At 44.1% G+C, this 57671-nt stretch carries 56 protein-coding genes (2 of these 56 cut by a window edge); 40 read left to right on the top strand and 16 right to left on the bottom strand.

Going from position 1 to position 57671, the window contains the following annotated elements; genetic code table 11:
- Together CYL18_RS12750 and dnaN are read left to right on the top strand one after the other, a co-directional pair.
- A protein-coding gene (locus CYL18_RS12750) for a metallophosphoesterase (RefSeq protein WP_104849900.1) crosses the window boundary here: on the top strand, nucleotides 1-820 show its 3' portion. Its footprint begins 263 nt before the window's first position; only the last 820 of its 1083 coding nucleotides appear in the window; the start codon falls outside the window, past its left edge; it ends in the stop codon at nucleotides 818-820.
- Between the two features lie 32 nt (nucleotides 821-852).
- Nucleotides 853-2034, top strand: a complete 1182-nt coding sequence (dnaN, locus tag CYL18_RS12745) for a DNA polymerase III subunit beta (protein ID WP_104849899.1) — start codon at nucleotides 853-855, stop codon at nucleotides 2032-2034.
- A 189-nt stretch (nucleotides 2035-2223) separates the two neighbouring features.
- On the opposite strand, the gene CYL18_RS12740 is transcribed toward dnaN, so the two are convergent.
- Nucleotides 2224-3702, bottom strand: a complete 1479-nt coding sequence (locus CYL18_RS12740) for a carbon starvation CstA family protein (RefSeq protein ID WP_104849898.1) — start codon at nucleotides 3700-3702, stop codon at nucleotides 2224-2226.
- Between the two features lie 487 nt (nucleotides 3703-4189).
- Between CYL18_RS12740 and CYL18_RS12735 the strand changes: the two genes are divergently transcribed.
- The 4 genes from CYL18_RS12735 to CYL18_RS12720 are packed head-to-tail and all read left to right on the top strand — an operon-like array spanning nucleotide 4190 to nucleotide 8871.
- Entirely contained in the window at nucleotides 4190-5239 is a 1050-nt protein-coding gene (locus tag CYL18_RS12735; protein WP_236636447.1) for an ABC transporter substrate-binding protein, read from the top strand.
- Nucleotides 5240-5257: 18 nt separating this feature from the next.
- Nucleotides 5258-6385 (top strand): ABC transporter ATP-binding protein, encoded by a 1128-nt coding sequence (locus tag CYL18_RS12730; RefSeq protein ID WP_104849897.1) that lies wholly within the window; start codon nucleotides 5258-5260, stop codon nucleotides 6383-6385.
- Nucleotides 6382-8079, top strand: coding sequence for an ABC transporter permease (locus CYL18_RS12725; protein WP_104849896.1), 1698 nt, complete (start codon nucleotides 6382-6384; stop codon nucleotides 8077-8079). Before CYL18_RS12730 ends, CYL18_RS12725 begins: the two co-directional genes overlap by 4 nt.
- 18 nt (nucleotides 8080-8097) lie before the next feature.
- On the top strand, nucleotides 8098-8871 hold the full coding sequence (locus CYL18_RS12720) for an HAD-IIA family hydrolase (RefSeq protein WP_104849895.1): 774 nt from the start codon (nucleotides 8098-8100) through the stop codon (nucleotides 8869-8871).
- Here CYL18_RS12720 and CYL18_RS12715 read toward each other — a convergent pair.
- The gene (locus CYL18_RS12715; RefSeq protein WP_104849894.1) at nucleotides 8866-9429 is read right to left on the bottom strand and encodes a glycerol-3-phosphate responsive antiterminator; all 564 of its coding nucleotides are present in this window, start codon (nucleotides 9427-9429) and stop codon (nucleotides 8866-8868) included. The two genes, CYL18_RS12720 and CYL18_RS12715, sit on opposite strands and share 6 nt — an antisense overlap.
- A 184-nt stretch (nucleotides 9430-9613) precedes the next feature.
- Here CYL18_RS12715 and CYL18_RS12710 point away from each other — a divergent pair, with 184 nt between their 5' ends.
- Together CYL18_RS12710 and CYL18_RS12705 are read left to right on the top strand one after the other, a co-directional pair.
- A complete protein-coding gene (locus tag CYL18_RS12710) occupies nucleotides 9614-10570 on the top strand; it encodes a TRM11 family SAM-dependent methyltransferase (protein ID WP_104849893.1) in 957 nt (318 codons plus the stop codon).
- Nucleotides 10571-10597: 27 nt separating this feature from the next.
- Nucleotides 10598-11413 carry a uroporphyrinogen-III synthase gene (locus CYL18_RS12705; protein ID WP_104849892.1) on the top strand — a complete coding sequence of 272 codons (816 nt, stop codon included), beginning with the start codon at nucleotides 10598-10600 and terminating at the stop codon, nucleotides 11411-11413.
- A gap of 29 nt (nucleotides 11414-11442) precedes the next feature.
- Here the strand turns inward: CYL18_RS12705 and qoxD are convergent, their stop codons facing one another.
- The 4 genes from qoxD to qoxA are packed head-to-tail and all read right to left on the bottom strand — an operon-like array spanning nucleotide 11443 to nucleotide 15221.
- Complete coding sequence (gene qoxD, locus CYL18_RS12700) at nucleotides 11443-11727, bottom strand: cytochrome aa3 quinol oxidase subunit IV (RefSeq protein ID WP_104849891.1); 285 nt, start codon at nucleotides 11725-11727, stop codon at nucleotides 11443-11445.
- A gap of 1 nt (nucleotide 11728) precedes the next feature.
- Entirely contained in the window at nucleotides 11729-12325 is a 597-nt protein-coding gene (gene qoxC / locus CYL18_RS12695; protein ID WP_104849890.1) for a cytochrome aa3 quinol oxidase subunit III, read from the bottom strand.
- Nucleotides 12322-14268, bottom strand: a complete 1947-nt coding sequence (qoxB, locus tag CYL18_RS12690) for a cytochrome aa3 quinol oxidase subunit I (protein ID WP_104849889.1) — start codon at nucleotides 14266-14268, stop codon at nucleotides 12322-12324. Before qoxB ends, qoxC begins: the two co-directional genes overlap by 4 nt.
- A gap of 41 nt (nucleotides 14269-14309) precedes the next feature.
- Nucleotides 14310-15221, bottom strand: a complete 912-nt coding sequence (qoxA, locus tag CYL18_RS12685; RefSeq protein WP_104849888.1) for a cytochrome aa3 quinol oxidase subunit II — start codon at nucleotides 15219-15221, stop codon at nucleotides 14310-14312.
- A 575-nt stretch (nucleotides 15222-15796) separates the two neighbouring features.
- Here qoxA and CYL18_RS12680 point away from each other — a divergent pair.
- Nucleotides 15797-16663: a glycerophosphodiester phosphodiesterase gene (locus CYL18_RS12680; protein WP_201741279.1), complete on the top strand. Its 867-nt coding sequence runs from the start codon at nucleotides 15797-15799 to the stop codon at nucleotides 16661-16663.
- An 85-nt stretch (nucleotides 16664-16748) separates the two neighbouring features.
- Nucleotides 16749-17351, top strand: a complete 603-nt coding sequence (locus tag CYL18_RS12675) for a class I SAM-dependent methyltransferase (RefSeq protein ID WP_104849887.1) — start codon at nucleotides 16749-16751, stop codon at nucleotides 17349-17351.
- Nucleotides 17352-17440: 89 nt separating this feature from the next.
- On the opposite strand, the gene CYL18_RS12670 is transcribed toward CYL18_RS12675, so the two are convergent.
- Entirely contained in the window at nucleotides 17441-18319 is an 879-nt protein-coding gene (locus tag CYL18_RS12670) for a cation diffusion facilitator family transporter (protein ID WP_104849886.1), read from the bottom strand.
- A gap of 252 nt (nucleotides 18320-18571) precedes the next feature.
- Here CYL18_RS12670 and CYL18_RS12665 point away from each other — a divergent pair, with 252 nt between their 5' ends.
- The 11 genes from CYL18_RS12665 (at nucleotide 18572) to CYL18_RS12615 (ending at nucleotide 28054) form a co-directional block, all read left to right on the top strand.
- A complete protein-coding gene (locus tag CYL18_RS12665; protein WP_104849885.1) occupies nucleotides 18572-18709 on the top strand; it encodes a YezD family protein in 138 nt (45 codons plus the stop codon).
- A 112-nt stretch (nucleotides 18710-18821) separates the two neighbouring features.
- Nucleotides 18822-19529, top strand: coding sequence for a phosphoadenylyl-sulfate reductase (locus CYL18_RS12660; RefSeq protein ID WP_104849884.1), 708 nt, complete (start codon nucleotides 18822-18824; stop codon nucleotides 19527-19529).
- A gap of 14 nt (nucleotides 19530-19543) precedes the next feature.
- Nucleotides 19544-20614 (top strand): inorganic phosphate transporter, encoded by a 1071-nt coding sequence (locus CYL18_RS12655; protein ID WP_104849883.1) that lies wholly within the window; start codon nucleotides 19544-19546, stop codon nucleotides 20612-20614.
- Nucleotides 20615-20634: 20 nt separating this feature from the next.
- Nucleotides 20635-21780: a sulfate adenylyltransferase gene (gene sat, locus CYL18_RS12650; RefSeq protein ID WP_104849882.1), complete on the top strand. Its 1146-nt coding sequence runs from the start codon at nucleotides 20635-20637 to the stop codon at nucleotides 21778-21780.
- 12 nt (nucleotides 21781-21792) lie between these two features.
- Entirely contained in the window at nucleotides 21793-22392 is a 600-nt protein-coding gene (gene cysC, locus CYL18_RS12645; protein WP_104849881.1) for an adenylyl-sulfate kinase, read from the top strand.
- 12 nt (nucleotides 22393-22404) lie between these two features.
- Nucleotides 22405-24036 (top strand): nitrite/sulfite reductase, encoded by a 1632-nt coding sequence (locus CYL18_RS12640; protein WP_104849880.1) that lies wholly within the window; start codon nucleotides 22405-22407, stop codon nucleotides 24034-24036.
- Nucleotides 24020-24238, top strand: coding sequence for a DUF3906 family protein (locus CYL18_RS12635; RefSeq protein WP_104849879.1), 219 nt, complete (start codon nucleotides 24020-24022; stop codon nucleotides 24236-24238). Before CYL18_RS12640 ends, CYL18_RS12635 begins: the two co-directional genes overlap by 17 nt.
- Before the next feature lie 2 nt (nucleotides 24239-24240).
- On the top strand, nucleotides 24241-25017 hold the full coding sequence (cobA, locus tag CYL18_RS12630; protein ID WP_104849878.1) for a uroporphyrinogen-III C-methyltransferase: 777 nt from the start codon (nucleotides 24241-24243) through the stop codon (nucleotides 25015-25017).
- 19 nt (nucleotides 25018-25036) lie between these two features.
- Nucleotides 25037-25789, top strand: a complete 753-nt coding sequence (locus CYL18_RS12625; RefSeq protein ID WP_104849877.1) for a sirohydrochlorin chelatase — start codon at nucleotides 25037-25039, stop codon at nucleotides 25787-25789.
- Nucleotides 25770-26369, top strand: a complete 600-nt coding sequence (locus CYL18_RS12620; protein WP_104849876.1) for a precorrin-2 dehydrogenase/sirohydrochlorin ferrochelatase family protein — start codon at nucleotides 25770-25772, stop codon at nucleotides 26367-26369. The genes CYL18_RS12625 and CYL18_RS12620 overlap by 20 nt, the downstream gene beginning before the upstream one ends.
- A 146-nt stretch (nucleotides 26370-26515) precedes the next feature.
- On the top strand, nucleotides 26516-28054 hold the full coding sequence (locus tag CYL18_RS12615; RefSeq protein WP_161497138.1) for an ABC transporter substrate-binding protein: 1539 nt from the start codon (nucleotides 26516-26518) through the stop codon (nucleotides 28052-28054).
- A gap of 57 nt (nucleotides 28055-28111) precedes the next feature.
- Here CYL18_RS12615 and CYL18_RS12610 read toward each other — a convergent pair whose 3' ends face one another.
- Complete coding sequence (locus CYL18_RS12610) at nucleotides 28112-29644, bottom strand: DHA2 family efflux MFS transporter permease subunit (protein ID WP_104849874.1); 1533 nt, start codon at nucleotides 29642-29644, stop codon at nucleotides 28112-28114.
- Between the two features lie 191 nt (nucleotides 29645-29835).
- On the opposite strand from CYL18_RS12610, the gene CYL18_RS12605 reads away from it, so the two are divergent.
- Nucleotides 29836-30732, top strand: a complete 897-nt coding sequence (locus tag CYL18_RS12605) for a TetR/AcrR family transcriptional regulator (RefSeq protein ID WP_161497137.1) — start codon at nucleotides 29836-29838, stop codon at nucleotides 30730-30732.
- 48 nt (nucleotides 30733-30780) lie between these two features.
- Here CYL18_RS12605 and CYL18_RS12600 read toward each other — a convergent pair whose 3' ends face one another.
- Nucleotides 30781-33393, bottom strand: a complete 2613-nt coding sequence (locus tag CYL18_RS12600) for a calcium-translocating P-type ATPase, PMCA-type (protein ID WP_104849872.1) — start codon at nucleotides 33391-33393, stop codon at nucleotides 30781-30783.
- 150 nt (nucleotides 33394-33543) lie between these two features.
- On the opposite strand from CYL18_RS12600, the gene CYL18_RS12595 reads away from it, so the two are divergent.
- Entirely contained in the window at nucleotides 33544-34311 is a 768-nt protein-coding gene (locus tag CYL18_RS12595) for a DUF1186 domain-containing protein (protein ID WP_104849871.1), read from the top strand.
- Nucleotides 34312-34366: 55 nt separating this feature from the next.
- Here CYL18_RS12595 and CYL18_RS12590 read toward each other — a convergent pair whose 3' ends face one another.
- The gene (locus CYL18_RS12590) at nucleotides 34367-35209 is read right to left on the bottom strand and encodes a DUF6612 family protein (protein WP_104849870.1); all 843 of its coding nucleotides are present in this window, start codon (nucleotides 35207-35209) and stop codon (nucleotides 34367-34369) included.
- A 192-nt stretch (nucleotides 35210-35401) separates the two neighbouring features.
- Here CYL18_RS12590 and CYL18_RS12585 point away from each other — a divergent pair, with 192 nt between their 5' ends.
- The 9 genes from CYL18_RS12585 (at nucleotide 35402) to CYL18_RS12545 (ending at nucleotide 44972) form a co-directional block, all read left to right on the top strand.
- Nucleotides 35402-36436, top strand: a complete 1035-nt coding sequence (locus CYL18_RS12585) for a S66 family peptidase (RefSeq protein WP_104849869.1) — start codon at nucleotides 35402-35404, stop codon at nucleotides 36434-36436.
- Between the two features lie 35 nt (nucleotides 36437-36471).
- Nucleotides 36472-37047, top strand: coding sequence for an anthranilate synthase component II (locus tag CYL18_RS12580; protein ID WP_104849868.1), 576 nt, complete (start codon nucleotides 36472-36474; stop codon nucleotides 37045-37047).
- Complete coding sequence (gene pabB / locus CYL18_RS12575) at nucleotides 37041-38762, top strand: aminodeoxychorismate synthase component I (protein WP_104849867.1); 1722 nt, start codon at nucleotides 37041-37043, stop codon at nucleotides 38760-38762. Before CYL18_RS12580 ends, pabB begins: the two co-directional genes overlap by 7 nt.
- A 156-nt stretch (nucleotides 38763-38918) precedes the next feature.
- The gene (locus tag CYL18_RS12570) at nucleotides 38919-39353 is read left to right on the top strand and encodes a helix-hairpin-helix domain-containing protein (protein ID WP_104849866.1); all 435 of its coding nucleotides are present in this window, start codon (nucleotides 38919-38921) and stop codon (nucleotides 39351-39353) included.
- Between the two features lie 25 nt (nucleotides 39354-39378).
- A complete protein-coding gene (locus tag CYL18_RS12565) occupies nucleotides 39379-40491 on the top strand; it encodes a PQQ-dependent sugar dehydrogenase (protein ID WP_104849865.1) in 1113 nt (370 codons plus the stop codon).
- Nucleotides 40492-40723: 232 nt separating this feature from the next.
- Nucleotides 40724-41614 (top strand): ABC transporter ATP-binding protein, encoded by an 891-nt coding sequence (locus tag CYL18_RS12560; protein WP_104849864.1) that lies wholly within the window; start codon nucleotides 40724-40726, stop codon nucleotides 41612-41614.
- On the top strand, nucleotides 41614-42408 hold the full coding sequence (locus CYL18_RS12555; RefSeq protein ID WP_104849863.1) for an ABC transporter permease subunit: 795 nt from the start codon (nucleotides 41614-41616) through the stop codon (nucleotides 42406-42408). The genes CYL18_RS12560 and CYL18_RS12555 overlap by 1 nt, the downstream gene beginning before the upstream one ends.
- A 13-nt stretch (nucleotides 42409-42421) precedes the next feature.
- Entirely contained in the window at nucleotides 42422-43213 is a 792-nt protein-coding gene (locus tag CYL18_RS12550; protein ID WP_104849862.1) for an ABC transporter permease subunit, read from the top strand.
- A 115-nt stretch (nucleotides 43214-43328) separates the two neighbouring features.
- Complete coding sequence (locus tag CYL18_RS12545; protein ID WP_104849861.1) at nucleotides 43329-44972, top strand: SulP family inorganic anion transporter; 1644 nt, start codon at nucleotides 43329-43331, stop codon at nucleotides 44970-44972.
- Between the two features lie 42 nt (nucleotides 44973-45014).
- Here CYL18_RS12545 and CYL18_RS12540 read toward each other — a convergent pair whose 3' ends face one another.
- From CYL18_RS12540 to CYL18_RS12515, 6 genes are all read right to left on the bottom strand, one after another.
- On the bottom strand, nucleotides 45015-45554 hold the full coding sequence (locus CYL18_RS12540) for a GNAT family N-acetyltransferase (protein ID WP_201741278.1): 540 nt from the start codon (nucleotides 45552-45554) through the stop codon (nucleotides 45015-45017).
- A gap of 23 nt (nucleotides 45555-45577) precedes the next feature.
- Nucleotides 45578-46132: a GNAT family N-acetyltransferase gene (locus tag CYL18_RS12535; RefSeq protein ID WP_104849860.1), complete on the bottom strand. Its 555-nt coding sequence runs from the start codon at nucleotides 46130-46132 to the stop codon at nucleotides 45578-45580.
- A gap of 13 nt (nucleotides 46133-46145) precedes the next feature.
- Complete coding sequence (locus CYL18_RS12530; protein WP_104849859.1) at nucleotides 46146-47081, bottom strand: aldo/keto reductase; 936 nt, start codon at nucleotides 47079-47081, stop codon at nucleotides 46146-46148.
- Nucleotides 47082-47359: 278 nt separating this feature from the next.
- Nucleotides 47360-48346, bottom strand: a complete 987-nt coding sequence (locus CYL18_RS12525) for a bile acid:sodium symporter family protein (protein WP_104849858.1) — start codon at nucleotides 48344-48346, stop codon at nucleotides 47360-47362.
- 14 nt (nucleotides 48347-48360) lie between these two features.
- Nucleotides 48361-49725 carry an FAD-binding oxidoreductase gene (locus tag CYL18_RS12520; protein ID WP_104849857.1) on the bottom strand — a complete coding sequence of 455 codons (1365 nt, stop codon included), beginning with the start codon at nucleotides 49723-49725 and terminating at the stop codon, nucleotides 48361-48363.
- Between the two features lie 149 nt (nucleotides 49726-49874).
- The gene (locus tag CYL18_RS12515) at nucleotides 49875-50612 is read right to left on the bottom strand and encodes a DUF975 family protein (protein WP_161497136.1); all 738 of its coding nucleotides are present in this window, start codon (nucleotides 50610-50612) and stop codon (nucleotides 49875-49877) included.
- Nucleotides 50613-50785: 173 nt separating this feature from the next.
- On the opposite strand from CYL18_RS12515, the gene CYL18_RS12510 reads away from it, so the two are divergent.
- The 8 genes from CYL18_RS12510 to CYL18_RS12475 all read left to right on the top strand — a co-directional run.
- Nucleotides 50786-52015, top strand: a complete 1230-nt coding sequence (locus tag CYL18_RS12510) for an acyl-CoA dehydrogenase family protein (protein ID WP_104849855.1) — start codon at nucleotides 50786-50788, stop codon at nucleotides 52013-52015.
- A complete protein-coding gene (locus tag CYL18_RS12505; RefSeq protein ID WP_104849854.1) occupies nucleotides 52012-52788 on the top strand; it encodes an SDR family oxidoreductase in 777 nt (258 codons plus the stop codon). The genes CYL18_RS12510 and CYL18_RS12505 overlap by 4 nt, the downstream gene beginning before the upstream one ends.
- A gap of 26 nt (nucleotides 52789-52814) precedes the next feature.
- Entirely contained in the window at nucleotides 52815-54425 is a 1611-nt protein-coding gene (locus CYL18_RS12500) for a long-chain-fatty-acid--CoA ligase (RefSeq protein WP_104849947.1), read from the top strand.
- Nucleotides 54426-54491: 66 nt separating this feature from the next.
- Nucleotides 54492-55055: a TetR/AcrR family transcriptional regulator gene (locus CYL18_RS12495; protein ID WP_104849853.1), complete on the top strand. Its 564-nt coding sequence runs from the start codon at nucleotides 54492-54494 to the stop codon at nucleotides 55053-55055.
- A 20-nt stretch (nucleotides 55056-55075) separates the two neighbouring features.
- Entirely contained in the window at nucleotides 55076-55975 is a 900-nt protein-coding gene (locus CYL18_RS12490; protein WP_104849852.1) for a 3-hydroxyacyl-CoA dehydrogenase family protein, read from the top strand.
- Nucleotides 55975-56373, top strand: a complete 399-nt coding sequence (locus tag CYL18_RS12485; protein ID WP_104849851.1) for an acyl-CoA thioesterase — start codon at nucleotides 55975-55977, stop codon at nucleotides 56371-56373. Before CYL18_RS12490 ends, CYL18_RS12485 begins: the two co-directional genes overlap by 1 nt.
- A gap of 19 nt (nucleotides 56374-56392) precedes the next feature.
- Nucleotides 56393-57460 (top strand): phosphotransferase family protein, encoded by a 1068-nt coding sequence (locus CYL18_RS12480; RefSeq protein WP_104849850.1) that lies wholly within the window; start codon nucleotides 56393-56395, stop codon nucleotides 57458-57460.
- 1 nt (nucleotide 57461) lies between these two features.
- On the top strand, nucleotides 57462-57671 hold the 5' portion of the coding sequence (locus tag CYL18_RS12475) for a 2-phosphosulfolactate phosphatase (RefSeq protein WP_104849849.1). The gene runs 540 nt beyond the window's last position; the window shows 210 of its 750 coding nt (coding positions 1-210); the start codon lies at nucleotides 57462-57464; its stop codon lies beyond the right edge, outside the window.

The following is a 57671-nucleotide window of genomic DNA, read 5'->3' as shown; positions in this document are numbered from 1 at the left end:
TGCTTTTTATCTATTAAAGAAAAAGGGTCTCATGGTCATGGGAATCATTTATTTCCTCTTCTTTGCGGGAGTCATTGCTTATGGATCCTATCAGGCGTTCAGCCCGGTCGTGCGCTATGATCATGTTGAGGTTAATAAGGAGGCGGGCCGTGATTCCTTGAAGATATTAATGGCCTCTGATACCCATTTGGGGCCCATTGTAGGAAGCGGCCATCTGGAAAAGCTCGCGCGGATTGTCGAGGAGGAGAAACCAGATATTGTTCTAATACCTGGTGATATCATTGATGATCAGATAGACACATTTAAGGAAGAGAATATGATTGATATCTTCAGCAGCATGGAGCCGCCGCTCGGGGTGTATATGTCCCCGGGCAATCATGATTATTATGGGGACGATCTTGAAGAGCTTGAGGAAGAACTGGAGGATGGCGGTATCCATATGCTTATGGATGAGACTAAGGAAATAGACGGGCTTTATCTTGTTGGACGCAAGGATTTGACGGATGATAAACGCTCCTCTATTAAAGACCTTGTTGAAGGGTTTGATCAATCTAAGCCTGTCATCATGCTTGACCATACACCGATGGAGCTGTCACAAGCAGAGGCAAGCGGAGTAGACATCATTCTTTCTGGTCATACACATCGCGGACAGATTTTCCCAGGGAACCTGATGACTGATTGGATTTATGAAAATGATTGGGGACATTTGAAGAAAGGAAATCTCCATTCATTCGTCTCATCTGGCTTTGGTACTTGGGGACCTCCCCTTCGAATCGGAACTAGATCTGAAGTATGGGTCATTAATGTGAATTTCAACTAAGACAAGCACGCATCTCGAAGGATGCGTGCTTTTTGTCAATATATGTTAAAATGAAGCTATTCAATTCGGATAACGGAGAGGTACTCGCTATGCAATTTTCTATTCAGAAGGACTATCTCAAGCAGGCTGTGCAGGAAGTCATGTATGCGGTCTCAAACAAGCCGGCACATCCCATATTGAGCGGAATTAAATTGACGGCAGATGCAAATGGAGTGACCTTAACTGGCAGCGATTCCAATATCGTCATCCAAAGAATCATACCTGCTATCGCGGACGAAAAAGTCGTCGTTCAAATCTATAAAGAAGGAAGTGCCGTCATCCCCGGTAAGTACTTCAGCGAAATAGTGAAGAAGCTGCCAAGTGACATGTTTATCGAGGCAAATGGAGATTTCCATATTACAGTGCAGGCAGAGGATATTATCACGACGATGAATGGATATAATCCAGACGAATACCCCGTACTCCCGCAAATGGACAAATCGAGTACAGTCTCTTTGCCTGGAGAAGAGTTGGCAGAGATGGTCAAACAGACAGCTTTTGCTGTGGCAAAGACAGATTCAAGGCCAATATTGTCAGGCGTTCATATTTCTGTACAGGGCGGAGAGCTCTCTTTAGCAGCTACCAATGGGCAACGCCTGGCGCTGCGAAAGGCGATGGTAGAGGCAGGATGGAAGAACGGATGTATCGTGCCGGGTAAAACCTTATTGGACTTAGCAAAGCTATTGCAGCACTCTAACCCTGTGAAAATGGCTGTTTCTGAAAATTATATTCTCTTTCAATCAGATTCCCTCCTGTTGTTATCAAGGCTGATTGAAGGCAATTATCCGAACATAGGGAATCTGTTTCCGAAAGAATCAAAGAGTGTCATTGTGTCCAACCGGAAGGATCTTTTGCTTGGCGTGGACAGGGCTTCTTTATTTGCAAGTGAATGGCGGCATAATACCATCTCGCTTGCTGTCAAAAATGGCAGCCAGCTCAAAATCTACTCTAAATCGACCGCGGTCGGCAAAATCGAAGAAATACAGACAATTGAGTTGTTAGACGGAGAAGAAGAGCTGGAAATCATGCTTGATGGCCGCTACCTGCTTGAAGCACTCAAAGCAATTAGAGAAGAAAAGGTCGTCTTAAGCTTCCATGGATCTATCAGACCCGTAATGGTTCAGCCATTTGGTGATGATAAACATCTGCATTTGATTTCTCCAGTACGAATGTAGAGATGCAAGAATAACAGTCTTTAAGAACACAAGGAAAAGCCGGTGGAGTTTTACGATAAGTAAAAGCTTCACCGGCTTTATCCATGAAAGAGGAAGGTTTTGTGTCAGCCTCTTTTTACGTATTTAAGGTCAATGCCATTAATTTCAACAGTCGGTCAAATGCACTCTTGGCTATTATAAGGTATCGATTTAGACACCAGCCCGTTTTAATCCATCGCGATTGTTTTTTGGTGCATCTTCTTCCTCGAGGTCTACCTGCAGTCCATCCGCTTTGTTCTTCTTTGCTTTTACAAAGAAGGCAACAGCGATAAGGGCTGTGATGATCATTCCGCCGATATGAGATGCGCTGTAGGATAATCCGAAACCAAGCTTCGCGTCAAATAGGATGTAGGTTGCGACCATATCGGTAATGAAGAGCGCTGGAATTAAACTTATAAAATAATTTTTCCCTTTGACTAATAAATACATCGTAGCAATCCATAATGCCAGGGCTGAAGTCCCTTGGTTTGCGAATGAGAAATAACGCCATAGGATATTGAAATCGATTTTTGTTAATAAGAAAGAAAGAGCGAATAGCGGCAGTGCGATGGCTAGACGTTTTGCTAGCTTAGACTGATTGATGTTTAGATAATCAGCGATAATAGAGCGAGCCGCACGGAAAGCTGTATCCCCAGAAGTGATCGGAAGAACGACCGCCCCTAAAACTGCTATTGTTCCGCCTACTGCTCCTAATAATGTCATCGACACTTCGTTTACAACTAATGAGGCAGTACCCTCATTGATTAGTGTCTGCAGATTTTGTCCATCGAATAAGCTCATGGCTGCTGCCGCCCAAATCATGGCGATAATAGCTTCAGCAATCATCATACCGTAAAAGATGTAACGGCCCTGTTTTTCTTTTTGTGTTGTTCTAGAGATGATAGGTGACTGTGTGGCATGGAAGCCAGATAAGGCACCGCATGTGATAGTTAAGAAAAGAATCGGGAAAATCGGTAAATCTGCTGGATGCAGATTAGTTAATGTCAATTCAGGAATAGAATAGTCTGATAACAGCAAGGACCCTCCAACCCCGAGTGTTCCAATTAATAAGGTAGCCCCGAAATAAGGATAGAGACGGCCGATAATTTTATCAATTGGCAACACCGTTGATAAGAAGTAATAAAGGAAGATAGCTCCGATGAGAATGCCTAAAGCCACTTTTCCATCCATCAATGCATGTAATAAAGAAGCTGGAGTAGTGACAAACACGGTACCTACTAACAGCAACAGCAATAAGGCGAAAGCGTTTACAAGATGCTTCGATAGCTTTCCTAAAAATTTGCCGGCTAGCTCAGGGATATGTGCACCGCGGTTGCGGATTGAAATCATCCCTGTTAAATAATCATGTACCGCACCAGCAAAAATGGCACCTAATACAATCCACAAAAATGCGACCGGTCCATATAAAGCCCCCATGATTGGCCCGAATATTGGACCCGTCCCAGCTATATTTAATAATTGAATCATTGCGTTCTTTTGTTTGCCCATCGGTACATAATCCACGCCGTCCTGATTGGAGTAAGCTGGTGTCAGCCTATCATTTTTCGGACCAAATACTTTTTCTACATATTTCCCGTACGTGAAATAGGCAAGGACAAGCAAAGCAACCGCTAGCAAAAATGTAATCATTTCTCTTCCCCCTTTTGATTATCGGTAAAAATACCGTGTTATATAATATAGTAATATACTAAAATGAGAACTCCTTCCTATAGTGGTTTATACTGTTATATAATAGATGATTTTTCTGAAAATCTCAAATAATAATATGTTTTTTGAAATTATTTTTAACTGTAAATATTAGTAAAAAAGAGGACAAGTAGAGATCAATTAATTTTACTGGAAGAATATACCTTTAACATATTGTCATTATAAATATTCAGGAAAAGTGGTGATGCAAGCAAAAATTTGCGCTGAGGCCAACCTATTATTTGGTAAATATTCAAATAATTGTTGATATTTGGTTAATAGTGTTTATAATTATAGGTAATCGAATAATCAGGTAGGAGAATATGAGAAGATGCCTAAAATGAAAGCCTTTACAATTGAAGGCTATCATTGGGCGTGTTCTCTTTTTTCTTGCTTATTCGGCGAACATTAAAAAGGGGGATGACATGCAGTGGCAAAGTATCATTGGAAAAAGCCATTATTAGCTCTAGGTTTGATTGGGGGACTGCTGGCAGGCTGTGCAGGGGAAGAAAGCTCGGGTGGTAATGGCGGAGGATCATCGGATGGTCCAGGGAATATTACCTTGTATTCGCCAGAGACGCCTGACTTTACAAAAGAGCTTGCTTCTAAGTTTGAAGAGGTCAATGGCGGTAAGGTGGACGTCCAGTACGCTGGGACGAACATCTTGGTTAATCGGATGATGGCTGAAAAGGATAATCCGCAAGGTGACGTATGGTACGGAGGCGGAGGGATTCTGACGTTTGAAGCTAATGCTGATAAAGGTATTATTGGTGCTTATATGCCTGATGAAGCTAAGGATTGGGAAGTGGTTGAAGATGGCATAAAGCTCAAGCATGAGGATGATAAGTATGTTGGAGTCGAGGTTTTCGTCCTGGGCTTTGCTTATAATACGGAATTGGTGAAGAAAGAGGAAGCGCCAAAGACTTGGGATGATTTGCTCGATCCTAAATGGAAAGGGAAAATCCAATTCGCCAATCCTGCTGCATCGGGAACCTCTACCTTAATGGTATTGAACCAAATGATGCAGCGCGGCGAGTCAGAGGGCTGGGAGTATATGGAGAAGTTAGTTGATCAAGCGAACTCCATGCCGGATTCGGGTTCTGCCCCTACAAAGGCAGTGGCGATGGGAGAAGCCCATATCGCAGTCGGCTTTGACTTTATGGCATATGAAGCACAGGCAAAAGGGGAAACAGTTGATTTCGTCGTTCCGGATAAAACGCCTATTCTAGTCAATCCAATCTCAATGGTGGAAGGTGCTCCAAATGAAAAGGGAGCAAAGGAATTTATGGATTTCATGTTATCTAAGGATGCCCAGCAAATTCTTGCTGATTGGTATCACATTCCGATTAACCCGGATGTAGAATCCAAAACACCGCTGACACTTGAGAACGTAAAATCTCATGCCGTTGATTTAGATATCGATTGGGTGAATAAGAATTATGACAAAGTCAGAAATGAATGGAAAGAGAAATTCCAGTAATGAAGAAGGTGGGATATCATGGGAGCCGTTACAGTCCATCAGTTGAATAAAGAGTTTTCTGGGGTTAAGGCACTGAACAATGTCAATCTTGAGATCGAAGAGGGCGAATTTTTTGCCCTCCTCGGCCCATCGGGATGCGGAAAGACAACCACGATGAGATGCATTGCAGGCTTTGAGGATCCTACATCAGGGACTATTACAATCGGGAATGAGCAGGTCAATCATATTCCGCCGAATAGACGGAATTGCGGAATGGTCTTTCAGAGCTATGCACTTTTTCCTCATATGAATGTTTTTGAAAATGTAGCATATAGCCTTAATATTAAGCAATTGAATGAAAAAAATGTGCTGGCCAAGATGGGTGTCTATGCGCGTCTTCTCAATAGAAGGCTTGGCCGCATGCCGAAGGATATGGAACGGAAGGTCATGGAGATATTGGAATATATGGAGCTTGACCAATATGCTGAAAGGCTGACGAGTGAGCTTTCAGGAGGACAGCAGCAGCGTGTGGCATTGGGCCGCGCCCTTGTCATGGAACCGGCTGTTCTGTTGATGGATGAACCGCTTTCGAATCTAGACCAGAAGCTCCGGCATTCGATGAGAAATACCATTAGGAGGATTCAGCAGGACTTAGGAATCACTACTATTTTTGTCACGCATGATCAGGAGGAAGCGATGAGCATGGCCGATCGTGTGGCTGTTATGAATAATGGGGAAGTTATGCAAATAGGGAAGCCAACTGATTTATATAGTCATCCTTCCACTTCTTTTATTGCTAATTTCGTAGGCACGTCCAATAGTCTGCATGTGAACTCAGCTATCCAAGACGGAGAGTACACGATCTTAAAAGGAGATGGATTCACATTAAAAACACTCCATCAGAGCAAGGATAACGGGACGGCTATCATTCGTCCTGAAAGCATTCAAATTCACCATAGGGATACAGAAATGAATTCTGATTCCATGAATATATTAGAAGGTGAGATCTTAATCTCTACATATCTAGGGTCCATCGTACGTTACGAGGTGAAGTTCGCGAACCATCAATTGATTGTGGATGCCACCTATGCCTCAGGTGAGAGTATCCTGAAGCCCGGAACAAAGGTTAAGCTGGCCATAGATCCTGAAAGGGTGCTGGTCATATGAAAAAGGGGAAACGAGCATTTAATGGCCTTACACTTGTAAGAGTACTCATCTATTTGTTTTTTGGCTTATTTTTAATCCTGCCTTTACTGTCAGTCTTTTTGGTCAGCTTTACGGGGCAGCCTGTCAATCTATTGGGCTCGTTATCGGACCCGGCCATTTTTGACTCTACGATTGAGAAGTTTAAAGGAGTTTCATTAGATGCGTATCAGAGCATTATTACAAGTAAAGGATATTTTAATAGTCTCGTTAACAGTTTACAGCTTGCTATCACAGTTGCTGTACTGGTCATTCTGATTTGCGTTCCGATTGCTTATGGTATCGCAAGAACGACTATGCCATTTAAGAGGACGATTTCTGCGTTATGTACGATACCTCTTATCGTACCGACATTTATCTCGGCTTATGCTTTTATTCTGATGTTCGGAAGGTCCGGATGGATAACGGCCATTTATCAGAAGCTTGGCGGCGAGGGAATGCTCATTGATCCATACTCCATGGCAGGCATCGTCATTGTGCAGGTGTTCTTCTTCTTCCCATATGCTTTATGGCCAATGGTGGCGGCTTTTAAGGTGAGTGATATCACTCTTGAGGAGGCTTCTCTTAACTTAGGGGCTAAAAATTGGTTTACGTTTGCATTTGTGACATTCCCGCTTGCATTGCCAGGCATCATTTCAAGTGCCTTATTGATTTTTACTGTCAGTTTCTCTGACTTTGGAACACCAATCATTCTGGCACCAAAAGAACTTAATCTTTTGGTTGTGGAGGCTTATCGTGAGATAGCAGGGTTCTATAATTGGGGCGGAGCAGCGATATTGACGGTTGTTATGGTTTTGGTAGCGGCCTTCTTCTTCTGGCTGCAGACATTACTGACCAAAGGACGGAATTATGGGTCCGTTTCTGGGAAGCCGAAAATGCAGCGCTTGAATAGTCATAGCGGATTAACAAAAGCCCTTTCTGGCTATAGCATCCTTATCGTGCTGGTGCCATTTTTAGCAATGATATCAATTGTTATTCAGTCATTCGCGACAACTTGGGGAAAGGATTTCCTGCCCAACGGATATACGTTAAAGCACTATCAAACCATTTTTACTAGTTCACTTGGGAATATCCAGAATAGCTTAATTCTTGCATTTGGGGCTTTAGTGTTAAGTGTGGTTATAGCGACCTTTGTCTCGTATTTCGTCGTTCGCCAAAATGCAGCTAAGCTGGATTTTGTTACAAATATCCCTTTGATTGTTCCAGGCATTGCCTTTGGGATTGCCTTGATTCAAACATTCAATACGGCTCCTTTGCAATTGACAGGTACAGCTCTTCTTTTAATCATTGCCTATACGATTAGAAGATTGCCTTATATGATCAGGTCCACGATGGGATCTATGAGAGCGATCAAGCAGGACATTGAAGAGGCGGCCATTAATCTTGGAGCAACTCCACTGACAGCTGCCATTACGATTATTGGGCCCTTGATGCTTCCGGGGATTGCAGCTGGCTCCCTGCTCGTTTTCATCACAGTTATTAAAGAGACTTCCATCTCTATTCTTATCGCTCCGGCAGAATGGGCGCCTATGAGCTTGGCAATATTTCAAAATATTCTCCGAGGAGAGTATTATACAGCAGCAGCTATGTCTGTCATCCTGGTCATTTTAGTCTTATTTTTACAAGCAGTGGCAAACCGCTTATCAAAAAATGATTGAGTAATCTGGAGGAGAAGGATGAGAGGGTATATTTTTGATTTGGATGGTACAGTTTATCTGGATGATAAATTGATTGAGGGAGCGAAAGAGGCCATAACTGAGCTGCAAAATCGCGGGGATCAAGTTGTTTTTTTGACGAATAAATCGATTGCTACAAGAATGCAATACGTAGAGAAATTACGGGAGCTGGGAATCCCTGTCGAGCTCAATCAAGTGATTAATTCTAACTATATTACAGCCAAGTATTTGCAGGAAAGGTTAAATGAAAAAGAGGCCGTGCTCGTTATTGGTGAACAGCCTTTAATTGATGAACTCACCGAAATGGGGATTCGAATAACAGAGGATGAAAAAGAGGCCTGTTATGTTGTCGTTGGCTGGGACCGGAATTTCACCTATGAGAAAATTAACAAAGCCTATCAAGCTTGGTTGAATAAAGCGAAAATCATTGCAACGAATCCGGACCGAACCTGTCCAGTGGATGGCGGAGAAATCCCGGATTGCGGTGCCATGATTGGCGCCCTTGAAGGAGCCACAGGACAGCCTATTGATTCTATCACTGGAAAGCCGTCCCGGCTCATGGCGGAATTCGTCGTAACAGACGTCTTGATGATGAATCCTGCTGATTGCTATATGATTGGTGACCGGCTTGAAACAGATATTAAGATGGGGAATGAATTCGGATTGAAATCAGTGCTCGTTTTGACCGGTATCACAACGAGAGAAATGCTGGCTAGCACATCCTATACGCCGTCCTATATCGTTGATAGCATTAAACATGTTCCAGCTTTATAAATCAAAATGCCACATGGCGGGATTTCCAGAAGAGACAGCCAGCGCACCCGCCTTGAGAGCGGATAATATTTCAGCCTCCTCGCTGATTAATCCTCCGACAATGAGCGGCAGCTTGATTTTACGAGAGAGGTCATCAATGATTTTGGGCATTAATCCAGGTAAAACTTCAACTGCATCCGGCTTGCAGGAGCGAATGTTCTCGATCCCTTTTTGCACGGCAGCACGGTCTATTAAGAAAATGCGCTGGATGGTCATCAGGCCTTCTTCCCTCGCTAATTTAACAACATTGCTTTTGGTTGTGATGATGCCTGTTGGCTTCCAGGCCTTCGCAATAAATTGAAGAGCGCTTTTCGTATTGGATAGTCCCTCAATGAAATCGAGATGGATGAATACATACATGCCATTTGACTTCAGCTCTAAAATCATATCTGGTATATTCATGAGATTGCCAGTTAATAAAAAGGCAATATTCGCTCGGCTGTCTATGGCCTTTTGGATATCTTTTTCCTCTTTAATACTGGCAATTAATTGTGACTCAACCATATCTACTATTTTCATTGTTTTGCCCCCAATGTTGTTTTTGTAAATTTTAACACATATCTGCTCTTAGTATAGATTGCATAGATATTCCAGCAAATAGAATTAGATAGAGAAGAAATTTGGTACAATAGAATAAAAATAGCCTCTATAAGTGATTTAGCTATAGAGGCTTTTTTATGACAATGAAAAGGCGGATAGACATTTGATAACTTATCTATATACGTATGCATGCAGTCAGGAGGAAGAGCCGCTCTGCCAAATGGAGATGAGAGCCTTGTTTGGACGTAATGCTGGTCCTTATCTCATGATGAGCACGGAGAGAATTGAACCGGATAGAAGCCCGTTTATCCGAGAGCGAATTGAGGTTATGTTTGAGGGAGAGACCTATCAATCAATAGTTGAGCAAGTGGCGAATGTGGACCTTGGAGAGGAAACATTCAAAGTCCATCTCATTAAAGATAATGACCTCGATGTAAAGCTCTCCTTCAAAGAAAGGCGGAAGATTGAAAGGGAGATTGGTCTTTCCGTTAACGGTATAGCTGAATTGGACCATCCAAAGTATGTATTTGCGGTCATTCCATATAGAGGGCGCTGGTATTTTGGGCGCTATAAGAAGGGGGAGGCGGTTTGGCTAAAGCATCAGCAAAAACCTAGGGAATATTCAACAGCTCTCAGCACAAGGATGGCAAGGGCAGTTGTGAATATTGCCATCCCGGAAATAGAAGGTATTAGAGCGATTGACCCATGCTGCGGAATAGGGAATGTCCTAGTTGAGGCGCTATCGATGGGGATTAATATAACGGGCAGGGATATCAAACCATTGCCAGCGATTGGGGCAAGAGAGAATATCGCTCATTTTGGGTATGAATGTGAAGTGGTTAGAGGAGCTATTGAGGAAGTGACTGAGCATTATGATTCAGCCATTATTGATTTGCCTTATAATCTATGCCATACGGCTTCACCTGTGGAACAACTCTCGATATTAAGCCATGCCAACCGAATTGCAGATCGAATAGTAGTCGTGAGCGGTGAGCCGATTGATGCGATGATTGAGCAGTCCGGACTGATTATTAAGGATCGTTGTGAGGCGAAAAAGCCAGGGTTTACACGAGAGATTCTCTTATGTGAGAGTTCATTTATTCAGTCAAAGAATGAATGAAAGGTTAAAGTGAATGGGGGATGGGATTTGAAGAAGCTAGAGGGAAAAACAATAGCAATATTGGGGTCTAGAAAACTGGAGGAAATGAGTACAGTCATCCGCAATCTTGGGGGTGAGCCGCATATTCGTCCAGCTCAAGGGACGGTCTATCTCGACCAATCCCAGCTAAAGGATGATATCTATCGAATACTCGAACATCAGTATGATTGGGGCATCTTCACAACGGGGATTGGACTAGATACTTTATATAAAGCTGCTTGTGACCTTGGAGAAGGAGAAGCTTTCATTGCAGCTTTAAAAAACATGAAAATCGCAGCCAGAGGCTATAAGACAGTCAATATGCTAAAAAAGCTCGGTCTCACTGTGGTTGTCCGCGATGATGATGGCAGTACAAAAGGCCTGGTGCGAATGATGAAGGAGTATCCCTTGAAAGGCTGTAAGGTAGCCTTGCAGCTACATGGAGATCCGGCGCCGCTTTTAATTGAGTGGCTTGATGAGGAGCAGGCTCATTATAAAGAAATTTTGCCTTATATTCACACACCGCCAGAAAAGGAAGTGATGGAGCAATTGCTTAGTGAACTGCTTGGCGATAAGGTTGATGCCGCTTTTTTCACGAGCACACCGCAAGTACGCCATCTCATTGCGTATGCAGAAGTGAAGGGTTGTTTGGATGATCTGATGCAAGCTTTTGAAGGTCGGGTGATTGCGCTTGCAGTAGGAAAGGTAACTGCCCAAGCCTTACGGGAAGCAGGCATTGAGAGAGTTATTTTCCCTGAAAATGAACGAATGGGCAGTGCCATCGTCGAGTTGGGAAACTATTATCATAGCAAAAAGGACATCTGAGCAAAGTCTCAGATGTCCTTTTATATTGATTAATACCAGTCCCATACTAATACGAATAGGGATCCGAAAATCGTTACAACAGCAACGAATAAGGCATAAATGATATTCGTATACAATGTGCCTTTTTCCTTAGACTCGCCAATATGCATGAACAGGATAAGCTGCAGGCTGGCTTGAAGTCCGGCTGTAACGAGCAAGATTGTCATTTTGACTGCGAAGGATACATCAAGGTATAGAACCATTAATGCAGCTATCGTCAGAGCGATTGATGATAAGAAGCCGATAATATGCTCTTTAGGAAATAACTTTGCCATATTACATCAGTCCTTTCAAGTAGACGAAGCTGAAGATGAAGATCCAAACGACGTCTAAGAAATGCCAATAAAGTGAGAAGATAAAGGATTTATTGGCTGTATGAGTATTAAGGCCATGCTTTTTCACCTGAAGCAAGATTGCAAGTCCCCAGAACAGACCAAATGTTACGTGAGCTCCGTGGGTTCCAAGCAAGGTCAATAATGCAGAAGTGAACCCGCTTGTCGTGATGGCTGCACCTGCATGCACATAATGGAAGAACTCATAGATCTCAATGCCAAGGAAGGCTAGACCAAGCAATAGGGTGATGGTCATCATCGTCATCATGGCCTTCTTCATGCCCATGCGCATCGCATGAATCGCGATGCCAATCGTGAAGCTTGAAGATAATAAGATAAAGGTTTCCCAAAGTACGCCGGAGATTTGGAAGATATCCTTTCCAGTCGGACCATTACCAGTTCCATTTTCCAAAACGAAATAGACGGTAAATAGGGTGGCGAAGAGAACAATTTCGGCTCCTAGGAAAATCCAGAATCCTAAGATTTTCAGCTGATTCTCCTCTGTTCTATATTCTAATGGTTGTGAGGCATCTAGCTTCATTTTGTTTCACCTCGCAATTTCTTTTCTTCTTCCTCTAATTCTTTAGCAGAGATATGGAACCCATGGTCATTGCTGAATGAACGCGCAAACAGCAAGTAGAAGATTGGAATCGCAGCAATAATGGCTGGAATCCACCAGCTGAATACCATAAAGAATCCCCAGAAGAAGAAGGCAACTGCCATCCAGAATGGCATAAAGCTTGAGTTAGGCATATGAATTTCTTCAAGTTTGCCTTTAAAAATCTTATGTTTGCCCAGTTTTTCATCCCATAAAGTATCAACAGAGCTTACTTCAGGTGTGATAGCAAAGTTATAGGCAGGAACAGGTGTATGAGTAGCCCATTCCAATGTCCGCGCATCCCATGGATCATTATTGCCATTTAAGCGCGGTGCATAGCGGAAGCTCCAGTAAATGTTGTAAACCAGCAAAATGAACCCGATTGCTAAACCGACAGAACCGATGGAGGCAAGCAAGTTCAATGGGCCGAAGCCGCTTTCCTCAGAGTACGTGTACGTACGGCGTGTCATTCCTTTAAGACCAAGCGCGAATAGCGGTAAGAAAGTCACGTTAAAGGAGATGGCAATCCACCAAAATGCACGCTTTCCTTGTTTATCGTCAAGCATGAAACCGAAAATCTTTGGCCACCAGTAATAGAAACCGGCAAGAACACCGAAGACGGTACCAGGAATCAATACATAGTGGAAGTGGGCAACAAGGAACATCGTGTTATGGTATTGATAATCCGCACTTGCCATCGCAAGCATGACGCCTGTAATGCCGCCGAATGTGAAGATTGGAATGAATCCAAGCGCATACATCATTGGCGTCGTAAATTGAATTTTTCCTTTGTACATTGTCAGGAGCCAGTTAAAGATTTTAACCCCAGTTGGAACGGCAATCAGCATAGTTGTTATGGAGAAAAAGCTGTTAGAGAGTGCTCCTTGGCCCATTGTGTAGAAGTGATGGACCCAAACTAGGAAAGATAGTGCTGAGATTGCCACCATACTTGCAACCATCGATTTATAGCCAAACAAATTCTTCTTAGAGAAGGTTGAAATAACTTCACTGAATATACCAAATGCAGGCAGGATAACGATATAAACCTCAGGATGTCCCCAAACCCAGAACAGGTTGGCCCAAAGCATATCCATACCGCCGTCAGTCATTGAGAAGAAATGTGTTCCAAATAGACGGTCAAATGTCATTAACGCAAGTGCCACTGTTAAGACAGGGAAGGCAAAAACGATGATAACGTTGGTGATTAGGATTGACCAAGTGAACATAGGCATTTTTAAAAGAGTCATGCCAGGTGCACGCATTTTAAGGATGGTGACGATGAAGTTAATTCCGGTCATCAATGTACCAATCCCGGCAATCTGAATAGCGATTGCGTAATAGTTGTTACCGACTGATGGACTGAATTCCGTACTTGCCAGCGGGAAGTAGGCTGACCATCCGGCATCAGGAGAACCTCCAATAACGAATGAAATATTGAATAGCATGGCTCCGGCAAAGAATAACCAGAAGCTGACCGCGTTCAAATATGGGAATGCCACATCACGGGCTCCGATTTGAAGCGGGATAACAATATTCATTAAACCAATGATAAATGGCATCGCCATGAATAGAATCATGATTACGCCGTGTGTCGTGAAAATTTCATTATAATGCTGGGCATCAAGGAAGCCGTTTTCCGGCATCGCAAGCTGTCCGCGCATCAGCAAGCCGTCTACCCCTCCGCGGAATAACATCAAGAGGGCACAAATGATATACATAATCCCGATACGTTTATGGTCAACGGTCGTCAGCCATTCATCTCTAAGCCAACGCCATTTCTTAAAATAGGTCAGACCCACAACGATGGCCATCGATGCAGCAACAATGCTGACCATGGCTCCGTAAATCATCGGGTCACCAAGAACGAAAAATTCATCCCATTTCACGTTTGTCTAGCTCCTTTCATATCAAGCTCAAAGTGTTAATTCTAGTGGTTTCCGTGATTCTCAGATTCCTTATCAAATTGGTTTTCCTGATCAGGATCTTCGTTTGATGGAGCTTCTTTAGCGCCATGGTTATGTCCTTCTGGCGGCGGGCTGAATTCCAGGTGAGTGGAAGAATAGCTTTGACGGCCAACGTAAGCTGTATCTAGGAGCTCGTCAAATTTCTTTTCTGTCAGCTCAGGCTCATTTGCTTGAACTTGCTCAACCCATTCATCAAACTCTTCATTAGACATGGAGAGCGCTTCGAATTCCATATGTGCAGTCCCTTGGCCGCTGAAGTTGGAATTTCGGCCCATCATGGACATTTCGTTATCTGCTACGAAATTAAGCTTTGTGACCATGTCAGACATGGCATATTTTTGGCCGCCCAATTGCGGAATCCAGAAGCTGGTGATTGGTCCGTAAGAATATAAGCGGAACTCTACGACTCTATCAGTTGGGATATTGACATAGTTTACGGTTTCAATATCCTGCTCAGGATAGCTGAAATGCCATTTCCAGTTCGAAGAAGAAGCATAAATGACGAGAGGTTCTTGATCTTCATAGCCTTTTGGTTTGCTCTCAACCTCAAAAGTGGATACGACCGTCACGTAGCCAAGAATAGAGACAATAATAATCGGAATGGCTGTCCATATAATTTCAAGTGTATGACTGCCTTGGATATGCGGAGGCACGTAATCTTTAGGAGCTTTGGAAGCTCTATATTTCACTAATATGAAGATATACAGCACATAAACAACAACCATAACGCCAGCCAGCATCAGCATGGAGAAGATAATCGTATCTGATTGAGTTTTGGCTACTGGTCCGTTTGGATCGAACACAACCCAGTCACATCCGGCTAACAGAAGAATTGATGTCAGCATGGACCCTAAAAGTCCTAACTTTTTGTTCATAATGTTCCCCTTCCGTAAGTAGTTTAAGTTAGCTAGAAATATAAGTTGGAGCAGAAAAAGAATAACAGCTGTTTTGAATAAACCAACCATATTATGTAGCTTTTACCATACCCCGATTTTCAATATAATAAGTGTTTGACGAAATTACAAATATATGAATCTGAAAATGCAAATGTTTTTAGCATATTTGACAAAGATGTGAACTAATTAACATTAAATTATATTAATGGTTTTTTCTGTAATAAATGTGGCGAAATGGTGAATAATCCCTTTTGTTATCAGTTGTTGACTAATGCTCGAATAAATAATTGAGCAGGGTTTTTCCTACCGCAGGATGATTAACTCTTTCGGTTATCCTGTCATTGACAGTGTTAACCATCGAGTTTGCCGATTATAGGTAAGATGATATATTGATAAAGTAAATAGGATATATGTAGTCCTATATAATCAGGAGAAAAGGTCAATTATTAGCTATAATACAAGGGGGAAATATGTAGGAAATACTCAGGTAAATAGAATGGAAGCACTATATACTAGATTAGAAGTCTATTATCGATTGAAGGGGATGGATAAGTTTGAAGAAATTTGTTGTTTTATTGATTGCAAGCGCTTTCTTCTTCGTTGGCACGATAACATCAGTGAATGCTGCTCCGGAAAAGCATAAACCTCAAAAGGTGACCAATGTCGCTCACAGGGGAGCTTCGGCATATGCTCCGGAACATACAATAGCGTCCTATAAGCTGGGGGACAAAATGCATGGGGACTATATCGAAATTGATCTTCAAATGACAAAGGATGGGACATTGATTGCTATGCATGACGAAACACTTGACCGGACCACTAATGGAACTGGGCTGGTAAAAGACCATACCTTACAAGAAATCAAGCAGCTGGATGCGGGCAGCTGGTTCAATGAGAAGTATCCAGAATACGCTAAGGAAGAATATGAAGGCTTGAAAGTTCCGACACTGGAAGAAGTCTTTAAAAAGCTAGGCAAAAATAAAAAATACTATATTGAAACAAAATCTCCTGATGTTTATCCAGGCATGGAGGAAGAATTACTGCGCATAATTAATAAATATAAAATAAATAAGAAAACATTGCTCCTTCAATCTTTCAGCCCAGACAGCCTCTTGAAGCTCCACTCCTTAGATCCAACCTTAAAGCTTGTACAGCTAATCTCCTACAAAGAAACCGCGACTATCACGGATGAAGAAATTGACTATATTAAGAGCTATGCAGTTGGCATTGGTCCTAATCATACGTATTTAAATGAGGTCTATGTACAAAAGGTAGTTCAAAACGGCTTGGACATCCATCCATACACAGTCAATACAAAGGAAAGAATGAAAACCTTAATTGATTGGGGCGTGACCGGTATGTTTACGAATCATCCGGATATTTTGCATCAATTGAAGAAGGAATTGAGGAAGGGGGAGTAACCCTCTTCTTTTTTGTCTGATTCCCTTTATTTCAAGCCATAATACGATTAAGATAAGGAAAAACGTAAATGGACTGAGGTTTTTCATGAAAGAGAAATACTATGACGAATTAATGCGGATCAAAACTAGGGGAGACCAGCAAGGTCATCCGTCTACCCTTTCCTATAATCGCTATGAACCTACACCATATGCGGCACTGGAAAAATTATTTGCATCCTACAGCCTTAACCGAAGGGATCATGTTGTGGATTTTGGCTGCGGCAAGGGACGATTGAATTTTTATATTCATTATTTCTTTCAAGCTGCCGTCTCGGGAGTGGAGATGAATGAGGTCTTTTATAATGAGGCAATGATGAACCTGGCGGATTATGCGAAGTATCGGAGTGAAAAAATTCATTTCTATTGCTGCCTGGCTGAGGAGTTCAACATACAGCCTGGCCACAATCGCTTCTACTTCTTTAATCCGTTTAATGTCCAGATATTCAGGAAGGTCGTGAATCGGATTCTCGATTCGGTCGAGGAATATAGCCGCCCGGCGGATATTATTCTTTATTATCCTTCAGAGGATTATATCTTTTATTTGGAGCATGAAACGCCCTTTGAATGGGTTCAGGAGATAATCATTAAGGCACAAGATCCATTCGACCGATTTTTAATCTATCGCTTGCCGCAGAATAGCTGGGAATGATTTGAGCTGAGGCAGCAGTTATGTATGGTGACTGATGATGTACCAAATTTAAAAACCGCCCCTGTCAATGGACAGGGGCGGTGTATTGTTTAATCTACCGTATAAGGTTCAACGTGCACATGTACATTATAGACACCAAACTTCTTGGTAAGTTCCTTCTCGACTAAAGTGGCGATATCATGTGCTTCTTGTATATTAAGTGACGAGTTAACATAGATGACGATATCAATGACTTCATTATTCCCGTAATTGCGTCCCTTGATTTCTTTGACACCTCTCACGTCTTCCAGCTCCATGATGGACTTCTCATAAAGGGCAATCTTCTCTTCGTCAAAACCATCGGATAGATGGTGGGATGCTTCGCGGAAAATGTCCCAGGCTGTTTTACATATCAATAGACCGACAAGGAGGGCTGTTACGGTGTCTAGCCAAGGCATGCCAAGCTGGGAACCGAAAATACCTGCTGATGTGCCAATACTGACCCAGGCATCGGAAAGATTATCCTTCGCGGCTGCCATAACTGATTGGCTATTGATCTTCTCAGCAAGGTGCTTATTATATCGATAAACGAGATACATTATGATGAAGGAAAAAATACCGACATAAGCGGCTAGTATATCTGGAGCTTCCTCATGACCTTCAAACATGGAGCCAAATCCGTTCAGGAGAACTTGAATCCCGACGACCATCATGATGAGCGAGGCAATCAGTGAGGCAATCGTTTCGCTTTTCCAATGTCCGTAGCCATGGTCGCTGTCAGGCGGACGCTGGGAAAGCTTTAAGCCGATTAGAACAGCGATGGAAGCAATAATATCGGTCGAATTGTTAAGACCATCGGCGTATAGCGCCTCTGAACCAGTCAAAATTCCTATTAATAGCTTCATTCCTGAAAGGAACAAATAGGTGACAATGCTCAAGATGGCTCCTTTTTCACCCATTTTCAAATTCGAATATTGCTGTGAATCCATGTTTGTCACCCTCTTTGATAAAAATCACGCTTATCAATTTTACTATAATAGCTGTTGAAAAGAAATTAAAAGTTTTGTATGAAAATATAGGATTCACTGCCCATTTTCAAAAAATTCTAGAATTAATATTGACAAATCATATGGGTATGGTAGGATTAATTCCAATAACTTCTATATGGTATCTGTATGGCTTTGAGAGGGAAAACATGAGGGGAGGCGAACCGTCTGAAACCGTCTGATCTTCAGGAGGTAATGACTCATTTGGAGCAAATGCTGACTACGATTAAATTTGGGTCAATCACATTGGTGGTTCAAGATGGAAAGGTTATTCAAATAGAAAAGAATGAGAAGGTTCGCCTTCAACCAACATCAATTAATAAACCTAAATAGGAGCTTGCTGACTAGACAAACTAGAGGCAGTCTTTTCTTGTTATATACAGGGGAAGACTGCCTCTTTTGCGTAGTCAGAGGGAGAGCTTAGCAGAAAGGGGCTATAGGCTTCATGGAGAAAACCAATCAATGGCACGAGAAGTCGGAGTCATTCAATATACATGATGAAACAAAAGGGGCAAAGGTGGTTCTTGAGTGGTCGTTTAAGCATTTTCATGAAGAGAAAATCATTTACGCTTCAAGCTTTGGGGCGGAGGCGATTGTGTTAATTGATTTGATTAGCCAGGTGAAGCCGGATGCTTCCATTGTCTTTTTAGATACGGGCCTTCATTTTCCGGAAACGTATGAGGTCATCGATAGGATTGAAGCGAGATATAAAGATTTGAAGATTGAGAGGAAGCTTCCTGATCTGACACTGGATGAGCAGCGGGAGCAATACGGGTCAGCTCTTTGGAAAAGGGATCCGAATAAATGCTGTGAGATTCGAAAGGTCATTCCTTTAAGGGAAGCCTTAACGCCAATGGATGCGTGGATTTCTGGCTTAAGGAGAGACCAATCGCTCTCAAGGGCCAATACGGATTTCTTTAATGAGGATAGGAAGTTCAACAACATTAAGATTTGTCCGTTAATCCACTGGACATGGGATGAAGTATGGAACTATATCCATGAGCGGAATCTCCCATATAACAGCCTGCATGATCAGGGGTATCCAAGTATCGGCTGCTTCCCATGCACACAAGCTGTAGCTGTTGGTGCTGATAGCCGTGCGGGCCGCTGGAGCGGAACAGGCAAAACGGAATGCGGGTTGCATACAGAGTGAAGGAGGACTAAAAAATGCTGATGATTATAGCCGTGGCAGTTGGATTGTTCTTTGCAATGAATATCGGTGCGAGCGGGGCCGCGGCATCAATGGGCATTTCATATGGATCGGGCGTCATCAAGAAACCCATCATTGCCTTAAGCTTATGCGGAATTGCCGTTTTTCTTGGGGCTTGGCTTGGCGGGGGAGAGGTAGTCAAAACGCTCGGTAATGGCATTGTCCCGAAAGAAACGTTCACCATCTCAATTGCGCTGATTGTGCTTGCATCGGCAGCCCTGTCTCTGTTCCTTGCTAATATTTTGGCAATTCCCCTCTCAACGAGTGAAGTGACAGTGGGGTCCATCGTGGGAGCGGGCATTGTCTATCAAAGTCTATATGTGGCGCAATTTGCTTGGATATTCATGTTTTGGATTTTAACGCCTCTAGTGGCCTTTGCCGTTGCTGTCTTGGCAGGAAAGTTCCTGAAATGGCCTGCTGTGAAGAATTGGGTCCGTTCAAAAAAGGCGAAACCAGTCCTAGCCGTATTAGTGGTCATCATGGGGATATTTGAAGCCTTTTCTGCCGGAATGAATAATGTGGCCAATGCAGTCGGTCCCCTCGTTGGGGCAGATATCCTTACTACTCAGTCAGGTATTTTCTGGGGAGGTTTATTTGTCGCCATTGGTGCCCTCCTGCTTGGCAGGGGGGTTCTTGAAACGAATGGGAAGAAAATTACGGAATTGAGGATAGAGGAGGGCTGCATCATCTCTGGAACTGGAGCAGGACTCGTGATGGCGGCCTCCATCTTCGGCATTCCTGTCCCGTTGGTGCAGATTACGACATCATCGATTATTGGCATTGGATTCGCCAAGCAGGGGATGTCCGTTTTAAAGAAGGACATCGTTATAAGACTGCTCGCTGTCTGGATTGTATCTCCGGTGCTTTCGATGGTGCTTTGCTTTACTTTGATCCAATTGCTGATTGAGCACAATATATATCCGATTGTTGTGATGGCTGGCTTATTGATTTCCGTTTTTGGCGTGAAGTATTTGATGAAGAAGAAACCTGATGAATCAAGAGAGGTAATGCTCTCGAAGCAGAACTAAATGAAAGAGGGATGATAGACATGTCACTACCAAAACCGCATGGCGGAGTTTTAGTCTCTGCCTATGAACCGAATTATGATGTAACAGCCATTAATAAAACAATCCCGCTTGATGCCGTTGCATACAGTGACCTTGAGCTCATTGGCATCGGCCTGTTCAGTCCCCTGACTGGATTTTTGGGCAAGGCAGATTATGAATCTGTCGTAGAGTCCATGAGGCTATCGAATGGGATCGTGTGGAGCGTGCCTGTCACACTCCCAGTGTCAGAGAAGATTGCTTCCAGCTTAGAGGGTGGCGAGCAGGCAAGGCTGCAGTATGGCGGTGAAACGGTTGGAGTCATCACGGTTTCAGATGTGTATGAACCCAATTTGTCTAAAGAGGCAAGGAAGGTATACAAGACTGAGGAAGAGGCACATCCTGGCGTGAAGAGACTCTATGAGCGCGGAAATTATTACGTAGGCGGCGATATAATCCTTATCAAAAAATCTGATAAGGGTGTGGCAGAGGATGTATGGTTCGAGCCGAAAGAGACGCGTGCTTTATTTGAGGAGAAGGGCTGGAAGTCAGTGGTCGGATTCCAAACGAGAAATCCTGTCCACCGTGCCCATGAATATATCCAAAAAGCTGCGCTGGAAACGGTGGATGGGCTGTTTTTGAATCCGCTTGTCGGGGAAACAAAGGCAGATGATATTCCAGCAGATGTGCGCTTGAAAAGCTACCGCGTGCTATTGGATCATTATTACCCGAGAGAGCGGGTGCAGCTAGGAGTGTATCCGGCTGCGATGAGATATGCGGGACCACGAGAAGCGATTTTCCATGCGATAGCCCGCAAGAACTTTGGCTGCACCCACTTTATTGTCGGACGCGATCATGCGGGGGTTGGCGATTATTATGGGACCTATGATGCCCAATATATATTTAGTGAGTTTACAGAAGAAGAGCTGGGAATCAAGCCGCTATTTTTTGAACATAGCTTTTATTGCCTGAAATGCGGGGGGATGGCTTCTGACAAGACTTGTCCGCATCAAAAGGAGGATCGCGTGATTCTTTCTGGAACAAAGGTAAGGGAGCTGCTGCGAAATGGGGAACTGCCGCCGTCAACCTTTAGCCGCAAGGAAGTGGTTGAGGTTCTGATTGAAGGATTGAAGGAAAAAGAACAGGTGTGAGGAGGGGCAATCGTGAAAAAGGCAACGAATATTACATGGCATGAAACGGCCATTACAAAGGGTGAACGGCGAGCGCAAAACGGCCACGGAAGCTGTGTTCTTTGGTTCACAGGACTTTCTGGATCCGGTAAATCGACCATTGCCAATGCGTTTTCGAGCTATTTATATGAGCAAGGAATCAGTGAGTATGTACTTGATGGCGATAACATCCGGCATGGACTGAATAAAGACCTTGGATTTTCAGATGAAGACCGGGCGGAAAATATTCGTCGTATCGGTGAGGTCGCTAAGCTATTTGTTGATAGCGGCACGATTGTGACGACAGCCTTTATTTCGCCGTTTCGTTCAGACCGTAATCAAGTCCGCTCCCTGTTTGATGAAGGCGAGTTCGTTGAGATTTTCGTTGATTGTCCAATTGATGAGTGTGAGCGAAGAGATCCAAAGCACTTGTATGCGAAGGCGCGCAGAGGGGAAATCAAGGATTTCACCGGGATTGATTCCCCCTATGAGAACCCGCTGGAGCCAGAATTAACGATACAGTCTCATAAGGTAACGATAGAGGAAGCAGTGAAGGAAATCGCTGATTACTTAGTTTCAAAGAATATGATTTAAGGGGGCTTATAGATGGCTTACGATAAGTTTTGGGAGAATAACGAGAAAGTGAATAAAACGGAAAAGACGAAGCTTGAAAAGGATGGCCTTCGCATCTTGGACGATATACCGGAGTATGCAAAGAATGGTTTTGCTTCTATCCCAAAGGATCAATGGGATCTATTTAAATGGGCAGGGTTATATCTGCAGCGCCCAAAGGAAGATGGGTATTTCATGATGCGAGTAAATGTGCCATCAGGGATTCTGTCGAAAGACCAGGTTGAGGCGCTCGCTGGCATTGCCCGCGATTATGGACGGGGCGTATTTGATATCACGACACGCCAGGCGGTTCAATTTCATTGGCTGGAGATTGGAGAAATTCCGGATATTTTCAACCGTCTGGAAGCAGTCGGTCTATCAAGTGTGGGCGCCTGCGGAGACATCACAAGGAATATTGTCGGCAATCCGATTGCGGGCATCGACCCGAATGAGCTCTTTGATACATCAGGAATCGTTAAGGAAGTGTTTGATTTCTTCCAGAACAATGAGGATTTCTCTAATTTGCCGCGGAAATATAAAATGTCCATCAGTACGAATTTGCATAATGCATCAAATGCTGAAATCAACTGCATCTCCTTCACTCCTGCCGTTAAGGTGCTTGACGGCGTGGAGAAGCAAGGCTTCCACTTGAAAATTGGAGGCGGATTGTCTGCCCGTCCTTTCCTTGCACAAACGCTTGATGCCTTCATTGAGCCTGAGCGAACATTGGAAGTGGCTGTTGCGGTCACGACGATTTTCCGTGATTACGGCTATCGGGAAAAACGTCATTTAGCTCGGCTGAAATTCCTGATGGCGGATTGGGGAACGGAGAAGTTCCTTGCCAAGATCCAGGAATATACGGGTCCGCTGCCAACTCGCGGAGAGGAGCCTGTTGGAGAATGGAATGCCGGATATTTTTATGGCGTGCATGACCAAAAGCAAGAGGGTTTGAAGTTTTTGGGCTTTAACGTGCCGGTGGGGCGTCTTGATGCGGATGAAGTATTTGAGCTTGCGAGAATCTCAGACAAATACGGCAATGGGGAAATCAGGACTTGTAACTCGCAAAATCTCATTATTCCAAATGTGCCAGCAGAGCATGTGGAGGCGTTATTAGCAGAGCCAATCTTCGAGCGAATTACAATCAAGCCGAATTCGTTTATCGGTCATGCAGTTTCCTGCACAGGGATTGAATATTGCAATCTCGCATTAGTGGAGACAAAGGAACGGATGCGTTCCATCGCCCTCGAGCTTGATGAAAAAATTCTATTGGATGTTCCTGTTCGTATGCATATGGTAGGCTGCCCGAATTCCTGCGGACAGCGCCAAATAGCGGATATCGGCCTGCAAGGGATGAAGGTGAGAAATGCTAATAAAGAGATGGTTGAGGCCTATGAAATCTATGTCGGCGGAACATTGAATGCAGGCGGAGAATTCAATGAGAAGCTGAAAGGAAAAATCCCGGCTGAGGATTTAACAGGTGTTCTCTTGCAGCTGTTAACGTATTTTAAAGAAGAAAAGTATGCTGGCGAATCATTCTATGACTTTAAGCATCGAGTTGGATTAACAGCTATTCAAGAGGCGCTTGATTCCATTTTAGGGCTTGGTTCACATGGCGTTTCTGTATAGATTTGAAGTTTGTTTAAAAGAGAAAGATGTCATGGCCATCATTGCTGCGGCTAATGATGAGGAAGCCTTTAAGCATCTGGATGTGGAGCTTGAGAAATTTTATTTGCATATGCCAGAGATTGTTGATGTGACATTACGGGAGAAGAAGCGGATAGGCAAAAATACGGGTTTTATCCTTGATGAAGATGAGAGAGGGTGGTAAGGATGGCAGGTAAAGTATACTTAGTCGGAGCGGGACCGGGTGACCCCGATTTAATCACGGTGAAAGGGATGCGCTGCCTGCAGCAAGCAGATGTCATTCTTTACGACCGCCTTGTAAATCCTGAACTGCTGAAGCAGGCAAAGGAGGATGCCCAGCTTGTCTACTGCGGGAAGCTGCCGCATTACCATACGATGAAACAGGAGACCATCAATCATTTCCTGGTGAAGTATGCAAAGCGCGGGCTGAATGTTGTTAGGCTGAAGGGGGGAGATCCCTTTGTTTTCGGGCGAGGTGGCGAGGAGGCGGAAGAATGCGTGAAGCATGATGTTCCATTTGAAATTGTTCCTGGCATCACGTCCGGAATCGCCGCATCTGCCTACGCCGGTATTCCAGTGACACATCGTACGTTAAGCAAGAGCTTTGCCTTCGTAACCGGTCATCAGGCCGGAGATGTAGCGGCTGAGCATCAGTGGGGACACTTAGCGAATGCGGTTGATACAATCTGTGTTTATATGGGAGTTTCCCACTTGCCGTCCATTATTCGAAATTTAATCCAGGCAGGGAAGCCGTCTGACACTCCAATTGCTTTGGTACACTGGGGGACCTATTCAGAGCAGCGAACGGTCACCGGTACATTGGCGACTATTAAGGATGATATCCAGCGGGAGAATATTGCCAACCCAAGCATGATTGTCATTGGAGAAGTCGTTCGTCTTCATCATCGTCTGAACTGGTTCAAGGAAGAAATTGAACCGCATTTGCCGGTTGTCCACGGTTAAAGGGGAGAGGAGGGGCAGCGTGAGAGCCATATTGTATGTTGGCCATGGCACAAGGTCGAAAAAAGGAGCCGATGAGGCCAAACAGTTTATAGAGCGTGTAATCAGCGAAGTGAAGTGCGAGGTACAGGAGCTCAGCTTTCTTGAGCTGACGGAGCCATACATAGATGAGGGGTTCACTCGATGTGTGGAAAGAGGGGCTACGTCGATTTGCGTTGTCCCTATTTTCCTGTTGTCTGCAGGCCATATTAAAAAAGATATCCCAGAGGCGCTGGAGCCATTAAAAAAGGGGTTTCCGAATATCCCTGTTGAGATGGCTGACCCATTTGGCGTTCGCGAAGATCTCTTGGATGCGTTGGCTGAACTGATAAGGGATGCGGCTCCTGATGTAAATGGCGCTGATTCTGTACTTATCGTTGGAAGAGGAAGCAGTGACCCAGGTCTTCTAGATAATTTTGTGAGCATTGTCAAAGGCGTGAAGGAAAGAATGGCATTAGCGCAGGTAGAAGCCTGTTATTTGGCAGCGGCAGCCCCAACCTTCCAGGATGGGATTAGGAACATATGTGAGAAAACCTTGGGAAGAGTGATTGTGGTCCCTTATTTGCTGTTTGAGGGATTGCTTTTGGCAGAGGTGCGAGCAGAGGTGCGGAAAAGAACGAAGAATGGGGAATCCGTCCTTTTAGCCAATCCGCTTGGCAAGCATCAGGCGGTCATCGATATCATTAAGAATAGAGCGAGGGATAAGGAGGAGTATCATGCAGCCGCTTATCATTGATTTGTCGGGAAAGAAGGTTATCATAGCTGGCGGAGGCAGGATAGCGACAAGGAAAGCGAAAGTCCTCTCTGCAGAAAAGGCCCTCATTACCTTCATTGCACCGGAAATTTCTGAGGAGGCTCGCTCACTAGCCAAAGAGTATAACTATGAATTAATTGAGCGAGAGGCATTGCCAAATGATTTCAGTGGAGCTATGCTCGTTATCCTTGCAACAAATAGCAGGACGGTGAATGCCTCATTAGTGAATATACTGCCACCTAATCAGCTTGTTTGTGTGGTGGATGAATCTGGTGAAGGCAATGTAACATTCCCTGCCACGGTCCGCCGCGGGCATTTGCAAATTGCGGTCACCTCCAATGGCTCCAGTCCGAAATTAACGCGTAAGCTGAAAAGGGAGCTGGAGGAACAATTTGATGAGTCATGGATTGGCTATACAGCCTGGCTGTATGAAATGAGGAAAAAGGTTAAGCAGCTTGATTTGCCCTTTGAAGAAAAACAGCAAATTCTTTGGGACATTCTAGCTGATGAATATAAGGATGAGGCTGCCAGGCAGAGGGCTATTCTTTTAAGTCAGGGTTAATAAAAAGCTTACTAAGGAAGGTCAGGATATTATCCATCAGCAGAATACGAGGATACGCATGTGGCGTATCCTTTTTGTATGGAAACGAATTTTTTGAGAATACTAGGGGGATGATTATTCATTTATTGTCTGGAGGGGAACTATTGATGAAAAAACTATGGATAGCAGTCTCCGCTTTTTTCATTATTTTATGTCCTTCCCTCGAGGGAAATGCTTTCGCCAAGGAAAGGCAAGCAGATGAACTGGTATTAGCGCTGACAAAGGAGCCAAGGCTCGGCTTTGACCCAACGGTCGGTTTGGATGGAGCAGGAAATGGCTTTATATATAGCACGCTTTTATCTTTAAATGAAAAGATGGAAATTACCTATGATCTCGCTGAAGAATACCAAGTGAGTGAAGATAAATTAAAATGGGAATTCAAAATCAGGGATGATGCCCGGTTTACTGATGGGCATAAAGTGACTGCACATGATGTGGCCAACTCATTCCAGCTGGCAAAGAGCAGGGGAGAAATAAAAAGCCTTGAGGGATTAAAGCGTGTGCAGGTAATAGATGACTATACGGTTCAGTTCCTATTTGAAAGGCCATTATCCTCATTTGTTTATTCAGTCGCCTCCATTGGCATTTTGTCTAGCGAAAGCTATGGTAAAGGCAATGAAAGGGAGCCGGTTGGCTCAGGCCCTTATCAGCTTGTAAAGTGGAATAAGGGAGAGGAAGCTGTGTTCGTGCGCAATGATGGGTATTATGGCCATCAGCCTTTCTTTCGAAGAATAAAGGTCCTTTTCGTATCAGAGGATGAAGCATACGCGATGGCGAAGGAAGGTCGTGCTGATCTGGTTCAATCGACTGGGGTGTATGCAGGGGATAAAGTAGCCGGGATGGAAACGCTAGTGTTGGATAGAGCAGGTAACCGAGGGCTTTCGCTCGTGACAATCCCAGCGGGCGCTTCTTTAAATGGGGCAGTGGCAGGCAACGATGTCACGGCCGATCCGGCTATACGACAGGCAATCCAAGCTGGGGTAGACCGGGAAAAAATCGTGGAGAAGGTACTGAATGGATATGGACAAGCGTCGTTGAGTGCGGCCAGCGGTCTGCCATGGAGTCAGTCGGCTAAAGCTGGGGAAAATAAAGACATGGCAGAAGAGCTATTGAGAATAGGGGGCTGGGCCGATTCCGATAACGACGGCATTCTTGAGAAAAAGGGGATAAAAGCGATCTTCCCTATTGCTTTTCCGTTTGATGACTCTATTTATAAGGCCATGGCTCTTGAGCTGAAGGAGCAGTTAGCAGATATGGGAATTCAGATAACGATTCAAGAGAGCACATGGCCAGAAATGAAAAGGAGCATACAAGCAGGCGCTTCTTTAATGAAGTCGGAATCATACAACCCATTTGACATCTATTATCTATATCATTCAACTAATCGCGGAATTGGATTTGGCAATCCTAGCTTGTATGGATCAGAGATGGTGGATGCTGCCATTGAAAAGGCACTTTTAAGCGGAGACTATGCAGATTGGAAAAAGGCAGAGGAACTGGCACTTGAAGATGTGCCGATTGTCTGGCTCGTTACTGTCCCTCAGGTGTATTTTGTGAAGAAAGAGCTTCATATAGGCAATACAATAGCGCCGTCTTCTTATCCGCTATCCGTGCTAAATGGTGCGCAAAATTGGCGTTTAGAATGAGGGAGAAACAAAAGGAAAAGCCGCTTTGATTCCATTAATCAGAGCGGCTTATTTGCTTTATCTTTCAGCATGAGGAGACAAAGTTTTTGCATTTGTATTCGATTGGCTAGGTGCTGGTTCATCAGCCCGTTTCGGCTTTTTAATGAAAAAGGCAAGAACAAGGGCTAAGATGGCGATGAAGAAGGCAACAAAGAAGGCATCATTAATCCCTGCTAATGTGGATTGTGCTGCAATCTCTGCTTTTATATTGGCTAAGGTTTGTGCATCTGGCTGGTCTGTAAGGCTGTTCATGGCTTTTTCGGTTAATTCCTCGGCATGAAGCTTTGCACGAGAAGACATGACAGAGACAAGAAGAGCAGAGCCAATGGCTGCTGATACTTGATTCAACGTATTGTTAATGGCTGTGCCGTGTGGATTCATCCGTGAAGGCAATGAATTGAGCCCATTTGTGACGACTGGCATCATGACCATTGACATGCCGAGCATCCGGATAGAATATAAGACAATCAAGGAAGAATATTCTGTTTCCATCGATAGATTATAGAAAAAATAAGTAGTGGCTACCGTAATTGTTAAGCCGATAATCGCTAAAAGACGGCCGCCAAATTTATCAAATAGCTTGCCAGTGATTGGTGACATAATTCCCATAATTATCGCTCCGGGCAGCATCAATAAGCCTGAATCAAGAGGAGAGATTCCCCGTAAGGTTTGCAGGTAAATGGGCATAAGAATCATAGCCGAAAACATGGCCATATTGATGACAATGGCGATCACAGAAGATAGGGCGAACATTGGGTATTTGTATACACGAAAATCAAGCATTGGTTTATCAATCAATACCTGGCGCACCACAAGACTGGTGATACCGATAACACCGACAATAATGGGGACATAGACAAGCGGAGAATCCCATCCCTTATCACCTGCAGAACTGAATCCGTATAAAAGCCCTCCAAAACCAACAGAAGAAAGCAGGACAGACAATTGGTCTAAATGTGTCTCAACCGACTCCTTCTTATCCCTAAGCTTGAAGAAAGCAAGCAAAATAACGAGGAGGGCGATTGGGATAATCATGTAAAACAAATAGCGCCATTCGTAATGCTCAATAATCCACCCTGATAGAGTCGGGCCGATGGCAGGGGCAAAAATCATGACAAGCCCCATCACTCCCATTGCGCTTCCACGCTTTTCAATTGGGAAACTTGATAGCAAAACATTCATTAAAAGCGGCATCATGATAGCAGAGCCTGATGCTTGAATCATTCTTCCTGTGAGAAGGATAGCAAAAGTAGGCGAAATGGCGCTTGCAATCGTTCCGATTGTGAAGAGAAGCATCGCTGTCATAAACAATTGTCTGACAGAGAATTTCTGAATCAGATAAGCTGAAGTAGGAATTAGTATACCGTTTACGAGCATATATCCCGTTGCCAGCCATTGAATGGTTGTTGGCTTCACATCAAAATCTGCCATCATTGATGGGAGCGCGACATTCAATAAGGTTGAGTTCAAAATAGAGACGAAGGCACCGGCTAAAATTATTCCGATAATCAAGTAATTTGGGCGGACATTCTCTGCGGAGGATGCATTCATGAATCTAACCCCTTTTCGTTTTGACTATGTGTTCATTTTTTGTACTCTCATTCTATAAGACACATCATACTACCCTTTACAAGAAATGGCAACAAATAAACATCGGATAGTCTTCATTTGTGCTCTGCCGGTGAATGGTCTAATATACTCACTAAGAAGGAATAAATTATTAGAATGGGCTGAGGCTTGATTTGAATGAACGAAAAAGACAGGTAATCAATCATGCGAAACGTTTGTTTTTAGAGAAAGGTTATCGAAATACATCCATCCAAGATATTTTGGAGGACAGCAATATCTCAAGAGGAACCTTCTATAATTACTTCCCGAGCAAAGGGGAGCTCTTTAAGGCTGTCTATGATTCCTTTCTCAAGGAGAATCATGCGCGCCGGGATGAATTACTGCTCGGCAAGGACCTTGGAGATGAAGAAGTGTTCATGCTGCAGCTGAAAGTACATATGAGTACTTCTTTCCATAATCGTTTCTTTATCTTGATTGATGATGTGATGAGCTCGAATGAACAGGATGTTAAGGAATTCATATTACAGACGAGATGGCTGTATATCAATTGGCTCCATAACCGGCTAACAGATGTATTCGGTGAGGCTAAAAAGCCCTATCTCCTTGATTGCGCCATCATTCTTGGGTCCTTGCTGCAGCATTATGTATATTTCTATGTCAAGGCTAAGGGTGATGAGGAAATCGAAGAAGCCATTCGTTATTGTTTCGGCTGCGTGAAAACAATCCTGGAGGATGTTAGCAAAAGGGATATCCAGTTGCTTTCCCCAAGTGTATTAGAGAATTTTATCCCTAATGGGGCAAAAGGAAACAGAGATCTGCGATATGAGCTCCTCCAAAAAACGAATATCCTAAAGCGATGTATGATGCAGGATTTAAAGGAGCAGCAGCGGATAGGCTATATGCAGATGGTCGATTTCATCCAGGACGAGATTATGCACCATCAGCATCCTCGCCCGATACTCGTCAAAACGGTTCTCGCCTCTATGAGCCAGGAGCAATATTTTTTGGAAATGGATATGTTTGAAGGCTATAAGGATTTGGTCAATATTTGGCTAGAAAATGAAATATAACAGGGACTGCATGAAGCAGTCCCTGTCGTATTTATTGATTATACTTTGTTAAGCTTTTCTTTTCACTCTAATTCGTTTCTCAATCTCAATCACAATCAAAGGAACGATGCCTAGTAATACCGCAATGAGATAATAAGCTGAAGGCAGCGGTGTAATCTCGAATATATACGCTAGCGGCGGAACGAATACAATCACAACAATCAATAGCAGGGATACAAGCAAAGCAAGAATCATGTACTTATTATTCCTGATATTGGACCTGAAAATAGATTTTGTTGTGCGGACATTCAATACATGGAACAGCTGGGAAAGCGACAGTACAAGAAATGCCATCGTTTGGGCCGCACCTAATGAGTGCAGATTGACGCCGGCTATATAAAAACCAATCAAGGAAAGGATGGCAAACATAAGCCCTTGCAAAACAATCCGAATCATGAGACCGCCAGCAAATATTCCTTCCTCTTTAGGTTTTGGCTTCCTCTCCATAATATCTTCTTCAACGGGTTCCATCCCAAGAGCAAGAGCGGGAAGACCATCGGTTACTAAATTCAGCCAGAGCAGATGAATCGCTAGCAGCGGTGTTTGGTGCCATATGATCATGGCGATGAAGACGATGAATATCTCGCCCATATTTGTTCCGAGCAGGAACTGGATTGCTTTTCGGATATTATCGTACGTGCCCCGACCCTCTTTCACCGCATCGACAATGGTCGCGAAATTATCATCCGTCAAAATCATGTCTGAAGCCCCTTTGGCTACATCAGTTCCGGTGATGCCCATTGCGCAGCCAATGTCTGCTGCTTTCAGTGCTGGAGCATCATTGACACCGTCGCCAGTCATGGAGACGATAGCGCCTTTTTGCTGCCAGGCGCGTACGATTCTGATTTTATCTTCCGGGGAAACACGAGCATAGACAGAGTATTGATCAATGGATTCACTTAAAGCCTGATCATCCATTTTATCTAGCTCAGCACCGGTTAGGGATTTTTGTCCGGCATTTAAGATGCCAAGGTCTTTCGCAATCGCATTGGCTGTTCCGATATGGTCACCCGTAATCATGACGGGCCTGATACCGGCTTTTTTACATATATCTACGGCATCCTTTGCTTCTTGCCGCGGCGGGTCAATCATCCCTAACAGACCAACGAAGTGAAGGTCCTGTTCAATCTCATCACTGTTCAAGACATGGGGTACGCTTTTTAGTTCCTTGTATGCTACGGCAAGCACTCGCATGGCTTCTGCTGTCATTTGATTATTGACTTCTTTGGCTGCTTCAAAATCGCCGGTTTTGCATCGTGTTAAGAGTACATCAAAGGCACCTTTTGTGAGGGCATATGGCTTCCCTTCAATCATATGAACTGTCGTCATCAGCTTCCGGTCTGAATCGAATGGAATCTCGCCGACTCGGGGGGCCTCCTCATGGAGCTGTTCCTTTGTCATGTTCATTTTTAGTGCCGCAGCCAGGATTGCTGTCTCAGTTGGGTCTCCGATATGCTTTTCCTCGCCATCAATCACTTCAACCGTTCCGTTTGAGGCAAGTGAGCCCAAACGGATTAATGATTTGATTCCTAGTGATGCCTCATCCGATATGTCTTCTGGCTTTCCTTTTACCCAAGCTTTCATGACAGTCATTTTATTTTGGGTGAGAGTCCCTGTCTTATCTGAACAGATAACGGATGCGCTTCCGAGCGTTTCAACAGCCGGGAGCTGACGAATGATAGCATTTCTTTGGACCATGCGCTGGACGCCAAGCGCCAACACGACAGTCACAATGGCAGGCAGTCCTTCTGGAATGGCAGCAACGGCTAAGGATACAGCAGTCATGAATATTTCTATAATCGGCATTCCTTCGTAAAAACCAATCGCAAAAATAACGATACTAATCCCAAGGGCAAGCAAGCCTAGATATTTTCCCAGCTTGGCCAGCTTTAATTGGAGCGGGGTCTGGGTTTGCCCGGCGGAATCAAGCAACTCGGCGATTTTGCCTATTTGTGTGCCCATCCCTGTGTTCGTTACGATTGCTTTACCACGCCCATAGGAAACACTGCTTCCGGAGAAGACCATGTTTAAACGATCACCAAGCGGTGCATCTTCAGCAATTTCTGCTTTTTCGTCCTTTTCCACAGGAACAGATTCCCCCGTTAAGGCGGATTCCTCCATTTTCAATGAGGAAGATGAAATCAATCGGCCATCTGCCGGCATAAAATCCCCGGCCTCAAATTCAATTAAATCACCAGGAACGAGCATTTTTGCCTCCACTTCGGTCAGTTTGCCATTCCGGATGACTTTCGCATGAGGCGAAGAAAGGTTCTGTAACGCTTCTAACGATTTTTCGGCCTTGCTTTCTTGAACCACTCCGAGTAAGGCGTTCAAGATGACGATACTCAGTATAACGACAGGCTCGATATATTCCTTCGTATCATGACCTTTCAGTGCAATGAAAAAGGAAATGGCAGCGGCAATGATTAAGATGATAACCATAATATCTTTAAATTGCTCCAAAAAACGCATGGCAAGACTTTTTGTTTTCTTTCCTTTGAGTTCATTGAGCCCATACTTTTCTTGGTATTGTTGTACTTGTGCATCAGTTAAACCTGATTCTATATTTGTCTGAAATTCTTCTTCTATTGCATCAAGATTCTGTACATGTGGATTATTCATCAAGAATCCTCCGTTTCTATATGGATGCTGTTAGCATATCCAAACATAGAAAGGAGGATTCTTATGTTTTCTAAAGGGCTATGGCAAGGCTGGTGGTTCGGGTGAATGGTTATCTGTTAAAATGGAGATAACGCGAGATAAGGAGTGAGAATGATGACGGAAATGCAGAAATTGCTGGAGGAAATCCGCTATAAACGCGGCAAATACCCGAAGAAAGCTCTGGATGAATTAATTGATCGACGAGATGAAGCCATTCCAGAGCTTTTAAAGATTGTTGAACAGTCCGCCATTTCACCCGAGCTATTTATGGATACACCAGAGCGCATTGATCATATTTATGCGGTATTACTGTTGAGTCAGTTCCAAGCGGCTGAGGCCTTTAATCCATTCTTACATACTTTGCAATTGCCTGATGATCTGGTTTTTGTCTTATACGGAGATTTGCTGACAAATTCCGGCGGAAGAATTGTGGCTAATCTTTACAGCGGTTTAGCCGTCATGGAAGACGATTTGGTTTCTTTCCCTGAGCTTGATGCAATTTTTGCTTTGATCGATGATACATCTTTGGATGAACTAATCCGAGGTATCGGCTTCCAGGCTATCACAGCGTTAGTGAAACAAAGGAAGGTTTCAAAAGACTTAATTCAATATTATTATCATGATTTGCTGCAAGGAGAATTAGATGATGAATCAGGTATTCTGTATACCTTGTTGATTGATTCCTGTGTGGAACTTGATTTTAGGGAATTGACGGATGAAATCATAGATGTCCTCGAATCAAGAAGGGCAGACACATCTATCCAGTTCTCCGAGGATGGAGAAGTTTATTTTAATGATGGGCTGCTTCTGGATAAGGATCCATATGGTCCTATCACTAATATACATGAGGAACTGCAGGGCTCCAGCTCTAAGTCCTGAAAAAAGCCCGCTCCCTGTTTTGGGAGCGGGCTTGGCTTTTGTATTGGAAAGGCTATTACATTTCTAATTCCACTGCATTCTCGAGCGCTTCCTTTGGAACGGAGATTGCATCAAGGGAATTATAGTCGGAATAGGTGGTGTCTATTTCCTGCTTAAGAGTGACCTTTTGGCCTTCTGAAGTCATGTTGATGTTCATGATGATATTCATTTGGCTAGGGAGATAGGTCTTCTTATCGACAAAGATTTCATATTCAATTCCGTTGATCTCTAAGTCCTTTACCTCATTCATTTCAACCGCGCCAGAAGATAATTCTTGCTGCACAAGTGAATTGAACTTTTCATCATCAGCATCTAATGTAAGGATGAATTCTTCATTATTTTGTTCAAATGTAAAATCTTCGATAAAGGATTGCAGCTCACTTAATGTCTGAGTTTGATTCAACCCGGAGTCTGCTTGTAACTGTGCCATTAAATCCTCATGTCCTTCGCTATATTTCATCCACATATCCTGACCTGGGTCATACATATAGAAGCCTTCTTCAGTAAAGTATTGCTCGGTTTCAATTGTTTGGCCGTCAATGGTCATGTTTACTTTCTGCTCAAGGCCAATTGGCTCTTGGACAACTTTCGAATGTATGGTGGATTGAGTCGGAACGGGTTCATTATCCCCTTCGATGATTTCCTGCTCCATTTCCATATCCATAACAAAGCTGTCAATATCCTCTGATGCATCCATCATTTTCTCGTATACTTCTTTAATCGTTAGCTCGGATTTGTCACTGTTTTTGTTTGCTTGTTTGTTTTCTTGTTCGCTCACAGGCTCCGCTGTTTCGCTGCATGCGACAAGCAGGACCAATGAGAGTATGGAAACAGACAAGGCGGAAAAGATTCGTTTCATCAGGTTGCTTCCTCCCTTATTTCGTTTGGCGGGACTGACGTGCCCAGATATCTGTAAGCTCGCTTAATGAAATCATTCGAATGCTTCATCATGTAAGGACAACAGATTATAGTAAAAGCATAACATAACCAGTTGATTAATTGTAAAATAGGTGGGAATATTGAGTTAACTTGATCGGAGGTGCTGATAAATATGCTGCAAAAACCGAAGAAACTACAGGCGGGAGACCTTATTGCTACAGCGAGCCTTTCGTCGGGAATGGCTGGTGAGGATGCGTTTCTTGCCCGCTATCTATGCGGGAAGAGCCGAGTGGAGGGTTTGTTTGACCTAAAAGTAACGGAGCTGCCACACACCTTGAAGGGGGAAGACTATGTGCATAATCATCCTGAGGAACGGGCGAGGGATTTAGCCGATGCCTTCATGGATGAATCGATAAAGGGAATCTTCTCTTGTATCGGCGGTGAGGACAGCCTTCGGATGATTCCGTATATAGATTATGAATCCATTCGAAATCATCCTAAGATCTTCCTCGGCTATTCGGATTCCACTATAACGCATTTGATTTGCTATAAAGCGGGAATTATGAGCTATTATGGTCCGTCTATTTTAGCGGAATTTGCAGAGAATGGGGGACTCTTTAAGTATACCGAGAAATGGGTGAAGAAGGTGCTCTTTTCGGACGAACCGATTGGTGAGGTGGAACCGCCGGCAGAGTGGACAAGCGAATTCATTCCATGGGAAGCAGGGAATGAGGAGCGGCCGAGGAAAATGCTCCCTAATGGGGGATATGAAGTTCTGCAAGGAACTGGCATTAAGCGAGGCCGTCTGCTAGGAGGCTGTATGGAAGTGCTGGAAATGGCGAAGGGAACCGAAATATGGCCTGCCAAAGCTGAATGGGAAGGCAAACTGATTTTCTTTGAGACTTCAGAAGAGAAGACTTCCCCTGAAATGCTGCGGAGATGGCTTCGCAATTATGGTGTGCAGGGAATATTCGAAAAGGCAGCCGGGCTGCTTTTTGCGAAGCCCTATGATGAACAATATTATGAGGAATATAAGGAGGTCATCCTTGAGGTCGTGTGTGATGAGCTAGGACTATGTGATCTTCCTATTTTCTATAATATGAGCTTTGGCCATACAGCCCCGATGTCAATCATGCCCTATGGTGCTATGGCAGAAATTGATTGTGAACAAAAAAAGTTTCGTATAGTAGAATCAGGCGTATGCTAACAGCAAATGAATACTAATATGGAGACTAGTTCTAGATGATTATTGTGATAGATAATTACGATTCTTTTACGTACAACATAGTGGAGTATTTAAGGCAGCTCGGCAAAGAAGTGGCTGTTTTGAAAAATGACCAATGCACAATCTGTGATATAAAGAGCCTTAATCCTAGTGGAATCCTGCTCTCTCCAGGACCGGGCAATCCAGATCAGGCAGGCATCTGCCTTCAAGCTCTTGAGGCATTTTGCGGGAAAGTGCCTATTCTTGGTGTGTGTTTAGGGCATCAGTTAATTGGACAATTTTTTGGCGGAGATGTGGTGAAGGCGAATAGCCCGATGCACGGGAAGGTATCTGAAATCAGCCATGATGGGAAATCTATCTTTCGCGGGCTGCCGAGCCGTTTTTTTGTGGCGAGGTACCATTCTCTTATAGTGAGCCCTGCAGATCTTCCCGATTGCCTTGAAGTATCGGCCTTAAGTCTTGATGGGGAGATAATGGGGATTCGCCATAAGACTTATCAAGTCGAGGGGGTGCAATTCCATCCCGAGGCGATTTTGACAGAGTATGGCTTGGATATGATTAATAATTTCTTTGAGGAGAAGCATATATGCTGATATTTGATTTTGCCGGGACCGACAATATGGTGAGGAGGCAGGTATTTAATAACCCTGCAGATGTCCTTGCGACCAATGTGTTGGAAGAGGTTCCAGTTATTTTGGAGAAGGTACAGGAAGCGGTTAATAAAGGCTATTATGCGGCAGGATATGTATCCTATGAAGCAGCTCCTGCCTTTGACCAGGCGCTTGTATCAGTTCCGTCTGAAATGCCGCTTGTCTGGTTTGGTTTATATGAGCAGGCGGAAGAGACCGCGCCAATTGAGGATCGCGAGTATCAGGTGTCTGAATGGGTGCCATCGATAGGACAAGAGAGATATGCTGAGGCCATAACCGCCATTAAGGGACGCATCGAGAACGGAGATACCTATCAGGTGAACTATACATTACGGCTTGAAGCCAGCTTCAGCGGTGATTCGCTCGCATTTTATCAGGATTTGGCCAAGGCCCAGTCAGCTAGTTATTCTGCCTATCTGCAAATGGATGACTATACAGTCATTTCTGCCTCGCCTGAATTATTCTTTCGGATTAATAAAAATCAGATTATGACACGCCCAATGAAGGGCACCGTCAAGCGCGGAATGACATGGGAGGATGACAGGGAAAAGGCAGAATGGCTCGCCGCATCTGAAAAGAATCAGGCGGAGAACGTCATGATTGTTGACCTTTTGCGGAATGATTTAAGTAAGATTGCCAGGAAGGGTACTGTAAAAGTCCCGTCTTTATTTGAGATTGAGAAATACCCGACCGTTTATCAAATGACATCAACTGTTACGGCTGAGCTTGAGGAGTCGACAGGACTTCTTCAAGTATTCCAAGCTCTTTTTCCGTGCGGATCAATCACTGGAGCACCAAAGGTGAAGACAATGGAAATTATCTCCGAGCTTGAGGGAAGTCCGCGTGAGGTGTATTGCGGGGCCATTGGTTATATTTCTCCATATGGCGAGGCTGTCTTCAATGTCCCGATTCGTACGGTCCTCCTCAATCATTTGACCGGCAAGGCAAAATATGGCGTAGGCGGCGGTATTACATGGGATTCTGAAGCAGGAGATGAATACGAGGAAACGGTGGCCAAGGCGGCGATTCTCAAGAAGAAGCCTATACAATTTGAATTGCTTGAAACAATCAGACTTGAGGATGGTCATCTATACTTGCTTGATAATCATATGAACCGGCTGCAAAAGACAGCTGATTATTTTGGTTTTCCAATTGATGAGGAGGCCGTCCGTCAATCTTTGGCTGAGACAGTGAAATCCTATAAAGAGGGACTTTATAAGGTTCGTCTGCTATTGAGCAAGGATGGACAGCTGACATTTGATATTGCTCGCATTGAACTAATGGAAGGCAAATTGATAGTGGATATAGCCAAGGAAGCTGTATCAAGCGACAATCCTTTTTTGTATCATAAAACCACGCACCGGTCCGTATATGAAAAGCATAGATGCATGAACCCATCGGTCGAAGATGTATTGCTATGGAATGAAAGAGGGGAATTGACCGAGTTCACGAACGGAAATATCGTTGCTGAAATCAATGGGCGTTTGTATACACCGCCAATTAGTTGCGGATTGCTTGGAGGCACTTTCAGAGAACAGCTTTTAGCTGATCACTTGATTGAGGAGAAAGTTCTATATCTTAAAGATTTAGAACGCTGTTCAAGAGTATGGATAATCAATAGCGTGCGTAAATGGGCAGAGGTTGATTTTGTTCATTAATGGAACAGGCGGAGAAAACATATTTTGTTTTGCTCCGCCTGTTTTTTTATATGGAGTAATGAAACGCACAAAATGTTCATTAGAATAACCTGATAAATATGGTAATATTTAACGAAGGGGTAGTCAGATAGGAACAATAAACGGAAGGTGGATGAAATGAAATTGCCTTTAACGGATAGTGAGAAACAGAAGCTTCGCGCCGCTCATATCAAGTTAACGCAAGTAACACAAATGACTCCGTTTGAATTAAGCCAAGTGATAGATTGTGAGCAAGCCAGAGCAGAAGTATTAATCGGACTTGCCCAGTTTCAAAGTATCCCGTCGATTGGTCCGCGCGCAGCCCAGATGATGGTTCATCATTTAGGTTTTACTTGCTTGGATGAAGTGAAAAATCAGGAACCTGCCCATTTGCTCGATTTATTTGAAAGCCGGGTAGGTCATCGGGTGGACCCATGTGTAGAAGATCAAATTCGCTGCATTGTACACCATGCGAATGAACCGAATAGTCGCCTTGAATGGCCAGATTTTACAAAGGAAAGGAAAACCTATAGGGATTCATGCGGGTACCCGGATAATCGGCCGAAATCCTAAGGGTTAAGCAGAGGGAGAGAAAAACATGAGAAGGACATTAGTGAGTTTGCTGATTATATTGATCGTTTCTGCCGGATGCTCGAATGAGCCGACAAGTACGCCTGATATTGCAACTCATTCTGATCAATCAGTCCAGCCATATGAATTAGAAACGGTCGCAGAAGGCTTGAATGTGCCGTGGGAGGTGGCTTTCACGGATGATGGGGATATATTCTTTACGGAGAGGCCAGGCAATCTGCGTCTGATCCGGGACGGGGAGCTTGTGAAAGAACCGCTGCTATCCTTGCCTGCCCCGTTCATCAGTGAAGGAGAGGGCGGGCTGCTCGGCTTGGCAGCTGACCCGGATTACAAATCAAATCATCATTTATATGTATACCATAGCTATGAAGCGGATGGGGGAATCCAGAATCGAGTGCTGAAGCTGACCGTGGATGGGGAAAAGGCAAAGATTGATAAGGTTATCCTTGATGGAATCGTCGGAGATACGAACCATAACGGCGGAAGGCTGAAAATAGGGCCGGATGGTCTGCTCTATATCACAGCTGGGGACCGATATGAGCCTGATTTAGCGCAAGAGAAGACAAGCATGGGCGGGAAGATCTTCCGTATTCATCTCGATGGCACCATTCCCGCTGATAATCCATTTGAGGATTCACCTGTATATAGCTATGGCCATAGAAATCCGCAAGGTCTGGCATGGCATCCGGAGACTGGTCAAATGTATAGCTCAGAGCATGGACAGACGGCCCATGATGAGATTAATCTTATCCAAAAAGGCAAGAACTATGGCTGGCCAGTTATAGAAGGGGACGTAACGAAAGATGCCATGGTATCACCCATTCTGCACAGCGGCGAAGATACGTGGGCTCCTTCAGGGATGACCTTTGTGACGGAGGGAGAATGGAAGAATCAGCTTCTTGTGGCGAATCTGCGCGGAAGCCAGATTTTGAAATTGGAATTAAGTGAAGATGGAAACGATGTTATAAAGACAGATGCTTTATATAAGGGTGAATATGGACGTATCCGTACTGTAGCTGAAGGGCCTGACGGGTCCATTTATTTCCTGACGAATAATCATGATGGACGCGGAGCCCCAAACGAAGGGGATGATAAAATTATCCGTCTTATTCCAAAATAAAAGGCAGGGGAGCTGGTAAACGGCTCCCCTTTCTATTACAAATAATTATCTAATAAGTATTAATTATATTAAAATAATATATAAAGGCTGATTAAAAGTGGGCAGCTGAATCATTATGTCCAAATTATCTTGGATTTTTTCCTTGCTGTTGTTTCCATTCGGACTCTGGCAGGCGTATGCACTCTTTCTGGAGCATTTTTTATGTCGATATAAAGAATAAGGAGGGATACATATGAGTATCATCGAGATAGAAAACCTCACAAAAAGGTATGGAAGAAATATAGGTATTGAGGACGTGAGTTTCCAGGTTGAGGAAGGGGAGATATTCGGGTTTATCGGACCAAACGGATCAGGAAAAAGTACGACTATTCGTACCTTGCTTTCTATCATTTATCCGACAAGCGGGAAAGCAAGAATATTCGGGAAGGATTCTGTTCGGTATGCAGCTGAGATTAAACAGGATATCGGCTATCTGCCCTCTGAAGTCTTTTATTATGAGAATATGAAGGTAAAGGATTTATTGGCTTATTCGGCGAGCTTCTACCGGAAAGATTGCCGCAAACGAATCTATGAGTTAGCCGATATTATGCAGCTTGATTTGACAAAGCGAATCAATGATCTTTCCTTCGGCAACAGGAAGAAGGTCGGAATTGTCCAAGCTCTCTTGCATGAACCGAAGCTCATAATCTTGGATGAGCCGACTAGCGGGCTTGACCCATTAATGCAGCAAACGTTCTTCCAATTACTCAAGGAGGATAACCGTAAAGGCGCAACCATTCTATTATCATCCCATATACTAAGTGAGGTAGAGCGTCTGTGTGACCGGGTAGCGATTATTAAAGAGGGAAAGGTCGTCGCAGTTGAACATATTAAGGCACTTCAGGAAAAGAAGCATAAGATAATCCGCTTGGAATTCAATGAGCCAATAGACGAGAAAATCTTAATGATTGATGGTGTGTACAATGTAAGTTGGGATGGGGTGAAGGCTGACCTTTGCTATAGGGGAGATATCAATTCGTTTATAAAGGTTATGGCCTTATACAATTTGCGTAATATTTGGATTCATGAACCAGATCTTGAGGACATCTTCCTTCACTATTACCAGAAAGGGGATGAAGGGTGATGAACATCTATCGTCAGGAGCTAAGAGTGAATAGAAACTCAACGGTAATATGGGTTATTTCACTTGTGATGTTAGCTGCCCTCTTTTTATCCTTTTACCCTTCCTTTTATGAGGAAGCAGAGGAGTTTACGAGAATCTTACAGAGCTATCCAGAAGAGGTTTTACTGGCACTAGATATTGATAGCACATTGGTTTCTTCCTACCTTAGCTATTATGCCTATATTTTTACGTATATGTTACTAGGGTTTGCCATACAAGCGATGAACGTCGGAATTGGTCTGGTGAATCGGGAAGTCAACGGAAGGACAGCAGAGTTCCTGCTTAGTAAGCCAGTGAGGCGTTATCAACTATTGTCTAGTAAGCTATTGGCTGCACTGACATGTCTTATCTTTACAAATATCCTATACACGGCTGCCATCTGTTTGCTCTCCCCTATGTTTGCTACTCATGAGGTGGATTACGGCATCCTGCTCCTTTTTTCCGGTGCTGGTCTATGGATGCAATTATTATTTTTGATGATGGGGCTAATCTTGGCCGTGTTTATCCAAGGAATCAAGTCTCCAGTCATTATATCGACCAGCACGGTATTTAGTCTCTATGTTCTTAATATGCTCAGCTCCTTTACTCAAATGAAAGGTCTTCAATATGTAAGTCCGTTCCAGTACTTTGATACGGGGTATATGATTGAACACTCAAGTTATGAGTGGAAGTATATCTGGCTTTTAGCTGCCCTCATTATTGGTGGAGGTTTCTTGGTGTTTACAGCATTTTCTCATAAGGATATCAAGGTATAAGGGGGGACGAAGCATGTATATGGTTCTAAGAGAGCTGAAATCAAATTTGAAAAGCTTATTTTTCTGGGGCCTTGGCATCCTGTTTATTGTTGGAGACGGAATAGTTGAATACGAGGGTTTCCAAAAGAGCGGGAATGCCATTAGCTCTATAATAGGGGCAATGCCAGAATCTTTACAGATCATATTGAACATGGACGGGCTGGATATTACTGATATTCTTGATTATTATACAGTCTTTTTTGCTTATCTTGTCATCCTTTGTGCTGTTCATTCGGTCATGCTGGGATCCTCCATCATCGCAAAGGAGGAACGAGATAAGACGGCTGAATTCTTATTGGCTAAACCAATCTCGAGAGAAAAAATTATCCTTTTAAAGCTAGTGGCAGGGATCATTCAATTGTCGATGATCAATGCAATTGCGTGGATATCCACATTCATAGGGATTTCTTTTTATGAAGAAGGAAAGGGAATGGAGATTGCTTTGCTGATGATGGGGCTGTATTTGGTTCAGTCCATTTTCTTGTTAATCGGTACAGCCATTGCGGCAGTTTGCCGCTCGCCGAAAATAACGATGAGTCTATCAGCAGGTGTGCTGCTCATTTTATACATCGCTTCCATTATGCGCTCGCTGTATTCAGGTCTCGATTTTCTGCATTACCTAACACCGTTTGCTTATATTGATGCTCACCAGCTCATAAATGGAGAAGGGTTTGACGGCTTGTTGATAGGAATAGCAATAATCGTGATGGCCGCTCTCTTTACAATAACCTTAAGAGGGTATTCGAGAAGGGATATGACTCTGTAGGATGTATTGTAATAAAATGGATTGTAAGTATTCTAGAAAAATAGAACTAAAGTCTGTATAATAGTAAAGCAAAAAATTTATTATTATACATCCCATTATAGAAAGAAGATTAGCTATGCTTAGACAATATGTTCGAGATTTGCAAAGTGAATTTGCAGGGTATGGAACAGCGAAGCTCCGACGGGATTTGATGGCAGGGATAACAGTGACAGCAGTTGCTCTTCCATTGTCTTTGGCATTTGGGGTTAGCAGTGGGGCAGATGCGGCGGCTGGCTTGATCACAGCCATTCTTGCTGGTCTGATTATTAGCATGCTCTCAGGCGCATCCTATCAAATTTCAGGTCCGACAGGTGCCATGTCTGCCATTTTGATTGCCATTGTGGCACAGTATGGGCTTGAAGGCGTCTTTATCGCTTGTTTGCTTGCTGGAATCATTCTTGTTCTAGCAGGTATTCTCAAATTTGGCCGCGTTGTATCCATTATTCCTATGCCTGTAATTACAGGCTTTACATCCGGGATTGCGATTATTATCGCGCTTGGCCAGGTTGATAATTTCTTTGGAGTTCAATCCGCCGGAGAAACGGCCATTGAGAAAGTCATGTCTTACTTTGAGCTTGGTTTCCATCCTGATTGGGCGACAGTCGCCATCGGGGTATTGACCGTTCTAATCATGATTTTTTGGCCTAAAAACTGGAATGCCATTATTCCTTCTTCTTTAGCGGCTCTCCTCGTTGTTTTGGGGTTAAATATGGTGCTGAAATTGCCTGTGGATGTCGTCGGAGACATTCCGAAAACCTTCTTCCCTGAAAACAGGCTGGCGTTTGGTGACCTGTCACTTGCGAAGATGGAAGGCCTTCTTTGGCCTGCTATCAGTATCGCGGCACTTGGCATGATTGAAAGTCTGTTATGCGGGGCCTCTGCCGGCCGAATGACTGGCGAGAAAATGAATGGAGACAGGGAATTGGTCGCTCAAGGAATCGGAAATATGATTATTCCATTCTTTGGAGGCGTGCCGGCTACTGCGGCGATTGCCCGTACGAGTGTGGCTATCAAAGCGGGTATGGCTACTCGGCTGACTGGAATCTTCCATGCGGTTGGTCTCCTTCTATCCATGTTTCTCCTTAGTCCCATCATGTCAGCTATCCCGATGTCAGCCCTAGCTGGTATCTTGATGGTGACAGCATGGCGTATGAATGAGTGGGAAAGCATTCATTATTTCTTCTCCCGTAAATTCGGGGGGGCCATCATGAAATTTTCGCTTACTTTGGCCGCGACCGTTGTCTTTGATTTGACCGTTGCCATTGTTGTGGGAATTGTGCTTTCAGCCATTCTATTTGTTATCAATAGCGCTGAAGTTGAGATGAATATCAGCAAGATTGATAATGACAAATTAAAGGAAAAGGGCATTTCCATTTGTGAGGATCATGATCATGTCCGTGTCATTTATTTAACGGGACCGATTTTCTTCGCAACCGTCCATTCCTTAACAAAGCGTTTGGAGGATGCTCATCAAGGTGTGATGATTCTTTCCATGCGCGGCGTATCTTCCATAGATACTTCAGGTGTTCAAGCAATGCTGGAGTTCTGCGAGGCGAAGAAGCAAGAGGGCATCACGATTGTCTTTAGCGGGGTACAGGCGAATGTACTGAAACGCTTTGAGAAAGGCGGGGTACTGGATGTGGTAGGACGAGACCATGTCTACTGGAGTACAGACTTAGCCTTGGCTCAAATGGATATGAATCAGTCAAAGGCTGTTTAATAGGAGAAAAAGCTCTGCGAACCAATCGCAGAGCTTTTTTTATTATGGACGGGAGAGGTCTGTTTCTAAGATGCTATATAACAAGGAATCACGCCAGCCGTCTTTAATAAGCAGGTTCTCTCTCATTCTTCCTTCAAAAGTTAAACCCAACTTCTCCATTACTTTGTAAGAGGCGATGTTCCGAGGGTCACATGTGGCATAAATGCGATGCAAATGCAGTTTCTTGAAACCAAAATCAATCAATAACCGGGCTGCCTCTGTTGCCATTCCTCTCCCCCAAAACCTTGGATGAAGGCTATAGCCAATCTCGCCATTATGAATATCTCTGATATGGAGTTCAGCTGCTCCTGCCAAGCGCTGAGTCTCTGATTCGATAATGGCCAATGCATACCGCTTTCTAGGATATAGGCCGGCATCATATATGTTTTGCCGAACAAAACCGCGAGAATCTTCCTCCGTATTTGGTTCCCATGGCTGATATCGGCAGACCAATTCATTAGAGGCATATTCATGAACAGCGGTCCAATCATCCTCCTTGAATTCGCGTAAGTAAATCTTTTTGCCAGCTAATTTGATGTCCATCTCCTCCTAAACCCTTGAGAAAATCAGTTTCTTTCCTTAAATGTTCCGGCCTTTGAATGAACGGGCGGCGCTGCACTAAGTGTCTTTCCGAATATGATAAATGGCTGCTCCGGATCATCAAGGGGCAGAAATGAATCGCTGATGATGACCCAGCCTTTAGAACGGTATAGGGATATGGCTGGCCAATTGTCTGTCTGTGTAGTTAAGATAGCTCGCTCAAATGGAAGATCGTTAAGCAGCTGGTCATGAAGGAGAGCGCCAATGCCGCGTTTGCGATATTTTGGGTGAACGGCAAGCTCAACAAATTCAAAGCAATTGTTGAGCCAATCATCTGAACCATCTGAGGAGAGATGATCATTCAATAATTCATGATAATATTGGCCGGATAAGGAGGAGTAGCCATAGGCATAGCCAATGATATCTCCCTCATCCATGGCTATATATCCCCGGAATCCCTTGTAGCCAGTATGGCGTTTGATTCGGTCTAAATGGCTTTCGCCCCAGTCATTCCATACCGTTTGATACAGGGAGACAACTGAATGCAAGTTTGATTCACTATCCCATTTCAGAATCTCCATCTTGTTTATCCCCCTACCTCTTGAAAATGCCGCTGATTTGCGCGCATTCCTCAACAGTCAGATGAATGTTCAATGCCTTGATATTTTGCAGTACCTGTTCTGGCTGTTTCGCTCCAGGAATGACAGCATCGATCGTCTCCTGCTTCAAATACCAGGCTAGCACTAGATGAGCAACCTCAGCTTCTTTGGCGGTTGCTATCTCACGAAGCTTTTCCACTTTAGCCAGGTTATCTTCAAAGGCTGCGCCTTGGAAAAGAGGATTACGGCTTCGCCCATCTGTGATTGGTGAATTTTTCGTATATTTGCCTGTTAATAAACCTGAAGCTAGCGGAAAGTAAGGGACAAAGGAGATAGAATGCTCCTTCGCATAAGGAAGCAATTCATCCTCTGCCTGTCTTTTCAACAAATTATATTCAGATTGGATGACATCGACATAGCCGTCCTTATTGGCCTCTTTTAATTGTTCCATCGAGAAGTTGGAGACGCCGATTGCGCGAATTTTCCCTTCATCCTTCAATTTCTTTAAGGCGCCAACAGCCTCATCCTTAGGTGTATGCTCGTCAGGGAAATGGATGTAAAACAAGTCGATGTAATCTGTTCGAAGGCGAATGAGACTGTCTTCAACAGATTTTCTGAGGAAATCAGGCGAATTGTCAACAATCATTTGATCCTCTGCAAATTTATGGGCTCCCTTTGTCGCGATGACCAGCTGCTCTCGCATATCTTTCTCACGTATGACCTCGCCGATTAATTCCTCCGACCGTTCAGGTCCGTATATATATGCCGTATCTATGAAATTAATGCCATGATCAATTGCCGTGCGGACAATTTCTCTGCCAGTCTCCTCATTGAGGTTTGGAAAGAGATTATGACCGCCTACAGCATTTGTTCCAAGTCCAATGGGATTGATATATAAATCTGTTTTTCCAATACACACTTTTTTTGACATAATTATCCTCCTTCGGCTTCGTTGGTCTTATCATAGCAAACAGGCTGGAGGCGAAGGAAATGATAAGGTCTGGAAAAAGCAAAGGGCCCGCGGATTTCTCCATGGGCCCTTATGCAAAGAGGGGTGGGGGTTTATCAAATGGTTCTTGGTCATTTGTTTGTGTGTTCTAAGGTTAGTATAAAACAATTGATAACGATTATCAATATCAATGTAATTAAAATTATGTCAATTTTATTACAGGTTTGAGTAACAGCTGCGAATACATCGCTTTTATAAAGTTATCTTCTAATAGTTGCTGGCTGTGCCTCATCTTCACGATTAGTTGCCTTTTCCTCGTTATCCAATCTTGTAGCCCAATAAGAGGCGATGATTGGGCCAGATATATTATGCCATACGGCAGCAAAGGCACTTGGAAGGGCCGTCATCGGATCGGCGAAATGGACCTTCGCAAGAGATACGCCTAACCCAGAATTCTGCATCCCGACTTCAATGCTGATTGCACGTCTGTCTTGGACGGAAAGCTTTAATAATTTCGCTGCTAGATAACCGAATATAAGTCCAAAGCTATTGTGGAGGAAGACAGCCAGAAAGATTAGAAGTCCCGCTGAAGCGATATTTTCCCTGTTGCCGGCAACGATAGCACTGATGATAATCATGATGGCAAGCACGGAAATAAGGGGAATAATGTTCAAACTTTTCTCTACCACATTCGGTAAAAGCTTGCTTACGGCTAATCCAAGGACAATAGGTATGATAATTACCTGAATAATCGACATAAACATAGCGACCGCATCAACCGGCATCCATTGCCCGGCAAAAATGAGCAAAAGGAATGGTGTCATGATGGGGGCAAGCAAGGTAGAGCATGATGTCATCGTAATGGATAGCGGCACATTTCCTTTTGCGAGATAAACCATGACGTTTGAAGCTGTACCTCCTGGAACGGAGCCGAGGAGAACGAGCCCTGCAGCGAGCGCAGGAGGCAATTGAAGCAAATAAGCTACCCCAAATGCTGCAATCGGCATAATGGTAAATTGGGCGATGAGGCCGATAATGACAGGGATAGGATGGGTAATGACCATCTTGAAGTCTGCTGCCTTAAGCGTTAATCCCATCCCGAACATGACAATCCCAAGGAGAATGGTAATATAGCTGCCGAATCCTAAAAAAGGACTAGGTAAGAGATAGGCAACCACTGCTGTTAGAATAACCAGGACAGCAAAGTATTTGCCGGCATATGTACTGATTACTTCAAATATTTTCATCAGGTTGCCTCCTTCTATAATAATTTATTCGGATTGAGAATATTGTTTGGGTCGAGCGTTTTCTTAATGGCCCGCATTACTTCCAAGGCAGGACCATGTTCCTCCACCAAATATTGTCTTTTCCCGGTGCCAATGCCATGCTCGCCTGTACTGGTTCCTCCGCGGCTCAAGGAAAAGCGAACAATCCGGTCACTGAATTCCTTTGCAGTCTTCACTTCACTTTGATTATTTACATCAATCATCAAGAGAGCGTGGAAATTGCCGTCACCAACATGACCGACAATGCCCCCCATCAGCCCCATTTCATTGAGCATTTCCCGTGTATAATCGACAGAGACCGCCAGCTCAGATATTGGAACACATACATCTGTGACCATTAGCTTTTTCCCTGGGGCTGAATGGATATAGGCGTAAGCAAGATTATGGCGCGCTTCCCATATTTGGTTGCGGGAGGCGAGGTCTTCCTTGAATTCGAGAGAGAGGCAGCCCAAGTCGTTCAGGATTTCTGTGGCGAATTGGATGTCCTGCATTAGGCCGGCTTGATTGCCGTGGAACTCCAAGAATAAGGTGGGCATCTCCTCAAAGGCTGTACCTGAGTGCCGATTAAATTGGCGCATCGAATCCGGGTCAACAAGCTCTACCCGGCCAATTGGTATGCTTGCTTGAATAAGCGAGGTGACAGCAAGGACGGCATCATGAGTGGAGGTAAATACTGCCCGGCCGGCCACCTCATGCTCAGGTATACCATATACACGCAAGGTCAGCTCTGTCATGCAGCCAAGTGTTCCCTCAGACCCGACAAAAATCCCATTAAGATGGAGGCCAGATGAGGATTTTGCCGCAAGAGTACCTGTGTGGATGACACTCCCGTCAGCGAGAACAACTTCCATATCACGGACCTGATCCCTCATTACCCCGTATTTAACGGCAGTCGTGCCGCTCGCGTTTGTTGCAGCCATCCCTCCAAGCGTAGCGTCTGCTCCAGGGTCAACAGAGAAGAATAAGCCATATTTTCTTAATTCCTTATTTAGCTGTGTTCGTGTCACACCAGGCTGGACCTTGACGATTAAATCTTCTGCTCTTATCTCAAGAATCTTATTCATCTCGTTAAAATCTAGACAAATCCCTCCGTCATATGGAATGACATGGCCTTCAAGACTTGTTCCTCTGCCAAAAGGCACAACAGGAATATGATGTTCATTAGCATAAGCAAGGATAGCTGATACCTCGTCGGTTGTATGAGGAAAGATAACGGCATCCGGATATGCCGGCTCATGATAAGATTCATCCTTGCTGTGATTCATCAGAACAGTCTCATTAAGCGAGACTCGCTCTTCTCCGACTATCTCCTTTAAACGATTCACCAATTTACTATCCATCCAATCCCCCTCTTGTTTGTCAGATTTAATTACAAAAGTATTCTAACACAAATTATTGATTTTTTAGAAAAATTAAACAAATAAAAAGCGGGTTTCAGCAATAAAAAAGAAGCATCCATTGCTGCATGCTTCTTTTTATAATGATTATGTTATTGGGTTGGTTCTACTAGATTCGGATTCTCGTCAGTTAGCAATGGCTCTAAACTAGGATCGGATGTGGGTACATTGCTGGCATAGAAGACTGCGAGTGTTGTTGTGAAATAAGGCATGAGATAAATAGAAATTCCGATATTGGCAATAAGGCCAATAATAAGACTGACAGTTCCTACAAGAAAAAGGATAGGATCACTGGCGGTAAAGAAAATGGCTATAAGTCCAATGATGATTAAGGCCGATGGAATGATCACCCATGGCAGGAAGGAAAGAATCAAGATAAATAGTTTCTTCTTCTGGCCATCCATCATACGCCGGCTTTCCGTAATTGCCTGGAAAATGGACACTTCTGGTCTATCACGCAGGATAAAGTAGGTCATAGAATAGGCAAGGGCTTTAATGATTCCAGGGACAATCAGCAAAAGAAGCCACAGAATAGTAAATATATTTACCATAAAGTAGGCTGCGACATTGCGAAGGTAGTTCTGCGTGAATCCGGAGAATAAAGTGCTGACACCAGGATTATTGTATCGGATGAGTTCAAGATGGAACCATTGGTACCCAATATAAAGCGGTCCACTGATTAGAAACATTAACACATAAAATATCCATTCGTTTTCGGGTACTCCCAATATACTCGAAATGATGAAATAGAGAAAGAAAACGCCGATGGCGATTCCCCACTTGCCATTTAGGGCTGACTTGGCAGCGGTTTTGTATGTACTTGTTTTCATTATGCATCTCCTTTTTTTATTTATATCCATATTATGGTTTAATACGAAAAATCCGTCAATTATTATTGAAATATTTGTAATATTCGAGTAACTTATTGCACAACTCTTTGAAACTAGTATAATTGGTAATAATTAACATACCCACCGGTTAGTATGGAGAAGGAGAGGAAGGCATGGATTTTTCTTATACAAGCAAGGTAAAGGAACTAGAACAGAAGCTTACAAGATTTATGGAGGAGTATGTATACCCGAATGAGTCACTATATGAGCAGCAATTAGATGAGCAAGAAAGTCGCTTCAGCGGAATTCCGCCCATCATGGAGGAGCTTAAGGCGAAAGCCAAGGAGCAAGGACTCTGGAATTTATTCCTTCCGGAAAGTGAATTAGGAGCTGGTCTGACCAATTCAGAGTATGCTCCATTATGCGAGATAATGGGACGTTCCTTAATCGGACCAGAGGTCTTCAATTGCAATGCGCCGGATACAGGTAACATGGAGGTGCTTGAACGCTATGGCACCCCTGAACAGAAGGAAAGATGGCTTAAACCATTGCTCAACGGGGAAATTCGTTCTTGTTTCTCGATGACTGAGCCGGATGTCGCCTCATCTGATGCCACAAATATTGAAGCGAGCATTATCAGAGACGGGGATGAATATGTCATCAATGGCCGGAAGTGGTGGTCATCAGGTGCCGGGGACCCTCGCTGTGAGATAGCGATAGTAATGGGAAAAACAGACCGGACTGCAGATCGGCATGAACAGCAGTCAATGATTCTTGTGCCGTTAAACACGCCAGGTGTAAGAATTGAACGGACCTTGCCGGTTTTCGGCTACGATCATGCCCCTCATGGACATGCAGAAATCACGTATGACAATGTGAGGGTTCCGCTTGAGAACATGATTTGGGATGAGGGCAAGGGCTTTGCGATTGCCCAAGGAAGGCTCGGGCCAGGCAGAATCCATCATTGTATGCGATTAATCGGAGCGGCAGAGAGAGCGCTTGAAGTTTTATGTAAGCGCATACAAAGAAGGGTGGCGTTTGGGAAGCCGCTGGCTAACCAAGGGGTGATCCAGGAATGGGTTGCTGATAGCCGCATTGAAATTGAGCAAGCACGTCTGCTGACATTGAAGGCGGCCTATATGATGGATACGGTCGGCAATAAGGAAGCTAAAAAGGAAATCGCGATGATTAAGGTAGTGGCGCCAAATATGGCCCTTCGAGTGATTGACCGGGCTATCCAAGGTATGGGGGCTGCTGGAGTATCAGCGGATTATCCGCTCGCGGCTCAATGGGCGAATGCCCGGACATTACGCTTGGCTGATGGTCCAGACGAGGTGCATAAGGCCCAGCTTGCCAGGCTTGAATTAAAGAAGTACAGAGAGGAGGCTGGATTAAGAAGATGAGCATTCTAGAGATGTTTGAGCTTAAGGGAAAGACAGCGATAATTACCGGCGGAGGAAGAGGTCTTGGTGAACAAATCGCCAAAGGCTATGCAGAGGCGGGCGCTAATATCGTTCTCTGCTCCCGCAAGATTGAGGCTTGTGAAGAGGTAGCACGAGAACTGAAGGAATTAGGTGTAGAGACGCTGGCAATCCAATGTGATGTATCCAACCCTGATGATGTTCTGAAGGTTGTGGATGAAACGATGGAACGATTCGGCCGGATTGATATTCTCGTCAATAACAGCGGTGCCTCATGGGGAGCGCCATCTCTAGAAATGCCATTAGATGCATGGAATAAGGTGATTAATGTAAATTTGACCGGCACATTCCTCATGTCCCAGGCGGTCGGTAAAGTGATGGCTGAGCAGAAAGGCGGCAAAATCGTCAATATAGCCTCTGTTGCTGGTCTTGGGGGTACGCATCCTGACATGATGGACACAGTCGGCTATAACGCGAGTAAGGGAGCTATTATTACGCTCACGAAAGACCTAGCGGTTAAGTGGGGAAGGCATCAAATTAATGTCAATGCGATTGCCCCTGGATTTTTCCCGACAAAGATGTCAAAGGTCTTGATTGAGCGCGGCAGGGACACCCTCGAATATATGACACCGCTTGGACGTCTTGGAGGAGAGGAGGATTTAAAAGGAGTTGCTTTATTCTTGGCTTCAGAAGCTGCCAGGTATGTAACAGGGCAAATCATTGTCGTGGACGGCGGAAAGAGTGCGATGATTTAAAAATGAATGAAATGGGAGATGAAAAAATGGAACAAAAACCATGGTTTAAGCATTACCCCGATCATATTGCTACGGAAATCAGCTTTCCAAACCAGTCACTGCCGGAAATACTCAATGAAACCACAGAACAATTCCCAAATAATAATGCCATTTCTTTTTTCGGAAGGAAGATTACCTACCAAGCCTTATTCAAGATGTCCCATGGTTTCGCCTCGGCTTTGCAGAAGAGCGGAGTCAAAAAAGGAGACAGGGTTGCCATCATGCTTCCAAATTGCCCGCAATATGTTGTCGGGTATTATGGAGCCTTAATAGCCGGGGGAATCGTCACCCAGGTTAATCCAATGCTTGTTGCACGTGAATTAAAACATATTCTAGATGATTCCGGAGCAGAGACGATTATTGTACTGGATGCTTTCTATGAAGCCGTAAAAGGTATCCAAGAGAATACAAGCTTAAAGAATATCATTGTAGTTAGCCTTCAGCCATCTGGTGCGAAATTCGAGGACCGGACGTTTGAGGAATTCATTGCTATTGGCACAGAGGCTCCTAAACCTGTTTCCATTGTACCGGAGGAGGATATTGCGGTATTGCAATATACTGGGGGGACGACCGGCCGCTCTAAAGGAGCGATGCTGACCCACCGTAATTTGGTTGCCAATATCTATCAAACAAAGGAATTCTTTAAGGATAACATTCTGAAGGGTAAGGAACGGTATTTAACGGTTATCCCGCTTTTTCATGTGTTTGGCATGACAGCCTGCATGAATGCTTGCATTCAGATGGCTGGCGAGAATATACTGCTGCCGCGTTTTGATATTGAAGAGGTGCTTGGGACAATCAAACAAGAGAAGCCAACTATATTCCCTGGTGTACCAACTATGTATGTCGCTATCAATGCACATCCAAAGGCACAGGAATATGGGATAGACAGCATTAAGCTCTGCAATAGCGGAAGCGCTCCAATGCCGGTTGAACTGATGAGAAACTTCGAGAAGAAGACAGGCTCGAATGTGCTTGAGGGATATGGCCTGTCAGAGGCATCTCCAGTGACGCATTGCAATCCATCCTTTGCTGAGCGTAAGCCTGGGACTGTGGGCATTGGCTTCCCGTCCACTGATTACAAAATTGTCGACCTTGCGACAGGTGAACAAGAGATGCAAGCAGGTGAACTTGGCGAGCTGGTTATCAAGGGACCCCAGATCATGAAAGGTTATTGGAATATGCCTGAAGAGACAAGTGTGACGCTTCGTAACGGATGGCTGTACACAGGGGATATCGCAATGGTAGACGAGGATGGCTATTTATCTATCGTGGATCGCAAGAAGGATTTAATTATTGCGAGCGGATATAACATCTATCCACGTGATGTAGAGGAAGTGCTCTATGAGCATCCTGCTGTCCAAGAGGCAGTCGTGATTGGGGTACCGGATGAATATAGGGGAGAAACAGTCAAAGCGATTCTTGTTTTAAAGGATGGGCAAACTGCCGATGAGGCAGAAATCATAGAATACTGTAAACAGAATATGGCTGCTTACCGAGTGCCGACGATTGTTGAATTTCGCAGGGAGCTGCCAAAGACCAATGTCGGCAAAATTTTGCGCCGAGCACTCAGGGAAGAGGTTCAAGCCAAATCTTAAGTCTCGCAATCTTTTATGGCAAACCTAGGCCGAGCCAGATTTGAGGAGAAACGGGGGCCATAAATCATGAAGGAAAAAATCATCGAAAGCAGTATCCGTCTCTTTGAAAGAAAGGGATTTAAGGAGACATCCATTCAGGATATCGTTGAATCACTTGGAGTGACGAAAGGAACCTTTTATTATTATTTCTCTAGCAAGGAAGAGCTGCTGATGGATATCCACCTTTCCTATATTGACGGGCTGATTGCCAGGCAGGAGGTCATCTTAGAGGATACCTCTGCCCCGGCAGCGGCAAAGATTCAAGGTGTCATTTCTCTACTGATTCATGATATTCAAAGCCAAGGTCAAAGCGCAAAGGTATTCTTTCGAGAGATGAAGGCATTGAGTGATGAAAAGCTTAGCCAAATTATCCCGAAAAGGGATCTGTTCCGCTTTAATATCGAGCAGGTAGTTAAGGAGGGCATTGCAAAAGGAGAATTCCGTCCAGAGCTGGACCCAGTCATCGTGACCTTTGGCATCCTTGGAATGGCGAATTGGACCTATCAATGGTTTCATCCCGGAGGCAGGCTTGGAGAAGAAGAGGTTTCCGGCATATTCATCGATATGATTTTGACGGGAATCGCGAGCTAGATAAAAGAGGAGGAACCAGTATGGAGCAGATTACAAAAATATCTGTTATGGGTGCGGGACAAATGGGGCATCAAATCGCAATGCTATGCGCGCTTGGAGGATTGGAGACCACATTATATGACCTTGATGAGGGGCAGCTTTTAAAGGCTGAGGAGGCACTGAATACTCTCATGAATCAATGGGTGCAAAAAGGCAAAATCAATGAGGAAGAGAAGGGGCAGGCATTTAGCAAGCTATCCTTTACGCATGATTTTGAAAGGGCAGCCGCAAGTCCAGACCTTGTCATAGAAGCAGTGGTAGAGAAGCTTTCTGTGAAAAAGGAGCTTTTTCAAGCTTTAGAGAGAAAGGTGCCCTCTCATACTATTTTTGCGACAAATAGCTCAACAATCGTTAATAGCTTGCTTGCAACCGTCACGGAACGCCCTGATAAATTCGTGAATATGCATTTCTTTTTTCCACCGCTTGTCATGAATTGCGTGGAAGTCGTTATGAGCACGGAAACATCTGAGGAAACAGCCCAAGCTGCCATGGAGGTATGCGAGAAAATCAATCGTCGGCCATTTTTATTGCGCAAGGAAATATCGGGGTTCGTCGCCAACCGGATCCTCGGAGCGATTCATAAGGAAGCGTTGCATCTTTATGAAGAAGGCATCGCAGATTTTCAGGATATTGACCAAATTTGCCGGACGGCACTTGGGCATCCGATTGGACCGTTTGAGCTATTAGACCTTTCCGGTAATGATGTCGTTTATTATGTGATGCAGCAGAGATATGAAGAAACCGGGGATCCGAAGGATAAACCGAATAAGAGCATTGTTGAGAAGGTGGAGCAAGGGAAACTGGGCCGCAAGACAGGCGGCGGCTGGTATGAATATGAGAAGAATCGGGCAAAGCCAGAAAAGTCCGGGGTGAGAAAGTGATGAATACGATGAATGTCACAGTGCGCTTTGCTGAGACAGACGCATTGGGACATGTGAATAATACGAGCTACTTCATTTATATGGAGGATGCTCGTCTCCATTTATTAAAAGAGCTTGGCTGGAATACATCACATAAAGACTGGTCCTTCGTGCTCGTATCTACGAAATGTGATTTTATCAATCAAGCATACTTTGATCAGATACTTCGAATCGACACATCCATCCAGAAAGTCGGAACAAAAAGCTTCCAGCTCTCACATGATATCCTTTGTGCCCAGACGGGAACGGTGATTGCGCGGGGCCATGCAGTCATTGCCTTTTATAACAAAGAGGAGAAGCTGAGTGAACCCATTCCATATGATTTAAAGGAGAAGTTACTGACATATATGAATGCGTAAATGGAGGTGTCAAGTAGATATGAAGCAGAAGTATTCAACTGAAACCATTCCTGTCCGGGCAGGAGAGGAACTTAATAGGGGAAGACTTGAAGCCTGTTTGAGAGCAAAGCTTAAAGGGCTGCCAAGTGAGAATCTTGAAATCGAGCAATTCTCTGCGGGTCATTCTAATTTAACCTACCAATTGAGGATAGGGGATTGGGAGGCTGTTCTGCGCAAGCCGCCGCTTGGGCCGGTAGCGCCTAAAGCGCATGATATGGAGCGTGAATTTACCATTCTATCTGAATTAAGCCAGGTGTTTGATCCTGCTCCTACGCCGCTATTTTTCTCCAATGACCTTGAAGTGGTCGGAAGCCCGTTTTTCGTGATGGAGCGAAAGCAGGGATTTGTCTTTGATACGGAGATTCCACAAGGAGTTCAAGCATCAAAAGAGTTGTATCAAAATCTTTCAAAGGAAATGGTCACGCAATTAGTGAATTTGCATCAAATTCCTTATGAGGAAACGAAGCTGGCTGAAATGAGCAAGCCAGATGGGTTTATAGAAAGACAGACCTATGGCTGGATTCAGCGCTATGAGAAAGCGAAAACACATGATGTCTCTGCTGCGGAGGAGGTGGCCAAATGGCTCGCTTCCCATATACCGAACAGAAGTGATGCAGCCGTCATTCATTATGATTATAAATTGAATAATGCGATGTTCACGGATAATGGCAGCCGTATGTCGGGCTTGTTTGATTGGGAGATGACAACGGTTGGGGACCCTTTGGCAGATCTGGGTGTCGCCTTAAGTTACTGGACAAGCAAGGATGACCCGGAGTTTCTGCAAAAGGGGCTTGGGAAGGCGTCTATCACTAACCGTGAGGGTTTCTATTCGAGAGAAAAATTTTTGGATGAATACGCGAGCCTGAGCGGCAGGGATGTAGGGGACATGAAATTTTATATGGTGTTTGCCTATTTCAAATTGGCGGGCATATGTCAGCAGATTTATTACAGGTATCATCGCGGACAAACGAAGGATGAGCGCTTTAAGAATCTGCATGTATATGTAAAAGGGTTAATTGAGTATGCGGCTCAAGTTATGAGGACTTAGCATGGTTAAAATACAGTTGCTCATCCGCAAAGAGGATATATCAGCCGAAAAAATAGCAGAAGGTGAGAAAATTGCCATCGTACTCGATGTCCTGCTCGCCACAACAACTATTGTCTCAGCTTTAAAGGAGGGGGCCAGGGAAGTTATCCCAGTTCTAAATCCTGATGAAGCCAAACGCGTCAGCAAGTCATTCAAAAATGACGATAGGCTA

Origin of the sequence: Pradoshia eiseniae, from assembly GCF_002946355.1 — a bacterium.
GTDB lineage: Bacteria > Bacillota > Bacilli > Bacillales > Pradoshiaceae > Pradoshia > Pradoshia eiseniae.
This window is presented reverse-complemented; position numbering and strand designations above follow the sequence as displayed.

Bases quoted from the DNA above. Each gene is read 5' to 3' on its own strand.
- CYL18_RS12525 (WP_104849858.1), bottom strand. From the start codon at position 48,346: ATGAAAATATTTGAAGTAATCAGTACATATGCCGGCAAATACTTTGCT.
- CYL18_RS12480 (WP_104849850.1), top strand. From the start codon at position 56,393: ATGAAGCAGAAGTATTCAACTGAAACCATTCCTGTCCGGGCAGGAGAG.
- CYL18_RS12560 (WP_104849864.1), top strand. From the start codon at position 40,724: ATGAGTATCATCGAGATAGAAAACCTCACAAAAAGGTATGGAAGAAAT.
- CYL18_RS12740 (WP_104849898.1), bottom strand. From the start codon at position 3,702: ATGATTACATTTTTGCTAGCGGTTGCTTTGCTTGTCCTTGCCTATTTC.
- CYL18_RS12655 (WP_104849883.1), top strand. From the start codon at position 19,544: ATGCTGATGATTATAGCCGTGGCAGTTGGATTGTTCTTTGCAATGAAT.
- pabB (WP_104849867.1), top strand. From the start codon at position 37,041: ATGCTGATATTTGATTTTGCCGGGACCGACAATATGGTGAGGAGGCAG.
- CYL18_RS12540 (WP_201741278.1), bottom strand. From the start codon at position 45,554: ATGGACATCAAATTAGCTGGCAAAAAGATTTACTTACGCGAATTCAAG.
- CYL18_RS12595 (WP_104849871.1), top strand. From the start codon at position 33,544: ATGATGACGGAAATGCAGAAATTGCTGGAGGAAATCCGCTATAAACGC.
- CYL18_RS12675 (WP_104849887.1), top strand. From the start codon at position 16,749: ATGAAAGAGAAATACTATGACGAATTAATGCGGATCAAAACTAGGGGA.
- CYL18_RS12665 (WP_104849885.1), top strand. From the start codon at position 18,572: ATGACTCATTTGGAGCAAATGCTGACTACGATTAAATTTGGGTCAATC.
- qoxD (WP_104849891.1), bottom strand. From the start codon at position 11,727: ATGGCAAAGTTATTTCCTAAAGAGCATATTATCGGCTTCTTATCATCA.
- qoxA (WP_104849888.1), bottom strand. From the start codon at position 15,221: ATGAACAAAAAGTTAGGACTTTTAGGGTCCATGCTGACATCAATTCTT.
- CYL18_RS12495 (WP_104849853.1), top strand. From the start codon at position 54,492: ATGAAGGAAAAAATCATCGAAAGCAGTATCCGTCTCTTTGAAAGAAAG.
- sat (WP_104849882.1), top strand. From the start codon at position 20,635: ATGTCACTACCAAAACCGCATGGCGGAGTTTTAGTCTCTGCCTATGAA.
- qoxC (WP_104849890.1), bottom strand. From the start codon at position 12,325: ATGAAGCTAGATGCCTCACAACCATTAGAATATAGAACAGAGGAGAAT.
- CYL18_RS12500 (WP_104849947.1), top strand. From the start codon at position 52,815: ATGGAACAAAAACCATGGTTTAAGCATTACCCCGATCATATTGCTACG.
- CYL18_RS12600 (WP_104849872.1), bottom strand. From the start codon at position 33,393: ATGAATAATCCACATGTACAGAATCTTGATGCAATAGAAGAAGAATTT.
- CYL18_RS12550 (WP_104849862.1), top strand. From the start codon at position 42,422: ATGTATATGGTTCTAAGAGAGCTGAAATCAAATTTGAAAAGCTTATTT.
- CYL18_RS12510 (WP_104849855.1), top strand. From the start codon at position 50,786: ATGGATTTTTCTTATACAAGCAAGGTAAAGGAACTAGAACAGAAGCTT.
- CYL18_RS12565 (WP_104849865.1), top strand. From the start codon at position 39,379: ATGAGAAGGACATTAGTGAGTTTGCTGATTATATTGATCGTTTCTGCC.
- CYL18_RS12615 (WP_161497138.1), top strand. From the start codon at position 26,516: ATGAAAAAACTATGGATAGCAGTCTCCGCTTTTTTCATTATTTTATGT.
- CYL18_RS12660 (WP_104849884.1), top strand. From the start codon at position 18,822: ATGGAGAAAACCAATCAATGGCACGAGAAGTCGGAGTCATTCAATATA.
- CYL18_RS12530 (WP_104849859.1), bottom strand. From the start codon at position 47,081: ATGTCAAAAAAAGTGTGTATTGGAAAAACAGATTTATATATCAATCCC.
- CYL18_RS12620 (WP_104849876.1), top strand. From the start codon at position 25,770: ATGCAGCCGCTTATCATTGATTTGTCGGGAAAGAAGGTTATCATAGCT.
- CYL18_RS12585 (WP_104849869.1), top strand. From the start codon at position 35,402: ATGCTGCAAAAACCGAAGAAACTACAGGCGGGAGACCTTATTGCTACA.
- CYL18_RS12520 (WP_104849857.1), bottom strand. From the start codon at position 49,725: ATGGATAGTAAATTGGTGAATCGTTTAAAGGAGATAGTCGGAGAAGAG.
- CYL18_RS12580 (WP_104849868.1), top strand. From the start codon at position 36,472: ATGATTATTGTGATAGATAATTACGATTCTTTTACGTACAACATAGTG.
- CYL18_RS12715 (WP_104849894.1), bottom strand. From the start codon at position 9,429: ATGAAAATAGTAGATATGGTTGAGTCACAATTAATTGCCAGTATTAAA.
- CYL18_RS12515 (WP_161497136.1), bottom strand. From the start codon at position 50,612: ATGAAAACAAGTACATACAAAACCGCTGCCAAGTCAGCCCTAAATGGC.
- CYL18_RS12730 (WP_104849897.1), top strand. From the start codon at position 5,258: ATGGGAGCCGTTACAGTCCATCAGTTGAATAAAGAGTTTTCTGGGGTT.
- CYL18_RS12590 (WP_104849870.1), bottom strand. From the start codon at position 35,209: ATGAAACGAATCTTTTCCGCCTTGTCTGTTTCCATACTCTCATTGGTC.
- CYL18_RS12670 (WP_104849886.1), bottom strand. From the start codon at position 18,319: ATGGATTCACAGCAATATTCGAATTTGAAAATGGGTGAAAAAGGAGCC.
- CYL18_RS12725 (WP_104849896.1), top strand. From the start codon at position 6,382: ATGAAAAAGGGGAAACGAGCATTTAATGGCCTTACACTTGTAAGAGTA.
- CYL18_RS12635 (WP_104849879.1), top strand. From the start codon at position 24,020: ATGGCGTTTCTGTATAGATTTGAAGTTTGTTTAAAAGAGAAAGATGTC.
- CYL18_RS12555 (WP_104849863.1), top strand. From the start codon at position 41,614: ATGAACATCTATCGTCAGGAGCTAAGAGTGAATAGAAACTCAACGGTA.
- cobA (WP_104849878.1), top strand. From the start codon at position 24,241: ATGGCAGGTAAAGTATACTTAGTCGGAGCGGGACCGGGTGACCCCGAT.
- CYL18_RS12720 (WP_104849895.1), top strand. From the start codon at position 8,098: ATGAGAGGGTATATTTTTGATTTGGATGGTACAGTTTATCTGGATGAT.
- CYL18_RS12490 (WP_104849852.1), top strand. From the start codon at position 55,076: ATGGAGCAGATTACAAAAATATCTGTTATGGGTGCGGGACAAATGGGG.
- CYL18_RS12485 (WP_104849851.1), top strand. From the start codon at position 55,975: ATGAATACGATGAATGTCACAGTGCGCTTTGCTGAGACAGACGCATTG.
- CYL18_RS12640 (WP_104849880.1), top strand. From the start codon at position 22,405: ATGGCTTACGATAAGTTTTGGGAGAATAACGAGAAAGTGAATAAAACG.
- CYL18_RS12570 (WP_104849866.1), top strand. From the start codon at position 38,919: ATGAAATTGCCTTTAACGGATAGTGAGAAACAGAAGCTTCGCGCCGCT.
- CYL18_RS12610 (WP_104849874.1), bottom strand. From the start codon at position 29,644: ATGAATGCATCCTCCGCAGAGAATGTCCGCCCAAATTACTTGATTATC.
- CYL18_RS12545 (WP_104849861.1), top strand. From the start codon at position 43,329: ATGCTTAGACAATATGTTCGAGATTTGCAAAGTGAATTTGCAGGGTAT.
- CYL18_RS12505 (WP_104849854.1), top strand. From the start codon at position 52,012: ATGAGCATTCTAGAGATGTTTGAGCTTAAGGGAAAGACAGCGATAATT.
- CYL18_RS12535 (WP_104849860.1), bottom strand. From the start codon at position 46,132: ATGGAGATTCTGAAATGGGATAGTGAATCAAACTTGCATTCAGTTGTC.